The sequence below is a fragment of the Dactylosporangium salmoneum genome (assembly GCF_039532525.1).
GTDB classification, from domain to species: domain Bacteria; phylum Actinomycetota; class Actinomycetes; order Mycobacteriales; family Micromonosporaceae; genus Dactylosporangium; species Dactylosporangium salmoneum.
This window is the reverse complement of sequence record NZ_BAAARV010000032.1, coordinates 57,672-114,794: the sequence shown is the minus strand read 5'-3', so window position 1 is coordinate 114,794 and position 57,123 is coordinate 57,672. Positions and strand designations below refer to the sequence as shown.

Below are 57,123 nucleotides of genomic sequence, written 5' to 3'. Positions count from 1 at the left end.
CCCACGGTCAGGCGGGGCGGGAGGCGGTCGAGGAAGGGGCCGACCGCCGCGCCGGCGAGCATGATCGGCACCACGATCGGCAGGAACGACAGGCCGGCCGCGATGACGCTCTTGCCGAGGTGGTCCTGGAGGTACACCGAGAAGTAGACGAGCAGGCCGAAGATGCCGGCCTGCACCGCGAAGGAGCCGAGCTGGGTGCCGACGAACCTTCGGTCGGCGAACATCCGCAGGTCGAGCATGGGGGCGTCGAGCCGGCTCTCCACGAACAGGAAGACGCCCAGCAGCAGGACACCCGAGAGCAGGCCGCCGAGGACCAGCGGGTCGGTCCAGCCCCTGGTGGCGCTGCTCAGCAGGCCGTAGACGAGGCCGACAAGGGCGGCGGCCCAGAGAATCGGCCCGGCCACGTCGATCCGGCGGCCGGACTCCAGGCGCTCCCGCCCAGGCAGGCTCCTCCAGCCGATCAGGAGGGCGGCGGCGGCCACGGGCAGGTTGAGCAGGAAGATCCAGCGCCAGCCCAGGGCGTCGGTCAGCAGGCCGCCGACGACCGGGCCGAGGACGACGGCGATGCCGGCCGTGGTGCCGCGCACGGCGAACGCGGTGCCGCGGGCCGGGCCGGCGTACGTCTCGCCGATGAGGGCGAGGGTGGTGGCGAAGATCGCGGCGCCGGCGAGGCCCTGGGCGACCCGGGCGGCCACCAGGGCGGGCACCGTCGGGGCCACGCCGCAGGCCAGCGAGGCCAGGGCGAAGGCGACGACCGCGGCCAGGAACAGCCGCCGCCGGCCGAATCGGTCGGCCAGCGCGCCGGCGGTGAGCTGGATGGCGGCCATGGCGATCGTGTACGCGTTCACCACCCACTGCAGGCCGGCCAGGCCGCCGCCGAGGTCGCGCGAGTCATTCCTGGCGGCGCTTCCCAGAAAGCAGTATCCCGACCTCGCCGCCATTGCCGGCGAACTCGTCGCCGGACAGTTCACCGCGCGATTCGACCTCGGGCTGAGCGCCATTCTCGACCGTCTGGCCGGCGAACTGTCCTTGGCAACGCGGACCCGGCAGGGAGGCCCCCCAGGGCCTCCCGTTGTCTGACGGGAGCAACGGCCCCTGGTTACGCGGGCCGGAGTCCATAAAAGGCTAATGCGAGAGACAGCTGATGGTGGCGAGAAGGCTGTTCAGCGAACGGCCTTTTGTCAGGTGCGGATCGGCCAGGGAAAGGCCGTGCACGGACGTGGCGTGCGGGGCATTCGCGCTGTAGAACACCACCGGTAGATCGGCCGTCGCGCTGTTGTGCCGCAGCAGGTCGAGCAGTTCGTCACCGTCCGCCCGGGGCAGATGCAGGTCCAGCACGGCCACGTCGAAGCGCGGATGATCCGCCGCCACCGACAGGGCCTCCTGTGGGGTGGCGGCGGATATCACGTGATGGCCGCCGATCTGCAGCCTGATGGCGGTGGTCTCGCGGATCTCCGCGTCGTCGTCGATGAGCAGGACTCGCGCCATGGCCGCATGGTTCCCTTCCCGAGGGGGTGCAATCCCCCAATCGGTAGGAGCGCGGCGAAATCAAGCCCGCGGGCGGCGCCGGCGCCTCACGAGCAGGATGACGACGACGGCGATGATCACCACCACGGCGCAGCAGCAGCCGCCGATCAGCCCGCCGCCGTAGCTGCGGCGACGGCGGTCGAGCTCGAGCCCGGCGTCGAGGGTGTCCAGCGCCGCCGGGCTGAGGTAGCTGTAGACCAACGCGATGAGTGCGCTCATCCCTCGACGGTAACCGGGGCTGTCACGCCCGCAGCCAGGCCGTGGTGTCCGGCGGCAGGCTGCCGTCCGCGGCCAGGTTGCCGCTGGCCAGCAGGACCTCGCCCGGCGGGAGCGGGGCGGGGACCTGGCCGAAGTTGACGATCACCCGGACCGGGCCGTTGCGGAAGTCGAGCGTGTCGGTGGCGTCGTTCCAGGCGACGGTACCGCGACCCAGCCCGTGCGTCCGCCGCAGGCGCAGCGCCTCGGTGTACATCGACATGGTCGACCCCGGCACCCCGCGCTCGCGGTCGGCGGCGAAGCGGGCCCAGTCCGACGGCTGGGGCAGCCAGGCCTTGCCGCTCGGGCCGAAGCCGTACCCCGGCGCGTCCGCCTCCCACGGGATCGGCACCCGGCAGCCGTCGCGGCCGCGCACCTCGTGGTTGGAGCGGAACCACGTCGGGTCCTGCCGCGCGGCGTCCGGCAGCGTGGTGTGCTCCGGCAGGCCGAGTTCCTCGCCCTGGTACAGGTACGCCGAGCCGGGCAGCGACAGCATGAGCAGCGTGGCCGCCCGGGCCCGGCGCAGGCCGAGGGCCTCGTCCGGCTGCGGGTCGCCCTCGCCGATGCCGCCCTGGGTGGAGTAGCCGGGCTCGTAGCCGAGCCGGCTCGCGTGCCGGACCACGTCGTGGTTGGACAGCACCCAGGTGCAGATCGCGCCGACCGGGGCCACCCCGGCCAGGCTGGACTCGATCGCCTCACGCTGGTTCGCGGCGGTCCACGGGGCCATGAGGTAGTCGAAGTTGAACGCCTGGTTCATCTCGTCCGGCCGCACGTACCGCGCGAGCCGCTCCGCCGGCGCCACCCACGCCTCGCCGACCATCATGCGGTCGCCGGGGTAGCTGTCGAGGATGCGCCGCCACGAGCGGTACACCTCGTGCACCCCGTCCTGGTCCCACATCGGCGGGGTGCGGTGCTCGGCGCCGGGGCTGGTGATCGGCACCTGGGCGGCGGTCCAGTCCGGCAGGCCGCTCTCCTTGATCAGGCCGTGGGCCACGTCGACGCGGAAGCCGTCGACGCCGCGGTCCAGCCAGAAGCGCAGCACGTCCTCGAACATGGCCCGCACCTCGGGCAGGTCCCAGTTGAGGTCGGGCTGGCTGGTGTCGAACAGGTGCAGGTACCACTCGCCGTCGGGCACGCGGGTCCAGGCCGAGCCGCCGAAGACGCTCTGCCAGCCGTTGGGCGGCAGCTCGCCGTCGGAGCCGAGGCCCTTGTAGAAGTGGTACCGGTCGCGGGCCGGACTGCCGGGGCCGTCGGCGAGCGCCTCCTTGAACCACTCGTGCTCGGTGGAGGTGTGGTTGGGCACCAGGTCGACGATCACGCGCAGGCCGCGCTGCTTGGCCGCGGCCACGAGGGCGTCGAAGTCGGCCAGGGTGCCGAACAGCGGGTCGACGTCGCGGTAGTCCGCGACGTCGTACCCGGCGTCGTGCTGCGGCGAACGGTAGAAGGGCGACATCCACAGGGCATCGACGCCCAGCTCGACCAGGTGGTCGAGGCGCGACGCGATGCCGCGCAGGTCACCCATCCCGTCGCCGTCCGCGTCTGCGAACGAGCGCGGGTAGACCTGATAGATCACGGCATCGCGCCACCAGAGCAGTTGACTCACCCCTTGACTCCACCGGCCAGCAGGCCGCGTACGAAATAGCGTTGCAGGGACAGGAACACGACCAGCGGAATGATCATCGACACGAATGCGCCGGAGGTCAGCCGCTGCCAGTCGTTACCCCGGGTGCCGGCGAGCTCGGCGAGCCGCACCGTCAGCGGGCGGTTGCCCTGCCCCGACGTGAACACAAGGGCCACGAGCAGGTCGTTCCAGATCCACAGGAACTGGAAGATGGTCAGCGACGCCAGCGCCGGCGTGATGAGCGGCAGCACGATCCGCCAGAACGTCGTCGCCGGGCCCGCGCCGTCGACCCGGGCCGCCTCGAAAAGGTCCTTGGGTAGTTCCACCATGAAGTTGTGCAACAGGAAGATACCCAGCGGCAGGCCGAAGCATGTATGCGCGAACCAGACCGCGAAGAAGCCGCCACCCAGACTGGTGTAGCTGTTGAGCAGCTTCAGCAGCGGGATGAGCGCCATCTGCAGCGGCACGATCTGCAGCGCGAAGACGCCGATGAAGATCCAGTCACGGCCGCGGAAGTTCAGCTGCGACAGCGCGTACGCCGCCATCGCCGCCAGCGTGACCGAGAACAGCACGGCCGGCACGGTGATGACCAGCGAGTTGATGAAGTAGCTGGCCAGCCGGCCCGACGTGGCGCTGGTGCCGAAGACGACCTCGTTGTAGTTGTCCAGGGTCAGCTTCGGGTGCGCGAAGAACGTCCACCAGCCGGTGGTCTTGATGTCCTCCTCGGGCCGCAGCGACGAGACGAACAGGCCGAAGGTCGGGATCGTCCAGATGAGCGCGATGATGATCGAGATCACACTGGCCACCCGCGACGTCAGCCGGCGCCGGACGCGGGACGCCATGGTGCCGTCGTCCGAGCGGGCCAGCGGGCCGGCCTTGGGCGCGTCGGTGCTTACGGTGCTGCTCATCGGCTCTCCGTTCGGTGCCGCAGTTGCCGGGCCTGGTACACGACGACCGGGATGACCAGGACGAAGAGCAGGACGGCGAGCGCGGAGCCCTTGCCGTCGTCGTAGGAGCGGAACGCCTGCGTGTACATCTCGAACGCGAGCACGCTGCTCTTGAACTGGCCACCGGTGGAGGTCCGGACGATGTCGAAGACCTTCAGCGTGGCGATGGTGATGGTGACGGTCACGACCACGACCGCGGGGCGGATGCTCGGCATGGTCACGCGCCAGAACATCTGCCACGGGTTGGCCCCGTCGAGCTTGGCGGCCTCGACGATCTCGGCTGGGATCGCCTTGATGGCGGCCGAGAGGATGACCATGGCGAAACCGGCCTGGATCCAGATCATCATCACGATCATGAACATGGTGTTCCACGGCGACGTGGTCAGGAACTGCTGCGGCGTGCCACCCAGCCAGACCAGGATCTGGTTGAGCAGGCCGATCTGCTCGACACCCGGGTCCCGGTAGGCGTAGACGAACTTCCAGATGATCGACGCGCCGACGAGGGAGATGGCCATCGGCATGAAGATCAGCGACTTCGACACGACCTCGCCGCGGGCCCGGTCCACCAGGACCGCGTAGAGCAGGCCGAAGCCGGTCGACAGCAGCGGCACGCACACCACCCACAGGAGCGTGTTGCGCAGCATCAGCAGCGTGTCGTCGTTGGTGAAGATCCAGCTGTAGTTCTCCACGCCGATGAACGCCTTGCCGTCGGCGTCGAAGAACGACAGGTACACCGTGCGCACGAGCGGATAGACCAGCCCGAGGCAGAGCAGGACGAGCGCCGGGCCGAGGAAGCCCATCGCCTGGAGGCGCTCCTTGTGCTTGCCCCACCGGGGCAGGAAGTCGAGCACGAACAGCAGCGCGCCGACGACCACGATGAAGCCGCCGATGAACATGAGCGCCGGCCAGATTTTGGCGACGTCTTCGGAGAAGTCGTAATCCATAGGGGGTGTCCTCCGACCAGGCGGGTCCGGCGCCGTGGTGCTGTTGGCGCCGGACCCAGACCTCAGCTCACTACTTGGGCCAGGTGCTTTCGATGTAGTCCAGCGTCTGCTTGGTGTCCTTGGTGCCGTTGATCCAGTCGGTCATGCCGGTCCAGAAGGACTTCGAGCCGACCTGAGCGGGCATCTGGTCCGAGCCGTCGAACCGGGCCACGGTGGCCGGGTCCTGCAGGATCTGCACCGAGAGCTTGTCGATCGTGCCCTGGACCAGGCTCACGTCGAGGCTCTTGTTGGCCGAGATCCAGTCGCCGAGCTTGGCCTTGCTGTTGGCCCACTCGCCCGACGAGAGGTAGGTCTGCACCTTCACGACCTCGTCGCGGTCCGAGAACGCCGAGACGAACTCGCCAGCCATGAGGACCGGCTTGCCCTTGGACGGGTCCACCGGCGGGAAGTAGAACGCGTAGACGTCACCGTCCGGGCCGACGTTCGTGCCCTTCGGCCACTGGTTGGAGTAGAAGTTGGCCTGGCGGTGCATGCCGCACTTCTTGTCCTTGACCGGCAGGCCGGCCTCCTGGAAGGAGGTGGTCACGATGGTCTTGGGGTTGCCGACGTACTTCGGGTTCTTGAGGATCGACGCGGCGCGTTCGGCGGCCGAGAAGATCTTCGGGTCGTTGAACGGGATCGTGTGGTTGACCCACTGGTCGTACACGTCCGGGCCCTGGTCGCGAAGGACGATGTCCTCGATCCAGTCGGTGGCCGGCCAGCCGGTGGCGTCACCGGACTCGATGCCCGCGCACCACGCCTGGATGCCGCTCGCCGCGATGTCGTCGGAGAGCTTGATCATCTCGTCCCAGGTGGTCGGGACCTTCCAGCCCTTCTCCTTGAACAGGCCCGGGCTGTACCACACCAGGGACTTCACGTTCGCGCCCAGCGGCACGCCGTAGACCTTGCCGTCGACCGTGGTGTACTTCGCCCAGTCCTTCGACCAGTTCTTGTCGAGGTTGGCCTTGACCGGAGCCGGCAGCTCCTTGAGCTTGTTCGTCTTGGCGAACGAGCCGAGCAGGCCCGGCTGCGGGAAGATCGCGATGTCCGGCGGCTGACCACCGTCGGAGCGGACCTTGATCTGGGTCTCGAACTCGCCGGACCCCTCGTAGTCGATCTTGATATTGGTGCAGTCCGAGAACTGCTTCCACGACTGCTCGAGCTTGTCGGCCTCGGTGTCACGGATCGTGGCGTAGATGGAGACGTGCTTGGTCTTGTCGACCTTGTACTGCGCGAACGGCGCGCACTCGGGCTTGTCGGCGTTGCTGGAGCCGGAGCCGCTGTCGCCACTGCCGCAGGCGGATGCGGCGAGGGCCAACGCGGCCACACCGGCGAGCGTGAACGCCCGACGCCGCCTCGAGAGGACGGCCATGGTTAGCCTCCTTTGGCTATACCCGGTCCGCGGCGAACCTCAACCCGCGTACCCGGCGTGTGGGGTGTGCCTGTGTTCCTGGATGTAAGCGTTTGCAAGGTTGGTTTGTCGAGCCCTTCGGGCGCTTTCATCGATAACGAGTTAGCAACACGGCGGACATATTGCCGTTGCCCGTCGCGTTGCCTAGCCTTCCGCGTGTGGCTGACGTTCCACCGCCCGTCAGCATGGAGGACGTTGCCCGGCTCGCGGGAGTGTCGACCGCGACCGTGTCCCGGACCCTCCGCGGGCTGCCCAACGTCTCCGAAGAGACGCGCGACCGCGTGCTGCAGGCAGCGGCGTCGCTGTCGTATGTCGTCTCACCGATCGCCTCGCGCCTGGCCAGCGGGCGGACCCACACCGTCGGCGTCATCGTGCCGTACGCCTCCCGGTGGTTCTTCGGCCAGATCGTGGCCGGCGCCGAGTCGGTGCTGCGCGAGCACTCGCTCGACCTGCTGCTGTACAACATCGGCGACATCCCGTCCCGCCAGCGCTTCTTCGGCGCCCTGCCGCTGCGCCGGCGCGTCGACGCGGTGCTCACGGTCGCCATGCAGTTCACCGACGCGGAGATCTCGGACCTGCGCTCACTCGGCGTGCCGATCGTCGCGGTAGGCCACAACGTGCCCGGCGCGGGCTGCGTCCGCATCGACGACGTGGCCGCCGCCTCGGCCGCCGTGCAGCACCTCCTGGCCCTGGGCCACCGCCGCATCGGCATGATCTCGACGTTCAACGACCAGAGCATGTTCCTGCCGGTCGCCCACGCCCGGCGGCGCGCGTACGTCGACACCCTCACCGGCGCCGGCATCCCGATCGCCGAGGAGCTCGTCATCTCGGTACCGCACGGCATGGACGGCGGCGAGCAGGCCATGCGTCGCCTGCTCACCCTCGCCGACCCACCCACCGCCGTCTTCGCCGAATCGGACGAACTCGCCTTCGGCGCCCTGAGCGCGCTGCGCCGTACTGGACGTCACGTATCGGTCATCGGCTTCGACGACCACGAACTGAGCGCCTTGCTGGATCTGACGACCGTCCGCCAGCGCGTGTTCGAACAGGGCGTCCTGGCCGCCGGCATGCTGCGCCGGGCCATGACCGCCGGCGCCTGGACCCCGGAGGAGTTGCTCATGCCCACCACCCTGGTGCTGCGCGCGTCCACCTGGCCGGTCGCGGTTAGGACCGCCGGGCCCGGGTAGGTCGCGTTCGCAAGTTTTCGAACCACGATCCGGTGACCCACGGGGGTATGCCATGACAGCCGAGATGCCGAAGTCGCCCATGAACTGGGACCAGCCCGACGACGAGATGGACGAGCTCGCCGGACCGGACTCGGACCTTCTCGAGGAGGACCCGGACCAGGCCTCCAAGACCGACTTCTTCTGGGAGGACGACGAGGAGTAACGCGGACCACGTTCTGGACGGGGGTATCTCGTTTTTGCGGCCCCCCGCGGCCGTGCTAGGGTTACCTCCGTTCAGCCGGGCGCCGCTAGCTCAACTGGCAGAGCAGCAGACTCTTAATCTGCGGGTTGTAGGTTCAAGTCCTACGCGGCGTACAGACAATGATCAGGGCGTTTACCCATCGGGTAGACGCCCTGATCGATTTCTAAAGACCTCTGACAGCAACGGCGACAGCAACCCAGTCAGTTAGCGGCCGACTCCCCCGACCCACCCAGCGCATCGTCCATCCGGCCGGCAGCCTCCTGTTGCATCGCAGGCAGGACGTGACCGTAGGTGTTCATGGTCACAGCGATCTGCGAGTGACCCAAAATCTCCATCACCACACGGGGTGAGACGCCGGCCAGTAGCAGTAGCGTCGCGCAGGTGTGCCGCAGATCGTGAAACCGAATCGGCCGGATCTCTGCCCGTCTGATCAGCCGTTCGTAGGTCGTGCTGAGATTGCGCGCCTCGACGTGGCGACCGGTAGCGGTAGTGAATACGAGGCCGGTGTCGTGCCAGTCGGTACCCGCCGCCTCGCGTTCGGCTCGTTGAATCGCCCGATGCCGCCGCAAGGCTCGCACGACGAGATCCGGCATGGTGATCGACCGCCGGGAAGACCGCGATTTGGGCGGGCCAGCGATCACGCCCTGCCCCCGAACTCGCTGGAGCGTTTGCGTGACACGCAGCTGCCGCCGGTCCAGGTCGATATCCGCCCACCGCAGGCCGAGCAATTCCGCCTTCCGCAGGCCAGTTCCCAACGCCATCGCGAACAAGGCATACCAGCGGTGCTCGCGAGCGGCGTTCAGGAATTGCCGAGCCTCGCCGTCAGTCCAAGGCTGAATCTCTTCCGGGTCGGGAGCCGCCACCTGGACCAGGCGGGCGACGTTCCGACTTACCACCTCTTCCCGCATCGCGTGGCTGAGCATCGAGCGCAGCACCGCGTGGACCTGCTCCTTGCAAGGATCGCGGTTCGGGGACAAGATGTTAACCAATATATTGCTGGCAACGCCGTCAAGACTGCGAAAGGCTCACCAAGGTCGTCCCTAATGATCCGCCTGTTGCAATGCGGGCCTTGAAGCAAGCGACGACCAACCGCGAGATACACGCAACTGCCCCCCATCTGCGAACGGGTGACATGCTAGTTAGACGCGAGCAATAATGATCTTGTCCATAGGCGCCTGGCCGGTAGCACGGCGTTCAAACAAAGTAATACCGGCGGCTACGGCCCTGAAGATGTGAGCCGTGGATGCCAAGTGGTGACGGTTGGCTTCTGCCGCCAACGTGAGGGCTGCCAGCCTGATGACCATCGCATCACCAACCGCTAGGGCTCGACTGCGACCGAAGATCGACTCGGCAGCATCCGCAAGGCGTCCAGCCAGGACGTTGGCGATCGAGAGCCCTTGCGCCTTGGTGACAACAGCCAATTCCGCACACGCCCGGTGTACTGCAGTCGCGAGAAAATCGAAGTTGACCGAAATGACGTGTGTTTGGGCAATTCCAGCGCTATGCACCAAGGTATTTGCGAGCGCTCGAACCCCACTCTCGTCGACCGGACGAGCCGTAATCCTGTCCTGAGGCGACACACCGAAGTGGGCCAGGATTACCCCAATACTCACGGTCAGGTCGCGGTCGTAGTCTCGGTCCGGGCCGAGGAGGAGTTCAAGCGCGAGGTCGTGGTCAAGAACCCGGCCGAGGTTGACGGCAAACCCGGGGTTGTAGCCGTAGGCGCCGCGGGTGCGGGTGAAGTTGCGGCCGCGGACGAGTCCGAGTACAAGGTCGATCTCACGAGCGCGTGCGAGAGCGACAGCGAGAGCGACACCGCCGTGGGAGACGTCGCTCGCGAGATCACGGGCGTCGATGGCGCTGCCGGAGGTCCGGGCGGCGCGGGCACGGACGAGGGCGAGGTCGCGGGCGAGGTCGCGGGCGAGGCTGCGGACACGAGCACGGGCACCGTCGCGGGCAGCGTCACGATCGCGGGCACGGACGAGGTCGAGGTCCAGGTCGCGGGCGCCGGGACGATTGTTGGCAAAAGCGCCGTCCCGGGCGTCGCGGGCGCGGGAGCGGGCGAAGGCGACATCGCGAGCCCGGCCAAACTCGTGCCCGATGAAGCGGACGAAATCGCGCCCGAACGGGAGGTCAGAGTCGGAGTCGCCGCAGAGAGTGCGATCGGCGATGGAGGAGAGGCTGCCGATGAGGTCAACGACGAGGTCAAAGGTGCGGGCTAGATCTCGGTCGCGGCCGCGGCCGAGGTCGATTTCCCGGTGAAGTTCGCGAAGGGAGTCGCCGGCGCGCCTACGGGCGAAATCCAAGGCAACTTGGGAGAGTTCTAGGTCGAGTTTGGGATAATGGATATATACCAAAATGGTAGATAGCGCCGCGATGCAGGTAACGAGAGATGCCTCGTTCAGCAGATCCGGTTGCATAGTAAAATCAGCGGTGACAGCAGCGGCGAGGTCTGAGCCGGTCACGTTAAACGGCTCTGGCTCTCCATCGGGTATCCACAAGCTGGGCATGGCATAGGTTTCGCCGCCGGATATCCAGACGCCGGACTTAAGAGTGTCGTGATGCGGTGATTCGCGGCGAAGACGCGCGGCAAGATCCTCTACTTCCAGGCGAGTCGGCAGGCGGTACGCACCATTGGTAGCGCCGGCCGCGACTGTATTCAGCCAGTCGGCGAAGGCAGCTGCGTCTCGACCCCGAGCGCCGGTTACCGCGCGTGCAGGCTGGGGCGTGAGCCTCGTGGGGTTATCCGGGGAAGGCGTTCCGGTGTCCCGCATGAACAACCAGTAAAGATCTGAATTGATTGGTTCGGGACAGACGCGGGTGCCAGCTGTGGTGCTAACCAGGTGTTGCAGATGACGAGTCCCCAGTACGCCAGCCACTAGGCGGCGACGGTCTGAGTCGACGTTGTCGTTAAACGCTTCGGCCATCACCTGACGCAGGCGTTCCCGGAGATCTGTCGCGATTTCAGCACCGCTGTCCAAACAGTCGAAAGCCAGCGCCAGTGCGGTTACGGTACCCTTGTCCAAGCAGGCCCGCACAATCGGGTCCGCGTCACTACCTGCCACGTATAGCAACGTCGACTCCCGCCACCACACCTCATCGACGGCTTCGACGAGCACTTGGACCTGGCCGGCGTCACGGATGTGCTTGGCAGCCAAGTACTCACCGAACGTGTGGTGAGCGAATGCATACACCCCCCGTTCGCGCTCAACCAACAAGCCGTTAGACGCTATGTCGGCCAGAAACGTTTCGCTGGTCACATCCTGCGAGAACCGCGCCAAAATCGGCGCGACCGTCCTCAGAATCGCCCCCAGGGCGAGGTCACGTACTCGTTGGCGCATCATCGTGAACGCCAACTCCGCCAGCACCCGCTCTTTGCTGGTCCCGGGCAGGCCGGTGTCAAGGCGCTTCGCCTCTTGTCGGCGCCATAGCATCACCTGACAGATCTCGCCGTAGAGGTCGGCGCGGCCGCCCGGCAGCGCCCCCCGATAGCGGTGAACATTAGCGATCATCGTCAGCAGCAGCGGGTTGACGGTCAGTTCGAACAGTTGGGGCGCGCGTGCTAGCCGGCTCAGCAAGTCATCGGCACCTTCCCTTGCACGAGCCTGGACATCGCGACCGTCCCGACCTACGGACCGCTGGGCATCCACGGCGTACCAGCCGTGTAGAAACTGGCGTACTTGCTCGTCGGTAAACGGTTGCACCTGCAACACGTCAGCGACCATGACCGGCGCCAGGGCGTAGCCCTGCGGGCGGGAGGTGACCACATAGTCATTGCCAGGAAACATCGCGATCTGCCGCTCGATCCAGTAGCTGACATTGCGCCGGGCGGCGTCCTCCGCGACCTCGTCCAGCCCGTCGAGCAGCACCAAGCACCGGCCATCCTGCAGCTGCCGCTCCCACCACCCTGGTGGCTCGGCGACGTCGAATCCGGGCAGGCTCTGGCGAATCAGCTGTGGCAGGGACGCGGGTGGATCCGCCGCAAGTTGCGCCGAGTAATCGCGCAGCGTCAACAAGATCGGCATCTGCCTACGTCTGCGGCGTGAGATTCGGGCGGCTTGGCAGGCCACATGGCGCATTAGCGTCGTCTTGCCGCTGCCCGGGGCGCCCAGCACCGCCAATCGGGCGGGCTCGACGTGGTCAATCAGGTCGTGAATCGAGCGACGATGGGAGCCGTCGCCGGCCGCATCGGCGAGCACCCCGCCAGGAACCTGGTGCGGCGCGCGCGCCACCAACCCAAGATCCACGAAGATGTCGTCGAGTTCTGGGGTGTGCGGGCCGACAGTCGCCAGCCCTTTCGCCTCGACGAGCCGAAGCGAGGTCAGCACATAAGCGCGCCAGCGTCGCCCGTAGCGTGACACCCGCCGGCCGACCGCTAGATTCATCGCGTTGCCGAGCTGGTCCAAACGCTGATCGATCGGCTTCGCCGCCACCCGGCGGACCAGAGCGACCACCGCAATCGCTAGCAGCCACGCCAACACGAGCGCGGCCGCCAGTTTCGGATGTTCGGAAACGAACGTCCTCCACGAAGCGGCGACAGCGGCGGTAGGGATACCGACTATGACCAGAGCCAATCCGAGCATCTTCTTCACGCCGGACACCCTCTTGCTCCTATCGCCCCACCACTACCAGGTGTCGCAGGAGCCTATCGAAGTCGGGCAACTACCGAATATCGTCAACCCGACCCATCAGCACGGCACATTTGGCGTTGAATGTCGGACCTAACGGCGCAGTGCTGCGGGCCTTGGCCACTGGGGTCCGGAGGGAGCAATGGCGCGACACACACCCGAGCACGGAACGCGGACCGTCACCCCTGGTGTGCCTCAGGAAGCAGAGCAGCTCTACTGGCGAGCCATCGAGCGGGGCGCGATTGCCCCAGGCGCAGAGTAAGGCGCCAGGTCCAACGTTGAACGCGACTAGCTAGCTCAGCCGACAGCGACGATGACAGCAACCGCTGCACACAACAACGGTCGCCCCCGCCTCCGGTCGCTCCACGAGCAAGGCGCGGGTTCGTGGGCCTGCCCGACACCCCGTTCGCTCGGGAGAAGAAGTCCTGGCCAGCGTCCCGGCCGGACTTCATGTTGCACCCGGCCCATACGATCTTGTATATGCGCCTTGCTGATGTGACGCGGGCTGATGTCCTTGCCGCGGTGGAAGAGTTTGACCGGCTCGGCCGGGAGGAGTTCCTCGACAAGTACGGCTTCGGGACCGCCCGGACGTACTTCCTAGAGGTCAATGGCCGGCAGTACGACTCCAAAGCGATCATGGGATACGCCCACGGTGTCAGCCAGGGCCAACTTTTGCGGGGCGGCGACTTCACCGGCGGCGAGGCGAGCGTTGTCCACCACCTTCGACGGCTGGGCTTCGTGACGCGAACCCACCAAAACCCGCCCTGGACATGGGACGAAGTCGTTCTCGCCTGCGAGCTCGTGCGTGACAACGGGTGGCGCTGGGTAACTCCCACCGACCCTCGAGTGGCAGAGCTGTCCGAACTGTTGCAGCTCTACAGGGCGCACCCGGTGGAGGAGCGCGGGCCTGACTTTCGCAACACCAACGGCGTAGCCCGCAAGACGGCCGATATCGCTACCCAGCACCCGGACTACACCGGTAAGCCGACCAACGGCGGACAGCACGACCGGGCAGTACTCATGGCATTTCTGGAGCGGCCGACAGAGATGGCGCAGCAGGCGACCGCGATCCGGCAAGCCACCTTGGACGAGGCGGCGGACCCGGCAGATGTAGCAGATCTGGACCTGGATGGACTCAGCGCCGACGAAGGGCGAGTGCTTGAACGGCTGCACCTTCGCAGGGAACGTGATCCGAAGCTGCGCCGGAAGGTGATCGAGGCGTACAAGCGGCGCCACGCCACTGTCGCTTGTGAGGCGTGCGGGTTCGACTTTCAGAAGACCTACGGCGAGCGCGGCGCCGACTACATTGAGTGTCACCACCGCACGCCCCTGCACGTCAGCGGCCCAACGCGCACCCGCCCAGAGGACCTTATTTTGCTGTGCTCCAACTGCCACCGGATGATCCACAGGACGTCGCCCTGGCTGACCCCCGGCGAGCTCGTCTCCCTGATTGAACGCCAACGCGGGCAATAGCCATTCGTTCGGTTGACGGCAGAAGCGAAGGCGAGCATTCTCATGCCCATGTCCATCTGGGAACAGCAGGCGGTCGAGGCTGCGGTACTCGAAGCGCTGGGTGAGGTCCATCTGAACAATCCCGCTGGGCATCATTTCGGTCGGCCGTATTTGAGTGCGTACCAGCTTGCGATCAAGGTGAACAGGGCACATCCGCAGATCGCAACCGAGTTGGGAGTCTCAGTAGGGGGTGCGGGCACCGGCACCCGGACGAGCCTTGCTCAGTACTTGGCGCGGGTATTATCCCAACGGATCAAGCAGTCCCCCGACAGCTACCCGGTCGAAGGTGCATTCCTGTCCAACGAGCACGTGGATTCGGTGGCCTTTCACGACGCCGACGGTGCGTCCATAACAAGCAGCCTGAGCCAGTCGGGGTTTGATCTCTCCCTATTTCGGCTAAGGGACGTCTCACCGACCGTCAACGGTTAACCCGAAGGCGATCACGACGGGCATGCAGCAACATGCGCAACAGCGTCGTCGTCGGCGCGTACAGCAGCGGAGTACAGCAACCTACCGGACCGAGCCCAACCCGGTCCGGCTTAAAACCGTTATGGCGCAACGGGACCGACTGCATCGAACCTTATCGCCGCGACTCCCTTGGTGGAGGGTCGAGCGACAGCAACGACGACAGCAACCGCCCCGGCACAGGGACCATCGATCTCGACCGCAGCCAGACACACAAGCCAGCGCGCCGACCGCTCAACCACTGCCGCGATCGTGCCTCTTAATCTGCGGGTTGTAGGTTCAAGTCCTACGCGGCGTACGGTACTTCTAGCTCGCTTCGCTCGCACCGGGGGAGGCTTCGCCTCCACCCGAACCCGCTCACAATCTGCGGCCAGCTCTCATTGGGAGCCGACGGTGGGCGGGTCGTCGGGACTGTGCGTTAAAGCGCTCGAACCGTAAGCAACGGCATTCCCTACGTCCGCTAAAGGCGAACGTCGGCTTCGCTGCGCGCCCGGGGAGCTTCGCCCCACCTGAACCCCCTCAAGGTTCTTTTGCGAGTGGAAGTCTTCCGAGTCCAAGGCTTGAGCGGTCATGAGGCCGCACCGGCACGGCCTCTGCCGGTGTGGACGTAAAGCGTCCGGGCCCAGAACGACAGCAACGGCGCCGCACGAAGGCCATCGACTACAACGACGACCAGACAAGCAGGCAGGCATACCGACCCCTGGCCGAGACCGGGATCGTGCCTCTTCATCTGCGGGTTGCAGGTCTCAAGTCCTACGCGGCGTACGTGATCGAACCGGCGCCCCTCCCTGCTTCGCGGCCTGGCGGCGTGGCCGCCTGGCCCCGCGCGCATAGCGGGACCTCTCGTGGCGAGTCACGGCGACGGGGCCGCGACTCTGCCGACCTCGGTGCGGGCGGGCCCCCGGCCTGCGACAACTAGTTTACGATCTTCGCCGTGACTGGCTGGCGACTCGCAATCGACTACGGCTCCTCGCACACGGTCGCGGTGCTCGGCTGGCCGGACGGCCGTACCCGGACGCTGGTCTTCGGCGACTCGCCGCTGCTCTCCTCCGCCGTGTACGCCGACCCGGCCGGCCACTATCTGGTGGGCCCGGACGCCGCCATGGCGGCGCAACTGGATCCGGGCCGGCTCGAATGGCACCCCAAGCGGCAGATCGACGCCGGGGAGGTCCTGCTCGGCGACCGGCAGGTCCGGGTCGCCGACCTGATCGCGGCGACCCTGCATCGCGTGCGCGAGGAGGCCACCCGTGTGGCCGGGCAGCCGCCGGACCAGGTCGTGCTCACCCACCCTGCCGGGTGGGGCCCCACGCGCCGGGCAAAACTGCGGGACGCTGCCCAGGCCGCCGGGTTCGCCGCGCCGATGATGGTCGCCGAGCCGATCGCGGCGGCCGCGTACTTCCTCGCCATGGCAGGCACGCCGATCCCGGACGGGGCATCGGCGGTCATCTACGACCTCGGCGGCGGCACGTTCGACGTCTCCGTGGTGCGCCGAATCGGCGATGGCTTCGAGATCCTCGGCAGCGACGGCGTGCCCGACCTGGGCGGCGTGGACCTTGACGCGGTGATGGTCGACCTGGTCGCCCGGGAGGTCGAGGGCATCGACCCCGCGGCCTGGGCGCGGCTGCGCGGACCGTCCACAGCGGTCGACCGGCGGCACTTTCGTACTCTCTGGGAGTCGGCCCGGCTGGCCAAGGAGAGCCTGTCCCGGCGCCCTGTCGCCGCCGTCGCGGTACCCCTGCTGGAGCGCTCGTCGCACATCACCCGCGAGCAGTTCGAGCGCGCCGCCGAGCCCATCCTCAGCCTCACCGTCGACCAGACCGTTGAGATGCTGCGCCGGGCCGGGCTGCGCGCCAGCAACCTGGCCGGGATCTTCTTGGTGGGCGGCGCCTCTCGTACCCCGCTCGTGGCCACGTTGCTGCACCAGGCCATCGGCCGGCCCCCGACCGTCCAGGACCAGCCCGAGTTGGTGGTCGCCGAGGGTGCCCTCCGTACCGCCGCCGCGCCCGCACCCACCGCGGCGCCTGTCGCCCCACCGCCAGCGGACCTGCGCGCCGCGGAACTCGACACGCCGGTCGGCGCCAGCCGGGGTCTCCCGGCGGCAGCCCCGCCGGCGCCGGTGCCAGCCGGCCCCACGCCCCCGGCGGCGCCCGGCGCTGGGCTGCTCGCCTCGGACATACCGACCGCCACGCCGGAGGGCCGGTTCCGCAAGCCGCGCCGCCGAAGGCTGATCCTCGCCGGCGCGATCGCCGCCGCGGTCATCGTCGCGGCGGGCGCCGCGTACGCCGGCACCCGCGACCGGTCGCACGGCGGTGCCGACACGCTCGCCCACGCGACGACGCCCACCGCGGCCGCCGAGTCACTCGCCGCGGAGAGCGCAGGCAGTATGCATCCCGCACCGCAGCCAGGCTCCGACAAGGCCCAACCGGCGACCCCCACCCGGGCGCCGTCGGCGACGGCGACGGCGTCGACGACGCCGCGACCGTCCGCCGCGAAGACGACCGCCGCATCGCCCGCCCCGCCGACCGTTTGCACGCCCAATGGCTGCGCCGCCAAGGCATACTTCGTCGCCAACGGTGAACATCTGTACGTCTGCGATGAGAGCTCCGACAGCTACGGCGCGGTCGCCCAGTACACCCGGACCGATGTCCCGGCCCAGAACAACGAGGCGGTGAACAAGGGCGGTAGCGGTACGTGCGTGGACCACAACATGAACATGGCGGAGGGCGTGCAGATCACCTTCAGGGTCTGCCTGCTGAACAGCTCCGGCGCGAAGTCCAACTGCAGCGCCTACCGCACCGCCAGCGCCTGACGTCTCCGGCGGGATCGACACGACCGGCAGACGACAGCCCGAATGTGTGATCGACGTGTGATCGACGGCTTCCGCGCCGACTGACACGGCACGCCGGCCGCCGCGGACGCCGCGGCCATGGCTCACGCGGGCTGGACGGCCCCGGACCCATCGACAGCCGGGCGGGTGGATCATGTTCTGATCCGCCGAAGGAGGCCGTCATGTCCACACCCCGGAATGTGCTTGCCCCTGCCACGTCGGCTGGCCCGACCGGCCTGCGCCTCCGCATCTGGACCGCTCTGGTCGTTCTCGGACTTGTCGGGCAAATGGCCTGGACCGTCGAGAACATCTACCTGAACCTGTTCGTGTACGACACCATCACCGACGATCCGAACGCGATCGCCACGATGGTCGCCGCCAGCGCGGTGACGGCCACGGTCGCCACCCTGCTGCTGGGCGCCCTCTCCGACCGGACCGGCCGGCGCAGGTCGTTCATCGCCGGCGGGTACCTGCTGTGGGGCGTCTCCACCGCCGCGTTCGGATTCCTGACCGTGGGCGTCGTGCGGGACATCGCGCCCGCCGCGAACGTCGTGCTCGTCACGGCGATCGCGGTGATCACACTCGACTGCCTGATGTCCTTCCTCGGCTCCGGGGCCAACGACGCGGCCTTCCAGGCCTGGGTCACCGACGTGACCAAGCCCGCCAACCGCGGCCGCGTCGAGTCGGTGCTCGCGATCATGCCGCTGGTCTCGATGCTGGTGATCTTCGGCGGATTCGACGGGCTGGCCCGCGCCGGGGACTGGCAGCTGTTCTTCGTGATCATCGGCGCGATCATGGCCGTGGCCGGGGCGCTGGCCTGGTTCCTGGTCCAAGACAGTCCGTCACTCGTCCGGCACGAGGGCGGGTATCTGCGTGCCGTCGTCTACGGTCTGCGCCCGGCCGCGATGCGGGCCAACCCTGGGTTGTACCTCGCCCTGGCGGCCTGGTCGATCTGGGGGATCTCCACGCAGGTGTTCCTGCCGTACCTGATCATCTACCTGCAGCGGTACCTGAGGATCGAGGGGTACGCCATCGTCCTCACCGTCGTCCTGATCACGGCGTCGACGATCAGCGTGGTCAGCGGGCGGCTCATCGACCGCGTCGGCAAGCTGCCCTTCCTGCTGCCGGCGGCCGTGGTCTACGGCGCCGGCCTGGCGCTGATGTTCTTCGCCCGCGGCATGGTTCCCGTGATCGCCGCCGGGATCGTGATGATGTCGGGCTTCATGCTCGTCCTCGCCCCGATCGGCGCGATCGTGCGCGACTACTCGCCGCCGGACCGGGCCGGCCATGTCCAGGGACTGCGGATGGTCTTCGCCATCCTCATCCCGATGCTCATCGGCCCCTACCTCGGCGCCACCGTGATCACCAACGCCGGCGAGGTCTACGAGGACCTCGGCGTGGTCAAGCAGGTCCCGACGCCGGCCATCTTCCTCATGGCGCTGGCCGTGCTGGTCCTCATCGCGGTGCCGGCCGTGGCGCTGCGGCGGTGGGAGCGGAGGGCGCAGGCATGACGCTGCTGACCCCGTGGGGTGCCGCGCTCGACACGGAGCGTGTCCTGCCCGAGTACCCGCGCCCGCAGTTCGCCCGGGACAGCTATCTCAACCTCAACGGCCGGTGGGAGTACGCGATCACCGGTTCCGCCGCGGAGCCCGAGCGCTACGACGGCGAGATCCTCGTGCCGTTCTCACCCGAGTCCGCGCTCTCCGGCGTCGGGCGCCAGCTGATGCCCGGCGAGACGCTGTGGTACCGCCGCCCGCTGACGCTGCCCGAGGGCTTCCACGCGGCCGGATCGCGCCTGCTGCTGCACTTCGGCGCGGTCGACCAGACCTGCCAGGTGTACCTGAACGGGGTCCGGGTCGGCGGCCACACCGGCGGGTATCTGCCGTTCGCCTGCGACGTCACCGACGCGCTCCGCGAGGACGCCAACGTCCTGGTCGTGTCGGTCCAGGACGAAAGCGACACCGGCCATCACTCCCGCGGCAAGCAGCGGCTGCGGCGCGGCGGCATCTGGTACACCGCTCAATCCGGGATCTGGCAGACGGTGTGGGCCGAGTGCGTGCCCGCCGTCCACATGCGACATCTCACCCTGACCCCGCTCCTCGACGAGGGCTGCGTCGAGGTAACGGTGCACGCGACGGCGACCTCCGACGACGCCGGCATCCGGATCCTGGCCGACGGGGTCTCGGTCGCCGAGGCCACCGCGCCCGTCGGCGTAGCCGTGCGCGTCCCGATCCCGCGGGTACGGCGATGGAGCCCCGAGGATCCGTTCCTGTACGACGTGACCGCCGAGCTGGGCGCGGACCGGGTCCGCAGCTACTTCGGCATGCGCTCGTTCGGGGTCGGACCGGACGGGGACGGCGTGCCCCGGCTGCTGCTCAACGGCCGGCCGTACTTCCACGCCGGGATTCTCGACCAGGGGTACTGGTCGGACGGCATGTACACCGCGCCCTCCGACGAGGCGATGGTCACCGACATCGCCACCATGAAGCGGCTCGGGTTCACCATGCTGCGCAAGCACATCAAGGTCGAGCCGTTGCGCTGGTACTACCACTGCGACCGGCTGGGAATGCTGGTCTGGCAGGACATGGTCAACGGTGGCAGCAGCTACCACCCGCTGGTCGTCACCGCGCCGGCGGTCACGCCGCTGAGGCTGCGCGACCGGGGCCGGCGGCGGCGCTGGTTCGGCCGCGCCGACGCCGGCGGGCGGGCCCAGTTCCGGGCCGAGCTGCGCGACACCGTCGAGCACCTGCGCAACGTGGTGAGCCTCGCCGTGTGGGTGCCCTTCAACGAGGGCTGGGGGCAGTTCGACGCGGCCCGGATCGCCCGCGACGTCGCCGAGCTCGACCCCACCCGCACGGTCGACCACGCCAGCGGGTGGCACGACCAGCGCGGCGGCGACCTCAGAAGCCTGCACGTCTACTTCCGCCGGTTCCGGGTGCCACGGCGGCGCGGCGACCAGCGGGTGCTGGTGCTGTCGGAGTACGGCGGCTACAACCTGCGCGTCGACGGGCATGCCTTCAGCCACAAGGACTTCGGCTACCGGCGATACCGGAGCGCCGAGGAGCTGGGCGAGGCCTTTGCGCGGCTGCACACGGAGCAGATCGTACCCGCGATCCCGGCCGGGCTGAGCGCGACCGTCTACACGCAACTGTCCGATGTGGAGGACGAGCTCAACGGCCTGCTCACCTACGACCGCCGGGTGGTCAAACTCCCCGAGGAGGTGGTCCGGCAGGTCAACGCCCGGCTGCGCTACCAGCGGTTGTGAGCCTCCTCCGCCCATCCGACCAGGCCGTCCAGGCTCACCCGTTCGCCGTCGTCCGCCTGGGCCCAGCCGGAGAAGTGCCCGAAGCACTGGTGGGTCTCGTTGGCCACGATGCCGAGGTTCGTGCGCGCGATCTTCTCGTGGAACGGATGGAACTCCACCTCGACCCGATCACCGCTGATCCGCCACGGCCGCAGCCAGTCGCGGCGGTCGTAGCTCCACCGCAGTTCGGCGCCGAGCTTGTGCAGCCGCCCGCCGACGAAGAGCGCGTTCTCGGTCGAGCCGGTGCCGTCGGTCCATTTGCCACCGAGCTGGATCGACACGCCCGGCCCGCTGCCGGCGGCCCAGTTCCACCGGATCGCGTACGGCCATTTGCCCCGGCCGTGGTCGAGCACGGCGAACGAGTCCTCCTCGGCCACGGTGTGCGTCGTGTCGTTCACCCGCAGCGAGCCGCGCACCGGGCGTCCGACGTCCTTGACCGTGTACTGGAACCGGCGCGCGCTCCACGGGACCACGACGCCGAGCGACTCATGGCCGGGCGGCAGCGGCACGACGAGGTCGATCTCGACGCCCGGCGCGGCGGCCCGGATCGTGCTGCCCTCGGGGGTCTGGTCGATGTCGATCGACAGGCCGGCTCCGCGCACGCTCGCGGTGCCCGCGCCGCTCACGGGCGGCAGTACGGCACCACGGGCGAAGGGGACCACCACGTCCTTGTTGAGCTCGACCTTCGTGGCGCGGTCGAGCACGTAGACGGCGTGCACGCCGGCGTAGTCCAGCGACGACGCGACGAGGCCGATGATGTGGGCGGGCGTGACGATCCCCCAGTACTCCCAGCGCTTGGTCCTCCCCCAGCCGCGCAGGTTCGCCCGGTGCAGCGGCCGGCGGGTCCAGCCGACCGCCGCGGGGTTGAGCCGCCCGTTCGGCAGGCACAGGTCGACCGGCTCGACGATCTCCTTCTCGTGCGTCACCCGGGAAGCGTAACGGCCGCCCGGCGCGCAATCCGGCATCGTGCTGACCCGCTGTTTGCGCCTTGCATTCGCACGCAGCCCCAGGCATTGCGGCGAACCAGACACGGCAACTGTCTCGATCGCAAACGTGTCCTTTAGCCTCCCGCTCCTGTCCCATTGATGCCGAGGCTGATGGGCCATGCCCGCGAGATAGAGCGGCTCCTGCGTTGCTTCTCGTCGGAACCTCTGGCCAACCGTGATCGGCATCGCGGCGGTCCACGCGCCGGGCTGCGTGCTGGCGTTCATGCGCATCGCCATCCTGCCGCTCGGGGCCGGACGGCAGACTGGGCGTCACCGCCGCCCCACGCTCCGCTGCCCACGCCGCCCACGAGAAGGGTGATCCGAGTTGAGACCGGCGTGAGGGCCAGCAGGTATCAGCGGGTCGGGAAACCCGCATCCGGAGAATGCCGCTGGCGCCGAGGTGGTCCCTCACCGGTGCGAGGGAACGTGGAGTCAACGCCCCACACCCTCCCGTTGAACAGGTGACCGACCATGACGACCCGCCCCGTTGACCCGGTGCTGTGCATGGCACTGTTCGTCTCCGACGCCCCCAAGTCCTGCGACCTCGACGACGCCACGATCCGCGAGACCGTTGACCGCACGCTCGACCGGCTCGGGCCGGACGAGTGCTACGCCCGGGCCGCGCAAGAGTTCGGCGACCATCCCGAAACGGCGCTCGACCGCATCCAGTGGGCACGCGAGCAGTGCGCCCGCGCGCTGACCTCGCTCGCCGGCGCCGCCGCCTAGCTCGGCCTAGCGCGGTAGCCCGAATCCGCGAGCCGATTCGCGTCAAGCGGCGGACGGCTCGGCCAGTCTTTGCTCGCTTCCCTGCTTGAACGCACGCCGGGTAGCGGGCAGCAACAGCAAGATGAGCGTCACCGCAGCGCCGCCGAGAATCAGGTAATGGGACCAGCCGTCGACGGCGCGTACCCAGACAGGCGTTGTCCGGTCGTGTGTGACCGTAATGGCAGTGCCGGTCGTATCGGGCCCGTCGCTTCCCCGAATCCAGTCGGGGAGCAGCAGCGCGCACCCCAGCAGGTAGATAGACATCAGCACGCAGCTGGCGCGCCAGGCACTGTGGTTTCTGCGCAACATCCCGGCCGTCAGGTAGACCAGTACGGCGATCGTGATGCCCGCCAACAGCACGGCAGCGGCTTCCATGAGCCAGGCAATGGCGAAACCGGCGCCGTGGTCGTCGATGGTGTAGGTGGCATACGACTGTGCCGTCACGGCGTCCCAGTGCTGCAGGTCGTATATACCCAGCACGACGAAGAGCGCCAAGCCCACCACGAAGACAGGGAGCGACGCCGACGCGGCTCGCAGCGACCACAGCAATGGAGCCTGCGCCAGCGTGCGCCAAAGCTTCATCTGCGGGACTGTACCGATTGGGGGCGTCTCCTGTTCGCCGTCGCTGACCGCCCGTCAAGATCGGCTGGCGCAGTGCCGGCGCGACGCCAGGTACCCGGCGGCTCACTACGCATCGGGGCGCCGCGAGGGGCGGGTGAGCTGATAGGGTTCGAACATGCGTTCGAATCAGCCTTGGGTCATCTTTGGGGACGTCCTGGTCGCGCAGGTGCTGTGCGACCAGGACAGCTTCGTGGACGACGGGCCACCGGTGCCGATCCATCCGCGGGCCCGGGCGCTGCTCGGGCTGGTCTGGCCGAGCAGCGCCGCTCACGCCCGGCTCATGTGGGGCGAGCGCGTCACGGACGTCGAGCGGGTGATCCGGGGCACGGTCCGCGACGAAATGCTGTTCTGGCGCGGGCTCGGCCACGAGCGGGTGCCGCCGGAAGAGATCGACGCCCTGGTCGAGGCCCTGTTCCAGTGCGCCGTTCGCGCGCTGGACCCGAGCCCGCGGCCCGCCACGATCTCCTGGACGCGTCGCACGACGCAGGCGGTCATGCTGGACGGGCAGCGCATCCCCGGCGGCGCGCATTGTCTCCTGGCGGTGAGCTCGGCGGAGAACCCCGACCGGCCGGCACGCCGCCCGCTGGACCTACTGCGGTGGCTCCACCCCGACGCGCAAGACGGAGCCGGGGCGGTGCTGAGCGACCTGCTCCACCCCGACGCGCGCCACAACTCGCACCGCGGCTCCGGGACACTGCTCAGCGACCTGCTCCACCCCGACGCGCACCGCGACTCCGGGGCACTGCTCGGCGACCTGCCCCACCCCGACGCGTACGACGCACGAGATGCGCGCGTCGTAGCCGAGACGGTCCTAGGCGGCCTGCTCCCGGGAGCACCACCACGTCGTGCGGCCGCCGACCGTGCCCCGGTGCATCGGGGCGCCGCAGCGGGGGCAAACGCCGCTGGACCGGCGGGCCGAGACCACTCGCAGGGTGTGCACGCCGCCGCCGGACAGCGCCGTTGACAGCGCGGTGCGCAGGCCGCGGTGCAGCCGGCCCACCTCGGCCTTGGTCAGCTCGTCCACCGGCCGGGCGGGGTGCACCTTGGCCAGCCAGAGCGTCTCGTCGGCGAGGAGGTTCCCAACGCCGGCGAGCGCCTCCTGGTCGAGCAGCCGGGCCTTCACCGGCGCGGTGCCGCGGGACAGCGCGGCCCGGAACTGGGCGGGCGTGATGTCCAGCGCATCGGGGCCGAGCCGCTCCACCGGTGGGTCCAGCCGCACCCGGCCGAGCCGCCGCGGGTCGATGAGCAGCAGCCGGGTGCCGTCGGCGAAGCCGAGGGCGAAGCGCGTGAACCGGTGGTCGCCCTGGGCCCGCCCGCGCTCCCAGTAGTCGCCGCCGTCCACCTCGCCCTCGTCCGAGGAGGCGAACACGATGCGCCCCGACATGCCGAGGTGGATGCCGAGCGTCGGGCCGGAGGTGTCGCACCAGAGGGACTTGCCGCGCCGGTTCGCCGACGTCAGCGTCAGGCCGGTCAGCGCCGCGCGGATGTCGCCGGGGGCGTGCGGCCGGCAAACCCACGTGTCGGCGTCGTCGACGTCGACGATCCGCCGCCGCAGCGCATGCCGCTCGAGGACGGCGCGGGCGGACTCGACCTCCGGCAGTTCGGGCACGCAGGCCAGGCTAACCCGAGGGCCAAGCCGAGCCGCCTCAGGACGAGGCCAAACCGGGCCGCCTGTGCGGGCCAGGCCAGCCCAAAGGCAGCCTGAGGGCGAGGGCGAGCCAAAGGCAGACTGAGGGCGGTGCAAGCCAGGCCGCCTGCGGGCCAGGCCAACCCAAAGGCAGACTGAGGGCGAGGGCAAGCCAGGCCGCCTGCGGGCCGGGCCAACCCAAAGGCAACCTGAGGGCCAGGGCAAGCCGGGCAGCCTGAGGGCCAGGGTAACCTCACCGGGATGCTGCCCGTCGTCGCCGTGCTCGACCAGGTCGTCGCGGCCGTCAGGCACGGGAAGGCGGCCGTGCTCGTCGCGCCGCCCGGCACCGGCAAGACCACGCTCGTGCCGACCGCCCTGGCCGACGGGCTCGATCAGCGGGTCCTGGTCGCCGAGCCGCGGCGGATCGCGGCCCGGGCCGCCGCCCAGCGGATGGCCCAGTTGCGCGGCGAGCGGGTGGGCGAGAGCGTCGGGTACTCCGTGCGCGGCGACCGCAAGGTCGGGCCCAGGACGAGGGTCGAGGTGGTCACCACCGGCCTGCTCGTGCAGCGCCTGCTGGCCGACCCGGAGCTGCCCGGCGTGGGCGCCGTGATGATCGACGAGTGTCACGAGCGGCACCTCGACACCGATTTGGCCACCGCGTTCCTGATCGAGGCGCGCGAGGCCCTGCGCCCGGACCTGGGTCTCTTGGCCGCCACCGCGACCCCCGACGCCAAGCTTCTCCAGGCCACGACCATCACCACCGACAGCCCGCTCTTCCCCATCGACGTGCGCTGGGCTCCGGCGGGCGGCCGGGACATCGTCGAGCACGTCGCCCGGACCACGAGGCAGGCGTGGCGCGAGACCGAGCACGACATTCTCGTGTTCGTACCGGGGGTGAAGGAGATCGAGGGCGTACGCCGGAGCATCCCCGAGATCCCCACCGTCCCCCTCCACGGAAGGCTTCCGGCCGCGGCCCAGGACCAGGCGCTCACCGAGGGGAAGACCCGCCGCGTGATCGTGGCCACCGCCGTGGCCGAGAGCAGCCTGACCGTCCCCGGCGTGCGGGTCGTGGTCGACTCCGGCCTGGCCCGCGTGCCGCGCATCGACCTCGCCCGCGGCCTCGGCTCGCTGGCCACCGTGCGGGTCTCGCGCGCGGGCGCGGCGCAGCGGGCCGGGCGGGCGGCCCGGGAGGGGCCCGGCGTGGTGTACAAGTGCTGGTCCCCCGCCGACGACGAGCGGCTTCCGGCGCACCCCGAGCCCGAGGTGCGCACCGCCGAGCTCACCGGCTTCGCGCTTGCCCTGGCCTGCTGGGGCAGCCCCGGCGGGCGCGGCCTCGCGCTGCCCGACGCGCCGCCCGAGGCCGCGATGAGCGTCGCCACGAGGACGCTGCTGGCGCTCGGGGCGATCGGCGAGGACGGGCGGGCGACCGAGCGCGGGCGGCGCATCGCGCGGGTCGGCGCCCACCCGCGGCTGGCCCGGGCGCTGCTGGACGGGGCGCCGATCGTGGGCGCCCGCAACGCGGCCGAGGTGGTGGCGGTCCTGGCCGAGGACTCCTTCGCCACGGATGACATCGCGGCGGTACGGCGGACCACCGACCGCTGGCGGCAAGAGGCCCGCCTGCTGTACCGCATGATCGAGAACCCCGTCGAGAAGGAGACGAGTGCCGACCGCGCGGCCGGCATCATCGCGGGGCTGGCGTACCCGGAGCGCATCGCCCGGCGCCGCCGCGACGCCTACCTGATGGCCGGGGGCACCGAGGCCGACCTGGCGCCCGGCTCGCCGCTGCAGGGCCACCCGTGGCTGGCGATCGCCGCCGCGGACCGCCCCGCCGGCCGGGTCAACGCCCGCATCCGGCTGGCCGCGGCGATCGACGAGGACATCGCCCGGGAGGCCGGCGCCGCGCTGCTGTCCACTGTGGACGAAGCCACCGCCGCAGGTGTACTGCGCGTGGAGCGCCTCGGCGCCATCGTGCTCGCCAGCAGGCAGGTCGGCGCCGCGCCGGCCGAGCTGGCCGCGCGGGCGCGCCGGGAGCGGCTGCGCAAGGAGGGCGTGCCCTGGACGGCGCTGCGCCACCGGCTCGACTTCCTGCACCGGGCGATCGGCGTGCCCTGGCCCGACGTGAGCGACGAGCCCCTCATCGAGGTGATGGCGGACGGCACCGACGTGCACACCGCGCTGCAGGCCCGGCTGCCGTGGCCGGCGGCGAAGGACCTCGACCGGCTCGCCCCCGAGCGGCTCGCGGTGCCCAGCGGCTCGGCCGTCCGGCTCGACTACGCCGACCCCGAGGGCCCGGTGCTGGCGGTGAAGGTGCAGGAGATGTTCGGCCTCGAACGCACGCCGGAGGTCGCCGGCCGCCCGGTCCTGCTGCACCTGCTCTCCCCCGCCGGCCGCCCGGTGGCGGTCACCCGCGATCTCGCCTCCTTCTGGCGCACCGGCTACCTCCAGGTCCGGGCCGAACTGCGCGGCCGCTACCCCCGCCACCCGTGGCCCGAGGACCCGTCCGCCGCGACCCCGACCCGCCGGGCCAACCCCCGCAAATAGCCGCACGGAGCCCTGCGACCCGCACGCCCGTCCACCGCGACCGGACGGGCCGGCCCGTCCACTCTCCGAGAATCCGGTCGATCCGCTCGTCCAGGTCGTCCGGGCTCGCCGCCACCGCCTGGGCGACGACCTGCTCCTTGCCGGAGAATGGAGACGCGCAGGGGTGACGAGGACTCGCTCCACGAATGCCCGCGAATGAGTCGGCGCAGGTGTTGAGGGGGCGTGGGTGGAGCGAAGCTCCCCCACCGCGAGCGGAGCGAGCAAGCAGTCCGAGTCACCCGCGCCCTCACCCGATCGCGCCCCGCCCGGCCCGGACGCTGGAGGCAGGACGAGGGAGGCTGCCTATGAGAGACGACCTGCCCACGCTGGCCGCCGAGGCGTACGGCTACGGCTATCCCCTGCTGCAGGACCTGCACGCCGTCGACACCGCGAACGTCTTCAACGCGTTCGCGCACCAACGCAGCGTGCCGGACACGCCCAACGCCAATCCCGACCTGCTGTACTCCGTCGCCCAGCTCGACCTGTCCGGCGGCCCGATGTGGCTGCGCATCCCCGAGACCGGCGGGCGCTATCACGTGGTCCAGTTCGTCGACGCCTGGACCGACAACTTCGCCTACGTCGGCAGCCGCACCACCCCCGACGAGGAGCGCGAGTATCTGCTCGTGCCGCCGGGCTGGGCCGGCCGCGAGGCCCCCGCGGCCGACATCATCCGGGTGCCCACGATGATCGCCACGCTGATCGCCCGCTTCCGGACCGGCCCCGGCGTGACGGCCCTGCAGGACGCGCTGACCGTCGAGCGGATGTACCCGCAGGTGCCGCTGGACGGCCTGCCCCACCCCCAGTCCGGCGTCCCCGACGAGCTGTCCTTCCTGGAGACGCTGCGACGCAGCCTGTCGGCGTTCCCGCCCTCCCCGGCCGAGCGGCGCTACCAGCGCCGGTTCGCCCCGCTGGGGCTGTTCGACGGGGGCAACTCGCCGTACCCCACCCTCCCCCGCGAGACGCGCGCGGCGCTGCGCGAGGGACTCGACCGCGGCCGGGAGGCGCTGGAGGAGGCGGCCACCACGGACCACGCCGCGCTGGTGAACGGGTGGACCAACGACCTGCACGCGTTCGACTACAACCTGGACTACTTCGAGCTCGGCACGTTCGATGCTCCACAGTGGACGATCCCGGACCGCGAGGCCGCCCACCGCACCCGCGCGGTCGCGGCCCGCACCCGGCTGTGGGGGCATCACGCCTACGAGGCCGTGTACCCCACCGTCCACAAGGATCGCGACGGCCGGCGCCTGACCGGCGCCCACGCGTACACGCTGCGCCTGGACCCGCCGCCGCCGTCCGCCGCCGGATGGTCGCTGACCATGTACGACGCCCGGACGTCCCACCTGGTCCCCAACCGGCTGGAGCGGCACTCGATCGGCGCCGGCTCCGAGGGCCTGCGGGCCGACCCGGACGGCGCGGTGACGATCCTCGTCCAGCACGAGGAGCCCGCCCCGGAGGCCCGGTCGAACTGGCTGCCGTCCCCGCCGGGCGAGTTCCACCCGGTCCTGCGGATCTACGAGCCGGCCGACGAGCTGCTCCGGGGCGAGTACACCCTGCCACCGCTGGTCCCCGTCTAGGACGGCCGGCCTACGGAGCGGCCAGCGCCTCCGTGGGGGCCAGGCGCGCCGCCCGCACGGCGGGGTAGAGGCCGGCGATCGCGCCGATGACCAGCGTGGCCGCGACCCCGCCGGCCGTCGCCCAGGCCGGCACGACGGTGGGCCAGTCCCGCACGGAGGCGTACAGAGCGGTCACCGCGATGCCGGTGGTCACCCCGCCCACCCCGCCGAGCGCGGAGAGCAGCAGCGACTCGGCGAGGAACTGCACCAGGATCTGGCCCCGGGTGGCGCCCAGGGCCCGGCGAAGGCCGATCTCGGCCCGCCGCTCCAGCACCGAGATGACCATGGTGTTGGCCACGCCGACGCCGCCGACCAGCAGGGCCACCGCGCCCAGGCCGAGCAGCAGCCCGGTGAACGTCCTGTCGGTGGCCTGGCGGGCGGCGAGCGCGTCCGACGGGCGGGACACCTTCACCTGGCCGGGGTTCTGCGGGTTGGCCGTGGCGGCCAGCACGGCCCGGACCGCCTCCACCGACGCGTCCTTCGAGCGGGTGTAGACCGTGGTCGGGTGCCCGTCGAAGCCGACGTACGTCTTCGCCGCGTCCCAGCCGATGAGGGCCGAGGAGTCCAGCTCGGGGGCGAGCGGCACGTCGTCGAGGATGCCGACGACGGCGAACCAGCGCTGGTGGATGTACACCTGCACGCCATCGCCGGCGGTGCTCACGCCCAGCCGCCGGGCCGCGGCCGCGCCCAGCACGACCGCCGGGTACCGCTCGGTGGCCGCGTTGAGCCACACGCCGCCGGCCAGCCTCGCCCCGACCGTGGCGGGCAGGCCGAGCTGGGCGGCGCGCAGCGAGATGGCGTTGGTCTGGCCGGCCGGGATCCGGTCGCTGCGGTACACGTGCGCGCCGGACACCTTGCCGACCGCCGCCACCTGGGTGACCGGGCCGATCCGCGAGATCATCTCGACCGACTCGTCCGGCAGGGTGGCGTCCTCGCCGAAGATGTCGTTGCCGGGCGCGACGGTGAGCATGTTGGTGCCCAGCGCCGCCAGCTGCCGGTCCAGCTCGGCCCGGCTCGACGACGAGATGCCGACCACGGCGGTCATCGCGGCGATGCCGATCGCGATGCCCAGCGCCGACAGGAACGCCCGCATCGGGCGGGTGCGCAGGCCGGCCCCGCCGACCCGGACCACGTCACCGGGGTACAGCCGCGCGGGTTGCAACAACGCCGTCATCCGAGACCACCTCCCCGTCGCGCATGCTCACCCGGCGCGGCAGGCTCTCCGCGATCTGCCGGTCGTGGGTGATGACGAGGATCGTGGTGCCGCCGTGGTGCAGCTCGGCCAGCAGCTGCATGACGCCGGCCCCGGACGCGGAGTCCAGGTTCCCCGTCGGCTCGTCGGCCAGCAGGATGGCCGGCTCGCCCACGACCGCGCGGGCGATGGCCACCCGCTGCTTCTCCCCGCCGGAGAGCTCGTGCGGCAGGTGGTCGAGCCGGTCGGCCAGGCCCACCCGCACGAGCGCGTCCTCGGCCCGGCGGCGCCGCTGCGCGCGGGAGGCCCCGGCGTAGAGCAGCCCGTCGGCGACGTTGTCCAGCGCCGGCTGGCCCGGTGCCAGGTGGAACTGCTGGAAGACGAAGCCGATCCGCCGCGCCCGCAGCGCCGACAGCTGCCGGTCGCGCAGGCCGCCCACCGCGTGCCCGTCGATGCGCACGGCGCCGGACGACGGGCGGTCCAGCGTGCCGATGAGGTTCAGCATCGTGCTCTTGCCCGAGCCCGAGGGCCCGACGACGGCCACGAACTCGCCGGCCTCGACGGCGAGGCTGACGTCGCGGACCGCGACCACGCCGCCGGGGTACTCCTTGCGCACGCTCTCCAGCTCCACGACCGCGCTCATCCCGGCATCCCGACGACCGTGCCGTCGGCGATCCCGTCGCCGCTGACCTCCACCTTGCCCGACGCGAACAGGCCGAGCTCGACGGCGACGACGCGCGTGGCGCCGTTCTCGACGACCTGGACCCCGTAGCCGCCTTCGGCAAGAGCCAGAAGCGCCTGCACCGGTACGGCGAGGACGTTCTCCTTCTTCCCAGCGGTGAAGCCGACGGTGACCGTCATCTGGTCGAGCCCGTCGAACGCCTTGGGGTCGTCCGGCCCGATCGTCGCCCGGTACTTCGTCGCCGCCGGGCCGTTCCCGGAGGCCGGCTGGATGACCGTCTGCACCAGCGCGATCTTGGCCGGCACGCTGCGCCCGTCGGGCAGCTTGACGGTGACCGCGCTGCCGGTCTTGGCCAGCCGGGCGTCGGCCACGTCGAGGTCGACGGTGACCACGGGCGCGGTGTTGGTGTAGGTCAGCACCGCCGTCCCGGCCGGGTCGCCGACCTCGGACTTGTGCTCGCCGACCCGCACCGGCCCGGCCGCGTAGAAGACCCGGCCCGACTCGACCGACCCGGTCTTGGTCAGGCCGAGGTCGCCCTGCCACTTCCTCACCGCGGCGGCGGTCGACGCCGAGTACTTCTCGTCGACGGTGAACCCGGTGTACCCCAGCGCCGCCAGGTTCTCCTCCAGCTGCCGCACGTCCGGGCCCTCGTCGCCGGTGGTCAGGTTGCGATACGACGGCAGGGCGCCGAAGAGCAGTACCACCGGGGCGTTGTCGACGCGGTAGATCGCCTGTCCCCGCTGGACGGTGGCGCCTACGGCGGGCAGCTCGGTGAGCGTGCCCTGGCCGCGGCCGGTGAGCGTGCGGGCGTCGCCGTGGCCGAGCTGGCCGTCCTCGTTCTGACCGTCGACGAGCGTCTGCCTCGTCACCTTCGCGGTCTTCGGCGGCGGCGCCGAGTGGGTGGCGGCGCTGCCGTCGCGGTCCGGCAGGCCGAAGCCGGCGACCGCCGCCGCGCCGGCCACGGCCACCGCGGCGACGCCGAACACCACCCGCCCGGCCCGCCCGCGCCTTCTGCGATCGCTCATGCCGGCGCCCCGGCCTCGGTGTGCTGCTGCTCCCCGCCGTCGCCGCCGCCGGGGGGCTTCGGGCGGTACTCGTCGCAGGCCTTCTCGGCGTCCTTGAACTGCTGGCTCTGCGGGTCGACGCCGAGCTTGTCGCTGTCGATCATCAGCCCGCCCTCCTCGCTCGGGTCCGGGAAGTTGACGATCCCGTGCTCGCGCATGCACTGCGCGAACTTGCGCAGCTTCTCCTGCTGGGCGGGGTCGAGCTTGGGCGGCTCACCGCCGTTGGGCATGTACCGCTTGCACTCGGCGTTGGCCGCGTCGACCTTCGCCTTGTCCGTGCCCTCGGGGATGGTGATGCTGATGCCCCCGCCCTCGAACTGCGGGTCGTTCATCGGGACCCCGTGGTCGCGCATGCATTGCGCGTACTGGAGCATCTGTTCCTGGTCGTCCTTCGGGTCGTGTGACGCCCGGGTGGTGGCGCTCGCGCTGGGCTCCGCCTTGCCGGTGCCCGCCGTCGCCACGCCGGTGTCGCCGTCGCCGCCGCGCGCGCAGCCCGCCAGGGGCAGCACGAGCAGGAGGGCGAGCAGCACAGCACGCATGGTGAACCTCCAAAGCCGCGGCCGGGCCTTCGCCGGCCGCCGCACCGCAGTCAAGCCGGGGGCGCGTCACCGGGCCGTAACCGCGAACGTTGACGCCGCGTTGACGCCGGGACGCGGGACCATGGAGTCATGCGGATTCTGGTGGTCGAGGACGAGCGGCTGCTGGCCGAGACCGTCGCGCAGGGACTGCGCCGCGACGCGCACGCGGTCGACGTCGTCTACGACGGCGCCGCCGCCCTGGAGCGGCTCGCCGTGAACGACTACGACGTCGTGGTGCTCGACCGGGACCTGCCGGTCGTGCACGGCGACGACGTGTGCCGCGAGCTGACCCGGCGCGAGGCGGCGGCCCGGGTGCTCATGCTCACCGCGGCGGCCGACGTCGACGACCGGGTGGCCGGGCTGGCCCTCGGCGCCGACGACTACCTGCCCAAGCCGTTCGCGTTCCGCGAGCTGGCCGCCCGCGTGGCCGCGCTCGGGCGGCGGGCCCGCCCGGCCGCCCCGCCGGTGCTGGAGCGGGCCGGGATCCGCCTCGACCCGCACCGCCGGGAGGTCTTCCGCGACGGCCGCTACGTCCCGCTGTCGCGCAAGGAGTTCGCCGTGCTGGCCGAGCTGCTGCGGGCCGCGGGCGCCGCGGTCTCGGCCGAGCAGCTGCTGGAGAAGGCGTGGGACGAGCACGCCGACCCGTTCACGCACACCGTGCGCATGACGATCCTGAAGCTGCGGCGCAAGCTCGGCGACCCGGCGGTGGTGCTGACCGAGCCGGGAGTGGGGTACCGCATCGCATGAAGAAGATGACCATCCGGGCGCGGCTGACGCTGGTGTACGGCGGGATGCTCCTCGCCGGCGGCCTGCTCGTGCTCGGCATCACCTACCTGCTGTTCTCCCAGCGCCTGGGCAACCAGCTGTTCATCGGCAACCGCGTCAACGGCGGGGAGCCGCCGGGGTTCACGCCCGGCACGTCCGGCGAGACGATGGTCAACGAGATCCAGGGCGAGGTGACCAACAGCGCGAGGCAGGCGCTGTTCGCCCAGGGCGGGATCGCGCTCGCCGTCGTCGTGATCATCGGGCTCGCCTTCAGCTGGCTGATCGCCGGGCGCCTGCTGCAGCCGCTGCACCGGGTCACCGAGACGGCCCGGCGCATCGCCGGCGCCCCCGACCGCGGGCTGCACGAGCGGATCGCCCTGGAGGGCCCGTACGACGAGGTGAAGGAGCTGGCCGACACGTTCGACCTGATGATCGCCCGGCTGGACAAGTCCTTCGACGTGCAGCGCCGGTTCATCGCCAACGCCTCGCACGAGCTGCGCACCCCGCTGACGCTCAACCGCACCCTGCTGGAGGTCACCACCGACGCGGCCGACGCCTCGCCGGAACTACGCCAGCTGGGCCAGACGCTGCTGGCCGTCAACGCCCGGCACGAGCGGCTCATCGACGGGCTGCTGCTGCTCGCCCGCTCCGAGCGCGCGGTCGCCGATCGGTCCTATGTGGACCTCGCCGACGTGGTGGCGCACGTGGCCGCCCAGGTGCCGGCGGGCGCGGTACAGGTGTCGACGGTGGCCGAGGAGGCCCCGGCGACGGGCAACGCGGTGCTGCTCGAACGGCTCGTGCACAACCTGGTGGAGAACGGGGTGCGGCACAACCTGCCCTCGGGGGGCTGGGTGCGGGTGGAGAGCGGGACCCGGCCCGACGGGGTCTTCGTGAGCGTCAGCAACACCGGGCCGCTCGTCCCGCGGTACGACATCCCGGAGCTCTTCGAACCCTTCCGCAGGCACGGCCCGGAGCGCTCTGCGTCGGCCGGCGCCGGCCTGGGGCTGTCGATCGTGCGGGCCGTCGCGCTGGCCCACGGCGGCAAGGTGTTCGCGGACCCCCGCGACGGCGGCGGCCTGACCGTCACCGTGATCCTGCCCACCGCCTCCCAGAGCAGCGAAAATCCGACATAGCTTCGCGCGGTGATCCGGCACACTCGGGGCATGTCAGCACCACCCACCTCCACACGCGAGTTGATCCGCGTCCTCGAGTCCGGGGTACGCGTCAAATATCTGTTCTTCTGGGGTCACCACGAGCGCCGCGACGGCTCGCTCGGGCCGAGCTGCCTGAGCCAGTGGTGGCCGGTCGAGTTCGAGGCCGACGGCGAGCGCTTCGCCTCGGCGGAGCACTACATGATGTGGCGCAAGGCCCGGCTCTTCGGCGACGAGGCGTTGGCCGCCCGCATCCTCGCGGCCACGCACCCGAACCAGGCCAAGGCCCTCGGCCGCCAGATCTCCGGCTTCGACGAGGAGACCTGGGTCCGCGAGCGGTTCGCCGTCGTGGTCGCCGGCAGCCTCGCCAAGTTCTCGGCCCGCGACGACCTGCGCGACTTCCTGCTCGGCACCGGCGACCGGGTGCTCGTCGAGGCGAGCCCGCTCGACCGGGTCTGGGGCATCGGCCTGGCCGCCGGCGACGCGTCGGCCGACGAGCCGGTCCGCTGGCGCGGCCTCAACCTGCTCGGCTTCGCGCTCATGCGGGCCCGCTACGAACTGGCCGGCGCCTCGTGAGCCGGCGCGACGAGGTCGAGCCGCTGCCGGCGTGGGTGGCCTGGCCGATCCGGGTCCTGGCGGTCATCTTCGTGGTGCCGTTCAAGCTGGCCTGGGAGCTGCTGGTCCTCGTCTCGCGTTTCCTGTGGCGGTACGTCGGGCTGCCGCTGTGGCGGTACGTCCTGCGCCCGGTCCTGTACTACGGCCTGTGGGTGCCGATCCGCTTCGTCCTGTACTACCTGCTGTGGGTGCCGATCCGCTTCCTGGCGGTCCACGTCTTCTGGCGCCCGCTGGCCTGGTTCGCGACGCGGGTGCTGGCGCCGGTGTTCGGCGCCCTGTGGGACGGCCTGGTGTGGTTCGTGCGCGCCCTGGGCCCGTTCTGGCGGCTGCTCGGCCGCGTGCTGCTCGAGGTGTCCCGGGCCGTCGGCTGGGGCATGCGGCAGGTGTACCGCTTCGTGCTGCGCCCGCTGGGGCTCGCGGTCGGTTACGTGTTCGTCTTCGCCGGCCGGTACCTGATCGTCCCGGTGGCGAAGGCGATCGCGTACATGTTCGTCTTCATCGGGCGGTACCTGATCGTCCCGGTGGCGAAGGCGGTCGCGTGGGCGTGGAACCACTCCGTCGTGCTGCTGTGGCGGTACCTCGTCGCCATCCCGGTGTCGTGGGTCTGGCGGACGATGGTGGTCCCGGCGGCCAGATGGGTCCGCTACGCGGTACTCCGTCCGATCGCCGAGACCACCCGCCGTGTCCTCGCCGCGATGGGTCTGTAGTTGCCGGGCCGCTAGCCGACCGGCGCCGGCTCCCGAGCCGGCGCCGGGGCGTGCCCCTCGACGTCGACCCGCGGCAGGATCCGGTCCAGCCAGCGGGGCAGCCACCAGTTCGCCCGTCCGAGCAGCGCCATCGCCGCCGGCACCAGCACCATCCGGACCACCGTGGCGTCGACCAGCACGGCGGCCGCCATGCCCACCCCGGTCATCTTGACCGTCACGTCGCCGTCGAGCCCGAAGCCGACGAACACCGCCACCATGATCGCGGCGGCGCTGCTGATCACCCGCCCGGTCGCCGACAGCCCGCGCACCACGCTGCCCTGCGCGTCCCCGGTGACCAGCCAGTCCTCGCGGACCCGGGAGAGCAGGAACACCTCGTAGTCCATCGACAGCCCGAAGAGCACGGCGAAGAGCAGGATCGGCACCCAGCTGGAGACGGCCACCCCGTGCGGCAGCCCGACCGCCTTCGCCCCCGCGTCGGTCTGGAAGACCGCGGTCATCACGCCGTACGCGGCCGCCACCGACAGCAGGTTCATCACCGCCGCCTTGATCGCCACCACCGGCGCCCGGAAGAGCACCGTGAGCAGCAGCAGGGACAGCGCGACGACGAACGCCACCACGATCCAGAGCCGCTCGGACAGCCGCTCGGAGATGTCCGCGAACACCGCCACCAGCCCGGTCACGAGCACCCCGTCGGGCAGCACGTCCGCGCGAAGGTGGTCCAGCAGCCGCGTGGTCGCCTTGTCCTGCGGCCCGGTGGTGGGCTCGACGAGGATGACGGCGGCGTCGCCCTGCACCGCCGGCGGCGCGACGGACGCGACCCCCGGCTCGGTGCGCAGCCGCGCCACGAGTCCGTCGAGGTCGGTCACCTTGCGCAGGTCCACGGCGAGGGCCAGCGGCCCGTTGGCGCCCGGCCCGTACTCGGCCGCCACCAGGTCGTAGGCCTTGCGGGTGGTGTTCGAGGCCGGCTGGCTGCCCGCGTCCTGCGGCCAGGTGCGCATGCCCAGCATCGGCGCGGCGAGCGCGGCCAGCACGACGAGCGCTCCGAGCGCCGCGACGACCGGCCGCCGCGCGACCGCCTGCGCCCACCGGGCCGTCCTCGTCGTGGTGCCGCCGCCGGTGCGGCCCTTGCGGACCCGCCGGGGCAGGACCCGCGGCCCCGCCAGCGCGCAGAGCGCCGGCACCAGGGTGAGTGCTGCCGCCATGACCACGGCGACCGCGGTGAAGGTGGCGTACCCGTACGAGGAGTACACCGGCAGGGACGCCAGCTTCAGCCCGAACAGCGAGACGAGCACGGTCAGGCCGGCCACGATCACCGACGCACCGGCCGTTGCCGTGGCCCGCGCGGCGGCCTCCCGCGGCGCCAGCCCGTCCCGCAGCCCTTCGACGTGCCGGGCCACGAGCAGCAGGGCGTAGTCGATGCCGACGCCGAGCCCGACCATGGTGGCGATCGTGGGCGCGGTACCGCTGATGTCCGTGACCTTCGCGAGCAGCGTGATGACGGCGGAGGCCACCCCGAGCCCCGCGATCGCCACGACCAGCGGCAGCCCGGCGGCGACCACGGAGCCCAGCGCCAGCACGAGGATCAGCAGCGCGGCCACGATCCCGACCGCCTCGGCCGTGCCGCTGGGCGCCGAGATGTTCTCCGCCACCTGCCCGCCGAGCTCGACCTGGACCCCTTCGCGCACCAGCGGCTCGATCGCCTTGCGCAGCGCGTCGACCCCCTCCTTGCCGTGGAAGTCGGTGACCGGGATGTCGTACTGCACCCCGACGAGCGCGGTGTCACCGTCCGCCGACATCCGCGGCGGCGCCACGGCCGACACCCCATGCAGCGCGCCGAGCCGCCCGCGCAGCGCCTCCAGCGCCGCCGGGTCCAGCTTCTTGTCCGAGTGCACGACCACCCGGGTATCGGTCCCGGACATCTGCGGGAAGTGCGCCCGCAGGAACTCGGTGCCGGCCTGCGACTGGGTCCCGGGCACGTTGTAGTCGTCGTGCACCGTCCCCCCGAAACCCGCGGACAGCCCGATGAAGCCGACCAGTACTACAACCCACACCCCGATCGTCCGCCAGGGATGTGCGGCGGCCGCTCCTCCGAGCCGCCCGAGCAAGCGAGACATGACGTCCTCCTTTCGACCGTCACGCTCCCAAGTCCCTCTTTCAGCCGACTTGGAGTCCACTTACGGCGGACCGCCCGCGGTGGACGCCGGAGGTCGCGCTACCGCGCGAGGGCGGCCTTCGCGGCCGCGAGCCAGTGCGGGGCGTTCCAGCGCGCCGCCACGTCCGCGGCCAGCTCGAAGTGCTCCGTCGCGGCCTCCTCGCGGCCCAGCAGCCGGTACAGCCCACCCAGCGTCAGGGCCACCGGCTGCATCACGATGGCCGTGCTCGACAGGCCCGCCAGCTGATCGCGCACCGGGAGCAGCGCGTCGATGACCGGCTCCGCCAGGTCCGCCCGCCCGAGCGCCACGACCGCCAGCGCGCGGACCGTGGAGAAGGCGGACTCGAAGTAGTCCGGGCGGATCGGGTGGACGCCGATGCGGATCGACCGGGCCTCCTCGACGCGCCCGGCGTCGACGAGGGCGAGGGCATAGGCGTCGTCGGCGACGGAGCCGAGCACCTCGCGGGCCAGCCGGGCCGGCTCCAGGTAGTCGGCGGCCCGGCCCTGGCTGATCAGCAGGGTCGCCGTCGCCAGGAAGTGGAAGCCGTCGGCGTGCAGCGAGCCCTGCCGGCGCATTTGCTCGCGCCCTTCGTCGTACAGCGCCTGCGCCGCGGCGAAGTCGCCCTCGATGTGGGCCAGGGCGGCCCGCCCGGCGATGTTGATGGCGAACGACTCGGCGAGGTGGTACGTCCGCGCCACGCTCGACTGCCGTTCGAGCGACGCGCGCAGGCGGGCCGGCCGGTTCGTGGCCGCCGCGCAGTTGCCCAGCACCTGCTCGGCCATCCAGCGGTAGGGCACCAGCCCGTGCCGCTCGGCCAGCTCCTGCAGCTCGGTCCCGACCGCCTCCCGCCGCGCGGTGTCCCGGTCGTACGGCATGGTGCGCGCCCGAGCGGTCAGCCCGAGGGCGAGGAGCCCCGGGTCGCCGGCCCGCCGCGCGATCTCCAGCGCCTCCGCGCCCGCCGCCGCGGCCCGCGGGTCGCCCTCGCCGTCGAGCTCGCTGGTCAGCGCGTCGAGCAGCCGGCAGCGGTCCGCGTCGGCGAGGTCGTCCCGGCGCAGCAGCCGGGTGAGGAGGTCCACGGTGCGTTCATCGACGATGCCGTACTGCCGGATCTGCCACGGCGTCGCCACGGTCCACGCGGTGAACGCGGCGACCAGCAGGTCCTCCCGCCCGGCGGCGACCGCCACGTCCACGGCCCGGTCGCGGGTCCGCCGTGCGGCCGCGACCGCCCCGGCCCGCGCGTACGCCCGCAGCAGCCGCCCCAGCAGCTCGACGCGCAGCGCGTCGCGGTCCCCGGGCACCGCCCCGGCCGCGTCCACCGCGCCGGCGAGCACCTCGGCGGCGGCGTCGTACGCGTAACGCCGCTCGGCCAGCTCCGCCGCCCGCACCGCCGCCTCCACGGCCAGCGGGGCGGTGTCGGAGGAGGCCGCCCGCGCGTAGTGGTGGGCCAGCGCCGGGTAGTCGTCGGGGCGCAGCCGCCGGGTGCAGGCCGCCACCCGCGCGTGCATGCGCGCCCGCCGCAGCTGGGAGAGGTCGGTGTACATCGTGTCCCGCACGAGCCCGTGCACGAACCGCACCCGCCCCGGCCCCGGCTCGGTGAGCAGCCCCGCGATGAGCCCGGCCTCCAGCGCGTCGAGCACCGCGTCCTCGTCGGCGTCGGCCGCCTCGACCAGCGTCTCCACGTCGGCCTCCCGCCCGACCACGGCCGCCAGCCGCAGCACGGCGACGACCGCCGGGGGCAGGCGCGAGAAGCGCCGCCGCAGCACGTCGCGCACGCCTTCGGGCACGTCGGAGGTGGCCACGAGCGCGCCCTCGGAGGCGAGCAGCTGCGCGGACTCGCGCACGTAGAACGGGTTGCCCCCGGTGCGCTCGGTCAGCGCGGCCACGGTCTGCGGGTCCACGTCGGCGCGCGCGAACGCCCGGACGAGCCGGGCGACGTCGGGGGCTTCGAGACCATTGAGCTGTACGCGTACGGGCGATCGCCGGGCCAAGGCCCCCAGCGTGCCGGCCAGCCGCTCCCGGTTGTCCCCCGGCCGCAGCGCCCCGACCACGAGCAGCCTCGGCCCGCCCCGCTCGACCAGCTCGGCGACGGCGGCGAGCAGCATCAGCGTCTCCCCGTCGGCGGCGTGCAGGTCGTCGAGCACGATGGCCACGCCGGCGCCCTGGGCCGCCGCCCGCAGCCACCCGGCCACGCCCCGGTGCAGCCGGAACCGCCCCGCCGCCACGTCCTCCTGCTCCGCGTCGTCCTGCCTTCCGAGGCCCTCGGCGTGCTCCTCGAGCAGCGGCCGCACGGCGGGGAGCAGGTCGCCGGGCGGCGCCGCCCCGGCCAGTTGCCGCAGCGCCTCGACCCAGGCCCAGGCCGGCGGCGCGCCCTCGACCTCCGGGCAGCGCCCGACGGCCACGAGCCAGCCGCGCCGCTCGAGCTCGGCCCGGAAGTGGCCGAGCAGGCTCGTCTTGCCGACCCCGGCCTCGCCGCTGATGAGCACGACCTGGGGGCTGTCCTCCGCGGCCCGCACGAGCGCCTGCAGCTCATCGCCCCGTCCGACGAACGCCTCCGGCGGTTCGGGCGAATCCGATACATCCGGGGCCAAGGGGGCGATCGCGGCTTTCGACGGGCTCGCCGGCGGCGCGGCGACCGTCGGGCGGAGCAGGTCCTCGCGCTGGGCCAGGATGGCCGACTCAAGGTCGAGCAGCGGGCGGCCCGGGTCCAGCCCAAGTTCCTCGGCCAGCACCGTGCGGGCCCGGCGCAGGGCGGCCAGCGCGTCCGCCTGCCGGCCCGCGCTCCACAGCGCCAGTGCGAGCAGCCGCCACGACTCCTCGCGCAGCGGCGCCTGCCGCGTGAGCAGCTCGGCCTCCGCGGCCGCCTCCGCCGCCGCGCCCGAGCGCAGGGTGACGTCCAGCAGCAGCTCGCGGGCGGCGAGGCGGAGCTCTTCCAGGCGTACCGCTTCCGGCTGCGCCCAGGTCTCGCCGACGAACTCGGCGTAGGCGTCCCCGCGCCACAGCTCCAGGGCCGCGCGCAGCAGCAGCCGGGCGCGCTGCGGGTCCGCCGCGGCGGCGGCCCGGGCGTCGGCCAGCAGCCGCTCGAAGCGCCAGGCGTCCACCGACTCCGGCGGGAGGCGGATGGCGTAGCCGGGCGGGGCGCTCACCAGCAGCCGCGCGGGGGCCCGGCGCTCGCGGTCGGGCTCAAGAAGACGGCGGAGGTTGGAGACGTACGCCTGCAGGGACGCGATCGCGCGGGGCGGGGGCTCGCCGCGCCACAGGTCCTCGATCATCCGGTCGACCGAGACGGCCTCGCCGCCGGCGGAGAGCAGCAGGGCGAGCACAGCGCGCTGGCGGGGCCCGCCGATGTCGACGGTCCCGCCTCGTCCGACCTCGACCGCGAAGGGGCCGAGCACCCGCAGCAGCAGCATGACGCTGGCCATGGTAATGGCCCGCAAGAGGCCTCCAAGACCACTACAAGACAGTCCGCCGACAGTCGGGAGACAACACGAGCGAAGGAGTTCCTGACATGACCACCACCGTCGAGCGGCCCTGGGTGCAGGAGATGGTCGTCGTGCACCGCATCTTCCGGCGGGAGTCGCGCAACCTGGCCGACTCCGTGGCCGCGTGCCGGGCCGGCGACACCGCGCGGGCGGCACTGCTGGCGGAGCTGGCGCGGGAGTACACCGGGGGCCTGCACAGCCACCACACCGGCGAGGACGACCTGCTCTGGCCCAAGCTGCTCGCCCGCGTCGACCTCGACGCCGAGATGGTCCTGCGCATGGAGCAGCAGCACCACGTCGTGGCCGAGGGGCTGGAGGACGTCGAGCGGTGCCTGGCCGCCTGGGAGCGCGGGGCCGGCGAGCCGGAGCGGGCCGCGCTGGTCGCGGCGCTGCGCCGGCACCGCGAGCAGCTGCTGGTGCACCTCGACGACGAGGAGCGGCACGTCCTGCCGCTGGTCTCCGAGCACATCACGGCGGCCGAGTGGGCCGAGCTCGGCGAGCACGGGCGGGCCAAGACCCCGAAGAACAAGCTGCTGTTCCTGCTCGGCGCCCTGCTGGAGGACGCCACGCCGGACGAGACCGCCCGCTTCCTGGCGCTGCTGCCGCTGCCGGCGCGCATCCTGTGGTACACCGTCGGCAAGCGCGCCTACGCCAAGCGGATGCGCGAGGTTCGCGTCTAGTTGGAGGCGTAGCCCGGCAGCTCCTCGGACCCGTCGGCCGACTCGATGCGGTCGACGTGCCCGTCGAAGTCGTCGTCGTAGTAGATGAGGTCGATCCGGCCGTCGTGGTCCTGGTCGTAGGCGACCCGGTCGACCAGGCCGTCGTGGTTGGTGTCCCACATCGCCACGTCGGTCCGGCCGTCGTGGTCGGTGTCGGCGAGCAGCATGTCGGCCCGGCCGTCGCCGTCGGAGTCGTAGCCGGCCGTCTCGGTGTCCCCGCCCATGCCCCCGGCCGAGATGCCGGGGTCGGCGCCGCCGTCGTCGGCCGCCGACAGGCCGGCGGTGCCGTAGGTGAACGGGGTCACCGGGCCGTGGCCGAAGACCGCCTGCGGGTCGGCCACGTCGTCCGGGCCGATGTCCAGGTGGTAGTCGTCCGAGCTGAGGCCCCAGTCACTCATGACTGTCAGTTTTCCAGCAATATGGGGCGAACCGCCACCTGGAGACCGCCTACGTGGACGGCGCCGTGGGTGCCGACGCCTCCTGCCGCTCGACGGAGAGTTTCGCCCGGCGCATGCCGTAGCCGAAGTACAGCACCAGCCCGATCACCATCCAGACCAGGAACCGCACCCAGGTGATCACCGGCAGGTTGAGCATCAGCCAGACGCTGGCCAGCACGCTCACCGCCGGCAGCCACGGCACCAGCGGCGCCTTGAACCCCCGCGGCAGGTCGGGCCGGGTCCGCCGGAGCACCACCACGCCCATCGAGACCACCACGAAGGCGAACAGCGTGCCGATGCTGGTCAGCTCGGACAGCTCGGACAGCGGCACGAAGGCGGCGAGCACCATCACGATCGCGCCGGTGATCGTCGACATCACCCACGGCGTGCCGTAACGCGGGTGGACCTTCGACAGCACCGGGGGCAGCAGCCCGTCGCGGGCCATCGCGAAGGAGACCCGGGCCTGGCCCAGCAGCAGCACCAGGATGACCGACGTGATGCCGCAGACCGCGCCGAGCGAGATCAGGTGGGCCGCCCAGCCCTGCCCCGCGAGGTCGAAGGCCTTGGCCAGCGGCGCGGCGGTGTCCAGGTCGCCGTAGTGCGCCATGCCGGTCACCACCGCGGCAACGCCCATGTAGAGCACGGCGCAGATGATCAGCGAGCCGATGATGCCCATCGGCACGTCGCGCTGCGGCCGGCGGGTCTCCTCGGCGGTGGTCGCCACGACGTCGAAGCCGATGTACGCGAAGAAGACGATCGAGGCCGCCGCCACGATGCCGAACCAGCCGAAGTGCTGCGGCGTGATCCCGGCGAGCACCTGCAGCAGCGGCGCCGAGCCGCCCGACTCCTTCGCCGCGGACTGGGCCGGCGGGATGAACGGGGTGTAGTTCGCCGCCTTGACGAAGAACAGGCCCAGGCCGATGACGAAGAGGACCACGGCCACCTTGATGATCACCAGCGCGCCGGTGACCCGGCCGGAGAGCTTGGCGCCGAGGATCGCCACGATGGTGAGGGCCACGACGATGAACGCGGCGCCGAAGTCGGGGCGGGCCTTGTCGCCGGCCAGCCAGCTCGGCAGGTCGAAGAGCTCCTGGAGGTACGCCGACCAGCCCCGCGACACCACGGCCGCGCCGAGGGCCAGCTCCAGGCACAGGTCCCACCCGATGATCCAGGCCACGAACTGGCCGAGGGTGGCATAGGAGAAGGTGTACGCCGAGCCGGCCACCGGCACCGTGGAGGCGAACTCTGCGTAGCAGAGGGCGGCGAGCGCGCAGACGACGCCGGCGAGGGCGAAGGACAGCACGATCGCGGGGCCGGCGTTGCGGGCCGCCTGCTGCCCCGTCAGCACGAAGATGCCGGTGCCGATGATCACCCCGACGCCGAAGACGGTCAGGTCGAAGGCGGAGAGGTTCTTGTGCAGCTTCTGGCCGGGCGCGTCGGTGTCCCGCATCGACCGTTCGACCGATTTGGTGCGAAATAGCGAGGACATGTCACCCGACATGCCCACAGGATCCGCCAACTACACGTCAGAGGCTTCCCGCTGTACCATTAAATCTATCTGTTAAATAGGATTTAGACGAAGGGCGGCGGGCCATGGGACGGGCGGAGGCCACCGTCGTGGTGGGCGGCGGCTGTAGCGGGGCGCTGGCGGCGATCCACCTGCGCGAGGACCCGGCGCGGGAGGTGGTGATCGTCGATCCGGCGCCGTTCGGCTCGCTGGGGCGCGGCGCGGCGTACCGCACCGTCGACCCCGCCCACCTGCTCAACTCCCGCGCCGCGGCGATGAGCGCGCTGGCCGACGAGCCCGGCGACTTCGTCGACTGGTGCCGCGACCAGGGCGTTCCCGTCGGCCCGGCGGACTTCGCCGCGCGCCGGGTCTTCGGCGACTACCTGCACGACCGGCTGCGGCGGGTGAGCTTCGTCCACGTCCGCGCGGTCGCCACCCGCGTGCGGGCGGACGGCACGGTGCTGCTGCGCGGCGGCGGCACGCTGTCCGCCGGCCGGGTGGTGCTGGCCCTCGGCCACGGCGCCCCGGCCGGCCCGCTGGCGATCACCTCCGCCGTGCGCACCCACCCCTACTATGTGGGAAACCCGTGGCTGCCGGGCGCGCTGGAACGGGTCCCGGGCGACCTGCCGGCGCTGCTGATCGGCACCGGGCTGACCGCGCTCGACGTCGCCCTCACCCTCGGCGGGCGGGGCCGCCGCGCCCCGGTGCTCGCCGTGTCCCGCCGAGGCCTGGTCCCCCAGCCGCACCTGGAGCGCCAGCCACCCGGCGACGCCGCCTTCGCCTACCACGGCACCGACGCGGCCGGCCTGCTGCGGGCCGTGCGCGCGTACGCGGCCACCCAGCCCGACTGGCGCAGCGCCGTCGACGCCATCCGCCCGCAGATCGACCGGCTCTGGTGGCAGCTGTCCGTCGACGCCCGCCAGCGCTTCCTGCGCCACGTCGCGGCCTACTGGGAGGTCCACCGCCACCGCATGGCCCCCGGCGTCGCCGAGCAGGTCCAGCGGATGCGCGCGACCGGCGCCCTGCGGATCACCGCGGGCAAGATCCGCGCCATCCGCCGCGGCGAGCGCGGCTTCGTCGTCACCGTCGGCGACGAGACCTGGCCGGTCGGCGCGATCGTGAACTGCACCGGCCCGGGCGGCGCGGCCACCACCACGCTGGGCCGGGCACTGCTCGACGACGGCCTGGCCCGCCGGGACGCCACCGGCATCGGGCTGGACGTCGACGGGCTGGGCCGGCTCATCGACCGGGGCGGGGAGCCCTCCGAGCGGCTCTTCGCGGTGGGCCCGACCCGCCGCGGCGCCTGGTGGGAGACGACCGCCGTGCCGGAGATCCGCGCCCAGGCCAAGGCCCTGTCCGAGCTGGTCGGCTCGACCGCCCTCGCCGGTCTCCCGTAGGCCCGCCGCGCGCCTGCGGCACGAGCGCCACCTGCCGGCGCACGGTCGGGGGATGACATCCGTCATGCGGGCGCGGTGATCGGCGGCCGATGGGCCGAGCCTCCCCCGGCCATAGCGTCATCGGCATGACCGAGAAGAACATGCACCGCGCCCAGGTTGTCGTCTTCGGGCTCGCCGCCCTGCACGTCGCGGCCATCGCGGTCGCGCTCCTGCGCCACGCCGCCGCCGGAGCCGAGCTCGTCCCGGCCGCCCTCGTGCCGCACCTCGTGCTCGCGGTGCTGCTGCCCGTCCGGGCGCTCAAGCTCCGCACCGGTCAGACCAAGTCGCGGGTCGTGCTGACCATCGTCCTGGCGATCCAGCTCGTCGCCGCCGTGGCCGGGGTGCCGGGCTACGACGCGTGGGCCCTCGCGATCCAGGCCGGCTCGGCCGTGCTCGAAGCCGCCGCCCTCGCCCTTCTGTGGCTGCCGGCCCGCCGGCAGGTGGCCCTGGGGCGGTGACGCCGGGACCCGTTGCCCAGCCGGGCCGCGGCGCTCAGAACGCCCCGTAGCCGGCCGGAACCAGGCGGGACCACAGGCGCGAGAGCGCGGGATGATGCAGCTCCGCCGCCAGCGCGAACCCCTCCCGCCAGGCCGCGAGGGCCCGCTGGGTGTCCCCGCGGGCCCGGTGCGTGTTGCCGAGCCCGAAGAGCGGCTCCACGACGTTGTACCGGTCGCTGAGCTCCCGATAGAGGGCGATCGACCGCCGGTACGCCGTCTCGGCCGGCATCAGCTCGTCCAGCCGCAGGTGGATGAAGCCGATGCTGTCCCACAGGTTGGCCGCGCTGGTGCGGTCCTGTGAGGCCTCGGCCAGTACCAGTGCGGCCCTTGCCTGTTCCAGACCGAGCCGCAGGTTGCCCTGCCGGGCCTGGTACCACGCCATCGCCGCCAGCGCCCGGCCCTGGCCCGCGCGGTGCCCGGCCCGCTGGTAGAACACGAGGCTTCGCTCGGCGCAGCCGTAGGCCGCCTCCAGGTCGCCCTCCCGCTCGTGCCGCAGCCCGTGCAGCTGGCTGGTCCCGGCCAGCCCGTAGGCGTCGCCGAGGGCCTGGAACTGCCGCTGCGCGATCGCCAGCGCCGGGCCGACCTCGGCCGGGTCGCCGTAGCGGAAGTGTGCCATCGCGACCTGGAAGGCGGCGTTGGCGATGCCGACCGGCTCGGTGGCGGCCCGGGCGGCGGCCTCGGCGACCGCGATCCAGGTGCGGCCGTGCCCGCCCCGGCGCAGATAGGTGCTCATCGCCCAGGCCAGCTGCCAGCCCGCGGCCGGCACGAGGGCCACCAGGGTGCCGTGCTCGGCGGCGAACCAGGCCAGCGCCTCGTCCGGGCCGGTCGGCTCCGGGCCGCTCACCCCGGCGGGCGGGGGCGGCAGAGGGACCGGGGGACGGTTGGGGTCCATGCGCAGCGCGGCGGCGTGGGCGGTGTGCAGGTAGTGGGCGTGCAGCCGGGCCCGGGCCGCCTCCGCCGCCGGGCCGAGGCCGGCGGCGAGCTCCGCGGCGTAGGCGCGCAGGAGGTCGTGCGCGGCGAACCGGCCGGGCCGGTGCTGGCCGAGCAGCTGCGCGGCGGCCAGCTCGAGCAGCAGCCGCTGGGCCTCCGGCAGGTCGCGACCGGCCAGGCTGGCCGCGGCGGCCACCGAGACGTCCGGGCCCGGGTGCAGGCCGAGCAGCGCGAAGAGCTCCGCCGCGCCGGGGCTCAGGGTGGCGTACGACCACGAGAACACCGACCGCAGGTCCGCCCTGGGATCGTTGCTGCCGAACGCGTCCAGCGAGCCGCGGTCCACGTCCGCGGCGATGGCGTCGAGGGAGAGGCCCGGCTGCACCGCCGAGGTGGCCGCGACCACAGCCAGCGCGAGCGGCAGCCCCGCGCACCGGTGCACGATCCGGGCCACGGCGTCGCGGTGGCGGGCGACCCGGTCCGGGCCGAGCCGGGCGGCCAGCAGCCCGGCCGCCTCCGGCTCGCCGAGCGCGTCGAGGGCCACGGCGTGCGCGCCCTCGACGGCGACCAGGCCGGTCAGCCGGTCCCGGCTGGTGACCACGGCGAGGCAGCCGGCCGACCCGGGCAGCAGCGGGCGCACCTGCTCCACGTCGCGGGCGTTGTCGAGCACCACGAGCACCCGCCGGCCGTGCAGGACGCTTCGGTACTGCGCGGCCCTCGCCTCCACCCCGTCCGGCACCCGGTCCTCGGGCACGCCGAGCGCGACCAGGAACCGCAGCAGCGCGTCGGCGGGGTCGGCGGCGGCGAGGTCCGGGGCGAACCCGCGCAGGTCGGCGAAGAGCCGCCCGTCGGGGTAGCGGTCCTGCACCCGGCGGGCCCAGTGCACGGCGAGCGCCGACTTGCCGACGCCGGCCGTGCCGGTGACGACCACCAGCTCGCGGGCCCGGTCCAGCGCGGCCAGCTCCGCCTCGCGCCCGACGAAGCCGGCGACCCCGAGCGGCAGCTGGGCCGGCACCCGGGAACGCTCGGCCGGCGGCGACGACGCCGACGGCGGCGCCGGGACGTCCGCGGGACCGGCCTCGAGCGCGTGCCGGTGCAGCAGCTGCAGCTCCGGCCCGGGCTCGACGCCGAGGTCGTCCACGAGCCGGCGCCTGACCTCGCGGAAGACGCCGAGCGCGTCGGCCCGCCGCCCCGACCGCTGCAGGGCGAGCATCAGCTGCCCGGCGAGGCGCTCCCGGTGCGGGTGCTCGGCCTGGTACCGCGCCAGGTCCGCGACGAGGTGAGGGTCCACCCCGGCGTCGAGCCGAGCGGCGAACCACTCATCCACGGCGGCCAGCCGCAGCTCGGTCAGGGCCGTGGTGGCCGCCGCGATCGCCGGGGTGGCCGGCACGTCGGCGAAGGGCTCGCCGGTCCACAGGGCCAGCGCCGCGGCGAACCCGGCCACGGCGTCGTCCACGGCGCCGGCGGCGTGCACGGCCCGGGCTCGGGCGACCGCGCCCTCGAACCGCGCCACGTCCCACTCGTCGGCGCCGACCTCCAGCCGGTAGCCGGGCTTGTGGGTGACCAGCCGGGCGGCGACGGGCCCGAGCGCGCGGCGCACCCGCGACACGTAGCCGTGCACCAGCGGACGGACGTCGCCGGGGGCCTGCTCGGCCCAGATCTCGTCGACCATCTGGTCGACGCCGACGAGGCCGCCACGGCGGACCAGCAGGAGGGCCAGCACCGCCCGGGCGCGCGGGGTGCCGATCTGTCGTGACTGATCGTCGTCGATGATGCTGAGCGGCCCGAGCGATCGGAACAGCACCGCTACGCACGCCTTCCAGGTTTCGTACAGGTCTGCGCAAGTCCGGATTGCCACTCTAGCCACGCCCTCGGGATCAAATCGATTCCCGTGATTCACGACACTGGGAGTGCGTGTGCGCATCAAGCAACGTCTGTTCGTGACGGCCGCCGTGGCCATCGCGGCGGCGGCCGCCGGGCTGGGCCCGGTCGGCGCCAACGCCGCCAACGCCGCCGATGTCCCGGTCGACGCGGCCGTGACCTCCGTCGTGCAAAACGCCGACGGCACCATCACCGAGACCTCGTACACCCCGGCGCCCGGCGTCAGCCCGGCCGACCTGGCCCAGCGGCTGCGCTCGCGCGGGTTGAACGCCAAGGCCGGGACCCAGGCGACGGCCAGCCTGGCCGCGGCGTCCGCCTGCAGCAAGGGCACGGCGCGGACCTGGCCCAGCTCGGCGACCTGCTTCGTCCGCTGGTCCTACAACGGCGCGGTCCGCCCGGTCATCGACTTCGTGGACGGCTCCGGCGCCAGCTGGCCGGTCGGCCGCTCGGTCACCAAGTGGAACCAGACGTCAGGCATCGACTCGATCTACCGCACGTCGACCGCGGGCTGCGACGGCGCCCCGGCCCACTGCGTGCACGTGTACAGCTACAACTACGGCGACACCGGCTGGACCGGGAACACGAGCCGCACGCTCAACTCGGCCCAGACGTACTACACCCAGGCCGTGACGGAACTCAACGACTACTACGGCGGCACCGAGGCACAGAAGTGGAACACGGCGTGCCACGAGCTGGGGCACGTGCTGGGGCTCGACCACAACACGTCGACGACCAGCTGCCTCTACTACGCGCGCACCAGCCAGCAGTACCCGAACTCCGACGACTACAGCCTGCTCGAGTCGTACTACTAGCAGTCCCCGGCGGCCTGGCGTCCACGGGGCGCTAGGCCGCCACTTCCTTGAGCGTCATGACGTGCTCGACCAGGGCGATGAGCACATCCTTGACCGAGCGGCGGTCGCGGGCGTCACACAGCACGACCGGCACGTCGGGGTCGAGGTCGAGCGCCTTGGCGATCTGCGTGGCGCTGTGCTTCTGCACCCCGTCGAAGCAGTTCACGGCGACGAGGAACGGCGTGTTGCGGCGCTCGAAGTAGTCCACCGACGGGAAGCAGTCGTCGAGGCGGCGGGTGTCGGCCAGCACGACGGCGCCGAGGGCACCCAGCGCCAGCTCGTCCCACAGGAACCAGAAGCGGTCCTGGCCCGGAGTACCGAAGAGATACAGGACGATGTCCTGGTTGATGCTGATCCGGCCGAAGTCCATCGCGACGGTCGTGGTGCGCTTGCCCTCCACGCCGTGGGTGTCGTCGATGCCGAGCCCGACGTTGGTGAGCACCTCCTCCGTCTGCAGGGGACGGATCTCGCTCACCGCGCTGACGAGCGTGGTCTTGCCGACGCCGAACCCGCCCGCGATGAGGATCTTCACCGCGAGCGGGACGTGACCGTCAGAGCGCTCGGAGGCCATTGACAACCGCCTTGAGGATGCGATCGTCGGGCCGCTGCGGCCCGACGGACTGGTCGTACTCCGGTTCGTGCATCTCGATCAGCCCCTGCTGGAGCAGGTCGCCCAGCAGCACGCGCACAACGCCGAGCGCGAGATCGAGGTGGGAGGCGAGCTCGGCGACCGAGACCGGCTCGCTGGTGCGCGCCAGGATCGCGCGCTGCTCGGGCAGGAGGTGCTGCTCGCCCGAGCCGTCGACCCGGCTCACCACGAACGCGACCAGGTCGAAGGCGCCGACGGCCGGCTTGGCCCGGCCGCCCGTCACCGCGTATGGGCGCACCACGGGGCCGGCGTCGGAGTCCAGCCAGTCGTGCTCACCCTGCGGCATCGTGGGCCACGCCCGGTCGCGACGGCGCGGTGAGGTACTGCCCGACCCTGGTCACCAGCATCGCCATCTCGTAGGCGATCACGCCGATGTCGGAGTCGGCGGCGCTGAGCACCGCGAGACAAGCGCCCTGTCCGGCGGCGGTGACGAACAGGAACGAGTTGTCCATCTCCACGATGGTCTGGCGGACCGCGCCGCCGTTGAACTGCCGCCCCGCGCTGCGGGCCAGGCTCTGAAACCCGGAGGCGACCGCCGAGAGGTGCTCGGCGTCGTCGCGCCCGAGCCCGCTGGACGCGCCCATGAGCAGCCCGTCGGCGGAGAGCACCACGGCATGCTGCGCCGACTCGACCCGCTCGACGAGATCGTCGAGAAGCCAGTCGAGCTTGCCGGTGCGGCTCGTCGAGTGCGTCACCTATGCGTCCCTTTCCGGAGTATTCGTGGGCTCGCCGAGCGGGATCTGCCCGGCGTCGCGGCGGCCTCGGGTGAAGCCGGACTGCAGCGACGTCATCATGGCCCGGGTCTGCTCGGGCGAGCGCCCGCCGACATTGGTCGTGGCGAACTGCGCGGCCGGGATGCCGTCGACGGTCATCTCCTCCTCGGGCCGATCGCGCAGCTGTGGGGCGATGCTGGCCTGGCGGCGCCGCCGGGGCAGCCCGTCGTCGGTGAGTTCGGGCCGCTCGTCCGCCGCCGGCTCCGGCACCCGTTGCAGTGGGATGACCGGTGGCGGAGAAGCCGGCTGCGGTACGGCGAACAGCTGGGGCGGCGACACCGGTTCCACGCGGCCCGATTCCACGCCGACCAGTTCCAGGCCGGCCTTCGTCGGGCGGATCGCGTCGGCGGGGTCCAGCTCCAGCACCGCCTCCTCGGCCTCCTGCCGCTCCTCGGCCGGGGTGGAGGCGGTCAGCTCGGGCGTCGCGCCGGTGATCAGGTGCGGCGGGATCAGCACGACCGCGGTGACGCCGCCATAGGCCGAGGCCCGCAGCGTCGCCCGCACCCCGTGCCGGGCGGCGAGCAGCGCCACGACGAAGAGGCCGAGCCGGGCGCTGTTGGCCGGGTCGAAGTCCGGCGGCTGCAGGAGCCGCTGGTTGGCCTCCTCGATCGCCTCGGGCGCCATGCCCAGGCCGCGGTCCTCGATCTCGATCGCGTACCCGTTCGGGACCAGCTGCCCGCTGATCTGCACCCGGGTGTGCGGCGGCGAGTACGTGGTGGCGTTCTCGATCACCTCGGCCAGCAGGTGGATGACGTCGGCGACGGCCCGGCCGGCGAGCGACGCCTCCGGCAGGGCCAGGAACCCGACCCGGGCGTAGTCCTCGACCTCGGAGACGGCGCCGCGGATCACGTCGATCATCGGCACCGGGTTGCGCCAGCCCCGGCCGGGGGCGGCGCCGGCCAGGATGACCAGGTCCTCGGCGTGGCGGCGCATGCGGGTGGCGAGGTGGTCGACGCGGAAGAGGTCCTCGAGCTCCTCCGGGTCGGTGGCGCGCCGCTCCATCCGGTCGAGCAGCCCGAGCTGGCGGTGCAGCAGCGTCTGGCTGCGCCGGGCGATGTTGAGGAAGACCTCGTTGAGCCCCTGCCGGAGCTGGGCCTCGTGCACGGCCGACTCCACGGCGGTGCGCTGCACGGCGCTGAAGGCGTTGCCCACCTTGCCGATCTCGTCGGTGCCGTACTCCAGCGGGGGCGCCGCGGCGACCACGTCGATGCTCTCGCCGTGCCGCAGCCGGCCGATCACCTCGGGCAGCCGCGCGTCGGCGAGGTCCTGGGCGGCCTGGCGCAGGCTGACCAGGCGGCGGATCAGCGAGCGGCCGATCCGGATCGACAGCAGGATCGAGATCAGCACGGCGGCGAGGCCGAGCACGCCGGCGCCGACCGTCCGCAGCACGATCGCGGTGCCGATCGGGCCGGCCTCGGCCACGATGATCTCGCCGAAGCGCAGGTCGAGGTAGCGCAGCTGGTCGACCAGCTTGTCGTAGGCGTCGCGCCAGACGTTGACGTCGATCGGCAGCGCCGCGCCCGCCTTGGCGTCCGACATGATCTTGCTCTCGAGCTCCGCGATCTTCTTGTACGAGTCGCTGGCCGCGATCGGGTTCCAGATCGTCATGCCCTCGGCCGGCAGGTCGGGGATCGCGTTGGCGTAGACGTCGCGCTTGGCCCCGATGATCGAGATCAGGTCGGCGTGCTCGGTCAGCTGGAACTTCCCGGCCGCCGCCACCCCGTTGATGATCGCGTCCTCGCGCGCGAGCATCTCCCGGCCGCGGCTGGTCGCGATGACCGTGCGCGCGCTGCGGGTGAGCCGGGCATCGCTGATGCCGGGCAGCGAGTTGTACCACCGGTAGATCGTGTCGATCGGCTTGTTGTAGGCGTCCATGGCCTGGGCGCGGGTCTCCTGGCCGAGCGAGATCGCCTGCCGCTCGTTCGCGAGCCCGTCGAACGAGGCGACGATCTGCTGGAGCAGCGCGCGGGCGTCGGCCGGGATCGCGTCCTGCAGGTCGGAGTCCTCGGCCCGGTGCCGGAAGTCGGCGAGCACCGCGTCGGCCTTGGCCCGCTGGTCGGTGAGCGCCGTCGTCTCCGGCCGCCCCTCCTGGCGCCCCGTGGCCAGGTACACCTGGGTGAGCTTGCGCTCGCGCTGCAGCTCGACGATGACGCTCTCGGACGGCTTACCGCTCAGCTCGTAGTACGTCTGGCTGTCGAACAGCTCGAACGCGGCCCCGGCGGTGAGGCTCGTGGCGAACACCCACATGACCACCAGCGACGCCAGCGGCGGCAGCAGCAGCGTGATGATCTTCGCGCGGATCGACCAGGTGCGGATTCTCCACGAAGGGCTCTTCATGCGGGTCGGTTCCTCGCCAGGGTCGCGGGGCAGGAAGGGGGGTGGCGCCTCGGGCATGATACGGACACCTGGGGCCGTAAGTCACCAGCAAGGTTCTCGGGGGCCGAAACCGGACTCGCCCCGTGACTCGCTCTGCTCGGAGTGTGAGCAAGGTGTCCGGGGGCAGCGTGGCCGCATGCGGGTTGCACGGTGGGTGCTGACGATCGTGGCATGGACGGGCTGCACGGCGGCCGTGAGCGCCTTCAGCCTCGACCGGGCCGGGGCGGTGCGCGACACGCTGCTCACGTCGACCCGCGGCGACCCCGGGCCCGGCCCGACGGTCTCCCCGTCCCCGTCGCCGGGCTCGCCGGTGATCCTGCGTACGCCGGGTGGCAACGTCATCGCGGGCTGTGCCGGCGACCAGGTGCGGGTGCAGTACCTCAGCCCCGCCGCCGGCTTCCACATCGAGAACGCCGACCGCGCCCCCGGCCCGGAGTCCCGGGTCACATTCAAGACGAACGGACACGAAGTGCGAGTGGTCGTGCACTGCGCCGCCGACGGGCCGCACGCCGACGTCACGGTGGGCTGAGAACGCATCGAGCAGGATTTATATCACAGGTACATCCCGACGCCGGCCGGCTGGTCGGCGGTCACACTGACCCGCGGGCCGCCGTCGCGCAGCTCGTACAGCTCGGCCAGCGTCGCCCCGTCGGGCCCGATGCCGGCGGGGCTGACGCCGGAGGTCTCCAGCCACGCGGCCGCCTCGTCGAACGGCAACGGCGCCACGTGCAGCTGGGCGAGGCAGCGGCCGGGACGTACGACCGCGGGATGAAGCTTGGCGAGATCCTCGTTCGTGGTGATCGCCACGAGCACGTCGCGCCCCTGCCCGAGCAGCCCGTCCGTCAGGTTCAGCAGCCGCGACAACGCCTGCCCGGTGGCCTGCTTGGCCTCGCCGCGGACCAGCTCGTCGCAGTCCTCGAGCAGCAGCAGCCGCCAGCGCCGCCCACCCTCGTCGTCGCCGTCCACGCCCAGCGCGGTGTCCATGAGGTACGCCGGCTCCGCGAACAGCCGCTCGGGGTCGAGCACGCAGTCCACCTGGCACCAGTTGCGCCACCGGCGCGCCAACGCCCGCAGCAGCGTGGTCTTCCCGGTCCCCGGCGGCCCGTGGAGCAGCAGCAGGCGCCCGTTCACGCTCTCCGCCTCGAGCCCCATGAGCCGATCGATCGCCTCGGCCGTCTTCGCCGCGTAGTTGCCCCGGATCTCCGTCCAGTCCGGCGCCCCGATCCGCCGCTCCCGCCGCCGCGGCCCGTGCTGCGCCGAGTGCCAGAACCCGATCGGCACGGCGTCGTCGGCCGGCGGCGGTACCTCCTCGGCCCCGTCCACGGCGGAGGCCAGAATCCGGTCCGCCAGCTCGGCGTCCACCGCCGTGACCGTCACCGAACCGTTGCGGCTGTGATGCCACCGGGTGGCCCGGAGCGTCCACCCTTCCCCCGCCGCCAGCGTCGAGCGATCCTGGTCGTCGACCGCCTCGCGCAGCACCGCCGCCCCCTCGGGCAGCAGGGTGGCATCCTTGCGCAGGTTCGTCAGCCGGCGGGTCCGCGCATGCGGCTGCCGTCCGCTGACGAACGCCGACAGCGCCAGCACGTCGAGCACGTCGATCACGCCGTCGCCGTCGTCGACCCAGCTGGTAACCGGCACGGCCGCGGTGGGCTCAACGAGGGACATCACTCAAGGATCAGACGGCGTCGCGCTGCCGTACACCCATTTTCTCCGGCACCACGGCCGTCCCCACGCCCCGGATCGCCATCGACGCGCAGCGCTGCGCCACCCCGGCGGCCTCGGCCAGCCCCGCCCCGGCCAGCCGCCCGAGCACGAACCCCGCCAGATACGCCCCGCCGGCCCCCGCCCCGTGCGCCACCGGAGCCGGCGGCGCCGCGGTCGTCACCGACTCGCCATCCAGGCTGAGCACGGCCGACCCCTCGGAGTCCAGGGTCACCGCCACCACCGACGCCCCGGTCCGCCGCAGCAGCTGCCCCCGGTCCCGCTCCCGGTCGAAGTCGCCCCGCTTGTCCAGCACCCGGCACGCCTCTTCCCGGTTCGGCGTGACCAGGTCCGGCCCGATCGGCGCCCAGGGCAACAGGTCGTGCGCGTCGACGGCCAGCAGCGGCAGGTCCAGCCGCCGCGCCCCGAGCAACGCCCGCACCTGCCCGCCGAGCGTCCCGTTCCCGTGATCGCAGACGACCACCGCATCCGGCCGGGGCTCCGTGTTGAGCGCCTCCTCGAGCCGCCGGACGAGCGTCTCCCCCGCGATGGCGTTCAGCGGCCCGGTGTCCCCCTCGTCGAACCGCACCAGCACGTAGCCGTCCGCCACCACACGACGCTTGGTGACCGTGCGCCGCCCGACCGCCGTCACCAGCCGGTCCGCCACCCCGCTGTCCCACACGCAGGTCCGCAGCCGCGCGCCCGCGTCGTCGTCGCCGACCGCCCCCAGCAGCGTCGTACGCGCCCCGAGCGCCGCGAAGTTGGCCGCGGTGTTGGCCGCCCCGCCACAAACCTCCCGCGTCACGTCGAGCTCGATGACGGGCACGGGCGCCTCCCGGCTGAGCCGCGTGGGCTTGCCGCACAGCCACGCGTCGAGCAGCGCATCCCCGACAACGAGCACCGACGCGTCCCGCCAGGCCTCAGCCAGCAGCCCAAAATTGCCAGAGTTCTGCACGCCCCGGCCGCTACCCCCGGGCCCCGACTTCATGCCCCCAAGATCCAGCCCGCCCGCCCGTTCGCACACGGCCTCAGCCCCGCGACCACCCCGGCCGCAAGGCCATGGGCCACGGCCGCGAGAGGCCCATCGGCAATCGGACACGAGCCGTCGCGGGACAGGACATGCAGCACGAGGCCCGTCGGCAATCGGACATGAGCCATCGCGGGACAGGACATGCAGCACCCGGACGCAGAACACGGCGGCCCAGACGCGCGGGACGCAGAGCCTGGGACGCGGGGCGCGGGCAGGCGTTGGCGCACCGCAGGCTCGGCCGCCGGAAGCCAACGTGGACTGCCGGCGCAGAACGTGCAGGGCGCGAGGGCGGGACACGGCGGCGCGGGCGTGCACCACACGAGCCCGCGCACCGGATGGGCACGCGCACCGGATGGGCACGCGCACCAGGTGGGCGCGCCCACGATGCGAGCCGCGCACCAGGTGGGCGCACGCACGACGGGACGAGCCGGGCAGGCGCGCAGGCACGGCTTCGCCCTTCCGCCACCCCCGTGCGAGCCGCGCACCAGGTGGGCGCACGCACGACGGGATGAGCCGGGCGGGCGCGCAGGCACGGCTTCGCCCTTCGGCCACCCCCGTGCGAGCCGCGCACCAGGTGGGCGCACGCACGACGGGACGAGCCGGGCGGGCGCGCAGGCACGGCTTCGCCCTTCGGCCACCCCCGTTCAGGACCGGGCGCAGCGACCTGATGCGGGTTTCCTAAGCGCTGCGGGTGTGGCCGAGCGCCGGTACCGGGCTCGGCGCGCCCCGTTGCCTGCGATAATCCTGGTTATCGAACGCGCAGACGTGGCGATCATCGGCGGGGGCATCGCCGGCCTGGCCCTTGCCGCGGAGCTCGCCGAGCTGGATGGCCGGTTGGTGGAGCAGTCGG

Annotated in this window: 47 protein-coding genes and 1 tRNA gene (2 of these 48 running past the window's edge); 21 read left to right on the top strand and 27 right to left on the bottom strand. The window is 71.8% G+C overall.

What is annotated here, in order from left to right; all coding sequences use genetic code 11:
* The 7 genes from ABD352_RS21785 to ABD352_RS21755 all read right to left on the bottom strand — a co-directional run.
* Positions 1-941: the 5' portion of an MFS transporter gene (locus tag ABD352_RS21785; RefSeq protein WP_344614281.1), read on the bottom strand. 67 nt of this gene lie to the left of the window's left edge; only the first 941 of its 1,008 coding nucleotides appear in the window; it begins with the start codon at positions 939-941; its stop codon lies off the left edge, out of view.
* Between the two features lie 184 nt (positions 942-1,125).
* Complete coding sequence (locus tag ABD352_RS21780; RefSeq protein WP_344614280.1) at positions 1,126-1,488, bottom strand: response regulator; 363 nt, start codon at positions 1,486-1,488, stop codon at positions 1,126-1,128.
* Positions 1,489-1,548: 60 nt separating this feature from the next.
* The gene (locus tag ABD352_RS21775; protein ID WP_344614279.1) at positions 1,549-1,746 is read right to left on the bottom strand and encodes a hypothetical protein; all 198 of its coding nucleotides are present in this window, start codon (positions 1,744-1,746) and stop codon (positions 1,549-1,551) included.
* Positions 1,747-1,768: 22 nt separating this feature from the next.
* Positions 1,769-3,385: a glycoside hydrolase family 13 protein gene (locus tag ABD352_RS21770; RefSeq protein WP_344614278.1), complete on the bottom strand. Its 1,617-nt coding sequence runs from the start codon at positions 3,383-3,385 to the stop codon at positions 1,769-1,771.
* Positions 3,382-4,311, bottom strand: a complete 930-nt coding sequence (locus tag ABD352_RS21765) for a carbohydrate ABC transporter permease (RefSeq protein WP_425553588.1) — start codon at positions 4,309-4,311, stop codon at positions 3,382-3,384. Before ABD352_RS21765 ends, ABD352_RS21770 begins: the two co-directional genes overlap by 4 nt.
* Positions 4,308-5,294 carry a carbohydrate ABC transporter permease gene (locus ABD352_RS21760; RefSeq protein WP_344614277.1) on the bottom strand — a complete coding sequence of 329 codons (987 nt, stop codon included), beginning with the start codon at positions 5,292-5,294 and terminating at the stop codon, positions 4,308-4,310. The genes ABD352_RS21765 and ABD352_RS21760 overlap by 4 nt, the downstream gene beginning before the upstream one ends.
* Before the next feature lie 70 nt (positions 5,295-5,364).
* Positions 5,365-6,705 carry an ABC transporter substrate-binding protein gene (locus ABD352_RS21755; RefSeq protein WP_344614276.1) on the bottom strand — a complete coding sequence of 447 codons (1,341 nt, stop codon included), beginning with the start codon at positions 6,703-6,705 and terminating at the stop codon, positions 5,365-5,367.
* 197 nt (positions 6,706-6,902) lie between these two features.
* Between ABD352_RS21755 and ABD352_RS21750 the strand changes: the two genes are divergently transcribed.
* The 3 genes from ABD352_RS21750 to ABD352_RS21740 all read left to right on the top strand — a co-directional run bounded on the left by ABD352_RS21750 (position 6,903) and on the right by ABD352_RS21740 (position 8,285).
* Positions 6,903-7,931 (top strand): LacI family DNA-binding transcriptional regulator, encoded by a 1,029-nt coding sequence (locus ABD352_RS21750; RefSeq protein WP_344614275.1) that lies wholly within the window; start codon positions 6,903-6,905, stop codon positions 7,929-7,931.
* A gap of 52 nt (positions 7,932-7,983) precedes the next feature.
* Positions 7,984-8,133, top strand: coding sequence for a hypothetical protein (locus tag ABD352_RS21745; RefSeq protein WP_344614274.1), 150 nt, complete (start codon positions 7,984-7,986; stop codon positions 8,131-8,133).
* 79 nt (positions 8,134-8,212) lie between these two features.
* Positions 8,213-8,285: transfer RNA gene (locus ABD352_RS21740), tRNA-Lys, on the top strand.
* Between the two features lie 87 nt (positions 8,286-8,372).
* Here ABD352_RS21740 and ABD352_RS21735 read toward each other — a convergent pair.
* Both ABD352_RS21735 and ABD352_RS21730 read right to left on the bottom strand, forming a co-directional pair.
* On the bottom strand, positions 8,373-9,107 hold the full coding sequence (locus ABD352_RS21735) for a site-specific integrase (RefSeq protein ID WP_344614273.1): 735 nt from the start codon (positions 9,105-9,107) through the stop codon (positions 8,373-8,375).
* Positions 9,108-9,311: 204 nt separating this feature from the next.
* Positions 9,312-12,755 carry an NACHT domain-containing protein gene (locus ABD352_RS21730; RefSeq protein ID WP_344614295.1) on the bottom strand — a complete coding sequence of 1,148 codons (3,444 nt, stop codon included), beginning with the start codon at positions 12,753-12,755 and terminating at the stop codon, positions 9,312-9,314.
* A 429-nt stretch (positions 12,756-13,184) separates the two neighbouring features.
* Here ABD352_RS21730 and ABD352_RS21725 point away from each other — a divergent pair, with 429 nt between their 5' ends.
* The 5 genes from ABD352_RS21725 to ABD352_RS21705 all read left to right on the top strand — a co-directional run bounded on the left by ABD352_RS21725 (position 13,185) and on the right by ABD352_RS21705 (position 20,869).
* On the top strand, positions 13,185-14,273 hold the full coding sequence (locus tag ABD352_RS21725; protein WP_344614272.1) for an HNH endonuclease: 1,089 nt from the start codon (positions 13,185-13,187) through the stop codon (positions 14,271-14,273).
* Positions 14,274-14,321: 48 nt separating this feature from the next.
* Positions 14,322-14,741 (top strand): hypothetical protein, encoded by a 420-nt coding sequence (locus ABD352_RS21720; RefSeq protein ID WP_344614271.1) that lies wholly within the window; start codon positions 14,322-14,324, stop codon positions 14,739-14,741.
* A 970-nt stretch (positions 14,742-15,711) separates the two neighbouring features.
* Positions 15,712-17,586, top strand: a complete 1,875-nt coding sequence (locus tag ABD352_RS21715; protein ID WP_344614270.1) for an Hsp70 family protein — start codon at positions 15,712-15,714, stop codon at positions 17,584-17,586.
* Positions 17,587-17,786: 200 nt separating this feature from the next.
* Positions 17,787-19,115: an MFS transporter gene (locus tag ABD352_RS21710; RefSeq protein WP_344614269.1), complete on the top strand. Its 1,329-nt coding sequence runs from the start codon at positions 17,787-17,789 to the stop codon at positions 19,113-19,115.
* Complete coding sequence (locus ABD352_RS21705) at positions 19,112-20,869, top strand: glycoside hydrolase family 2 protein (RefSeq protein ID WP_344614268.1); 1,758 nt, start codon at positions 19,112-19,114, stop codon at positions 20,867-20,869. The genes ABD352_RS21710 and ABD352_RS21705 overlap by 4 nt, the downstream gene beginning before the upstream one ends.
* Here the strand turns inward: ABD352_RS21705 and ABD352_RS21700 are convergent.
* Positions 20,854-21,834 (bottom strand): DUF2804 domain-containing protein, encoded by a 981-nt coding sequence (locus ABD352_RS21700; protein WP_344614267.1) that lies wholly within the window; start codon positions 21,832-21,834, stop codon positions 20,854-20,856. The two genes, ABD352_RS21705 and ABD352_RS21700, sit on opposite strands and share 16 nt — an antisense overlap.
* Before the next feature lie 531 nt (positions 21,835-22,365).
* Between ABD352_RS21700 and ABD352_RS21695 the strand changes: the two genes are divergently transcribed.
* A complete protein-coding gene (locus ABD352_RS21695) occupies positions 22,366-22,620 on the top strand; it encodes a hypothetical protein (RefSeq protein ID WP_344614266.1) in 255 nt (84 codons plus the stop codon).
* Between the two features lie 42 nt (positions 22,621-22,662).
* On the opposite strand, the gene ABD352_RS21690 is transcribed toward ABD352_RS21695, so the two are convergent.
* Both ABD352_RS21690 and ABD352_RS21685 read right to left on the bottom strand, forming a co-directional pair.
* On the bottom strand, positions 22,663-23,241 hold the full coding sequence (locus ABD352_RS21690; RefSeq protein WP_344614265.1) for a hypothetical protein: 579 nt from the start codon (positions 23,239-23,241) through the stop codon (positions 22,663-22,665).
* An 850-nt stretch (positions 23,242-24,091) separates the two neighbouring features.
* The gene (locus ABD352_RS21685; RefSeq protein WP_344614264.1) at positions 24,092-24,889 is read right to left on the bottom strand and encodes an Fpg/Nei family DNA glycosylase; all 798 of its coding nucleotides are present in this window, start codon (positions 24,887-24,889) and stop codon (positions 24,092-24,094) included.
* A 279-nt stretch (positions 24,890-25,168) separates the two neighbouring features.
* Here ABD352_RS21685 and hrpB point away from each other — a divergent pair, with 279 nt between their 5' ends.
* Both hrpB and ABD352_RS21675 read left to right on the top strand, forming a co-directional pair.
* On the top strand, positions 25,169-27,448 hold the full coding sequence (gene hrpB, locus ABD352_RS21680) for an ATP-dependent helicase HrpB (RefSeq protein WP_344614263.1): 2,280 nt from the start codon (positions 25,169-25,171) through the stop codon (positions 27,446-27,448).
* Between the two features lie 344 nt (positions 27,449-27,792).
* Positions 27,793-29,064: a DUF1254 domain-containing protein gene (locus ABD352_RS21675; protein ID WP_344614262.1), complete on the top strand. Its 1,272-nt coding sequence runs from the start codon at positions 27,793-27,795 to the stop codon at positions 29,062-29,064.
* A gap of 10 nt (positions 29,065-29,074) precedes the next feature.
* Here the strand turns inward: ABD352_RS21675 and ABD352_RS21670 are convergent, their stop codons facing one another.
* The 4 genes from ABD352_RS21670 to ABD352_RS21655 are packed head-to-tail and all read right to left on the bottom strand — an operon-like array spanning position 29,075 to position 32,580.
* On the bottom strand, positions 29,075-30,277 hold the full coding sequence (locus ABD352_RS21670) for an ABC transporter permease (protein WP_344614261.1): 1,203 nt from the start codon (positions 30,275-30,277) through the stop codon (positions 29,075-29,077).
* Entirely contained in the window at positions 30,237-30,938 is a 702-nt protein-coding gene (locus tag ABD352_RS21665; protein WP_344614260.1) for an ABC transporter ATP-binding protein, read from the bottom strand. The genes ABD352_RS21670 and ABD352_RS21665 overlap by 41 nt, the downstream gene beginning before the upstream one ends.
* Complete coding sequence (locus ABD352_RS21660; RefSeq protein WP_344614259.1) at positions 30,935-32,002, bottom strand: peptidoglycan-binding protein; 1,068 nt, start codon at positions 32,000-32,002, stop codon at positions 30,935-30,937. The genes ABD352_RS21665 and ABD352_RS21660 overlap by 4 nt, the downstream gene beginning before the upstream one ends.
* Positions 31,999-32,580: a hypothetical protein gene (locus ABD352_RS21655; protein WP_344614258.1), complete on the bottom strand. Its 582-nt coding sequence runs from the start codon at positions 32,578-32,580 to the stop codon at positions 31,999-32,001. The genes ABD352_RS21660 and ABD352_RS21655 overlap by 4 nt, the downstream gene beginning before the upstream one ends.
* 129 nt (positions 32,581-32,709) lie before the next feature.
* Between ABD352_RS21655 and ABD352_RS21650 the strand changes: the two genes are divergently transcribed.
* Genes ABD352_RS21650 through ABD352_RS21635 form a run of 4 tightly spaced genes read left to right on the top strand, consistent with a single transcriptional unit; the run spans position 32,710 to position 35,857 of the window.
* On the top strand, positions 32,710-33,366 hold the full coding sequence (locus ABD352_RS21650) for a response regulator transcription factor (RefSeq protein WP_344614257.1): 657 nt from the start codon (positions 32,710-32,712) through the stop codon (positions 33,364-33,366).
* The gene (locus ABD352_RS21645; RefSeq protein ID WP_344614256.1) at positions 33,363-34,517 is read left to right on the top strand and encodes a sensor histidine kinase; all 1,155 of its coding nucleotides are present in this window, start codon (positions 33,363-33,365) and stop codon (positions 34,515-34,517) included. Before ABD352_RS21650 ends, ABD352_RS21645 begins: the two co-directional genes overlap by 4 nt.
* A 30-nt stretch (positions 34,518-34,547) precedes the next feature.
* Complete coding sequence (gene ybiA, locus ABD352_RS21640) at positions 34,548-35,111, top strand: riboflavin biosynthesis intermediates N-glycosidase (RefSeq protein ID WP_344614255.1); 564 nt, start codon at positions 34,548-34,550, stop codon at positions 35,109-35,111.
* The gene (locus ABD352_RS21635) at positions 35,108-35,857 is read left to right on the top strand and encodes a hypothetical protein (protein WP_344614254.1); all 750 of its coding nucleotides are present in this window, start codon (positions 35,108-35,110) and stop codon (positions 35,855-35,857) included. Before ybiA ends, ABD352_RS21635 begins: the two co-directional genes overlap by 4 nt.
* An 11-nt stretch (positions 35,858-35,868) precedes the next feature.
* Here ABD352_RS21635 and ABD352_RS21630 read toward each other — a convergent pair whose 3' ends face one another.
* On the bottom strand, positions 35,869-37,971 hold the full coding sequence (locus ABD352_RS21630) for an MMPL family transporter (RefSeq protein ID WP_344614253.1): 2,103 nt from the start codon (positions 37,969-37,971) through the stop codon (positions 35,869-35,871).
* A 98-nt stretch (positions 37,972-38,069) separates the two neighbouring features.
* Positions 38,070-41,444: an ATP-binding protein gene (locus tag ABD352_RS21625; protein ID WP_344614252.1), complete on the bottom strand. Its 3,375-nt coding sequence runs from the start codon at positions 41,442-41,444 to the stop codon at positions 38,070-38,072.
* 71 nt (positions 41,445-41,515) lie between these two features.
* Between ABD352_RS21625 and ABD352_RS21620 the strand changes: the two genes are divergently transcribed.
* Entirely contained in the window at positions 41,516-42,169 is a 654-nt protein-coding gene (locus tag ABD352_RS21620; RefSeq protein ID WP_344614251.1) for a hemerythrin domain-containing protein, read from the top strand.
* Here the strand turns inward: ABD352_RS21620 and ABD352_RS21615 are convergent.
* Together ABD352_RS21615 and ABD352_RS21610 are read right to left on the bottom strand one after the other, a co-directional pair.
* Complete coding sequence (locus ABD352_RS21615; protein ID WP_344614250.1) at positions 42,166-42,606, bottom strand: hypothetical protein; 441 nt, start codon at positions 42,604-42,606, stop codon at positions 42,166-42,168. The genes ABD352_RS21620 and ABD352_RS21615 overlap by 4 nt on opposite strands.
* A 49-nt stretch (positions 42,607-42,655) precedes the next feature.
* On the bottom strand, positions 42,656-44,095 hold the full coding sequence (locus ABD352_RS21610) for an amino acid permease (protein ID WP_344614249.1): 1,440 nt from the start codon (positions 44,093-44,095) through the stop codon (positions 42,656-42,658).
* Positions 44,096-44,238: 143 nt separating this feature from the next.
* Here ABD352_RS21610 and ABD352_RS21605 point away from each other — a divergent pair, with 143 nt between their 5' ends.
* A complete protein-coding gene (locus tag ABD352_RS21605) occupies positions 44,239-45,549 on the top strand; it encodes an FAD/NAD(P)-binding protein (RefSeq protein WP_344614248.1) in 1,311 nt (436 codons plus the stop codon).
* Between the two features lie 125 nt (positions 45,550-45,674).
* Positions 45,675-46,046 (top strand): hypothetical protein, encoded by a 372-nt coding sequence (locus ABD352_RS21600; RefSeq protein WP_344614247.1) that lies wholly within the window; start codon positions 45,675-45,677, stop codon positions 46,044-46,046.
* Positions 46,047-46,080: 34 nt separating this feature from the next.
* Here ABD352_RS21600 and ABD352_RS21595 read toward each other — a convergent pair whose 3' ends face one another.
* On the bottom strand, positions 46,081-48,816 hold the full coding sequence (locus tag ABD352_RS21595) for an AfsR/SARP family transcriptional regulator (protein WP_344614246.1): 2,736 nt from the start codon (positions 48,814-48,816) through the stop codon (positions 46,081-46,083).
* 136 nt (positions 48,817-48,952) lie between these two features.
* Here ABD352_RS21595 and ABD352_RS21590 point away from each other — a divergent pair, with 136 nt between their 5' ends.
* Positions 48,953-49,705, top strand: a complete 753-nt coding sequence (locus ABD352_RS21590; RefSeq protein ID WP_344614245.1) for a matrixin family metalloprotease — start codon at positions 48,953-48,955, stop codon at positions 49,703-49,705.
* A gap of 31 nt (positions 49,706-49,736) precedes the next feature.
* Here ABD352_RS21590 and ABD352_RS21585 read toward each other — a convergent pair whose 3' ends face one another.
* The 4 genes from ABD352_RS21585 to ABD352_RS21570 are packed head-to-tail and all read right to left on the bottom strand — an operon-like array spanning position 49,737 to position 53,503.
* On the bottom strand, positions 49,737-50,315 hold the full coding sequence (locus tag ABD352_RS21585; RefSeq protein ID WP_344614244.1) for a GTP-binding protein: 579 nt from the start codon (positions 50,313-50,315) through the stop codon (positions 49,737-49,739).
* Positions 50,296-50,679, bottom strand: a complete 384-nt coding sequence (locus ABD352_RS21580) for a DUF742 domain-containing protein (RefSeq protein ID WP_344614243.1) — start codon at positions 50,677-50,679, stop codon at positions 50,296-50,298. The genes ABD352_RS21585 and ABD352_RS21580 overlap by 20 nt, the downstream gene beginning before the upstream one ends.
* Positions 50,666-51,088 carry a roadblock/LC7 domain-containing protein gene (locus ABD352_RS21575; RefSeq protein WP_344614242.1) on the bottom strand — a complete coding sequence of 141 codons (423 nt, stop codon included), beginning with the start codon at positions 51,086-51,088 and terminating at the stop codon, positions 50,666-50,668. Before ABD352_RS21575 ends, ABD352_RS21580 begins: the two co-directional genes overlap by 14 nt.
* Entirely contained in the window at positions 51,089-53,503 is a 2,415-nt protein-coding gene (locus ABD352_RS21570; RefSeq protein ID WP_344614241.1) for a sensor histidine kinase, read from the bottom strand.
* A 175-nt stretch (positions 53,504-53,678) separates the two neighbouring features.
* On the opposite strand from ABD352_RS21570, the gene ABD352_RS21565 reads away from it, so the two are divergent.
* On the top strand, positions 53,679-54,071 hold the full coding sequence (locus ABD352_RS21565; RefSeq protein ID WP_344614240.1) for a hypothetical protein: 393 nt from the start codon (positions 53,679-53,681) through the stop codon (positions 54,069-54,071).
* A 23-nt stretch (positions 54,072-54,094) separates the two neighbouring features.
* Here the strand turns inward: ABD352_RS21565 and ABD352_RS21560 are convergent, their stop codons facing one another.
* The gene (locus ABD352_RS21560) at positions 54,095-55,207 is read right to left on the bottom strand and encodes a DUF5925 domain-containing protein (RefSeq protein WP_344614239.1); all 1,113 of its coding nucleotides are present in this window, start codon (positions 55,205-55,207) and stop codon (positions 54,095-54,097) included.
* Between the two features lie 10 nt (positions 55,208-55,217).
* Positions 55,218-56,198, bottom strand: a complete 981-nt coding sequence (locus tag ABD352_RS21555; protein WP_344614238.1) for a bifunctional heptose 7-phosphate kinase/heptose 1-phosphate adenyltransferase — start codon at positions 56,196-56,198, stop codon at positions 55,218-55,220.
* Between the two features lie 840 nt (positions 56,199-57,038).
* Between ABD352_RS21555 and ABD352_RS21550 the strand changes: the two genes are divergently transcribed.
* Positions 57,039-57,123, top strand: partial view of an NAD(P)/FAD-dependent oxidoreductase gene (locus ABD352_RS21550; RefSeq protein WP_344614237.1) — the beginning only. It continues 1,328 nt past the right edge of the window; only the first 85 of its 1,413 coding nucleotides appear in the window; its start codon is at positions 57,039-57,041; the stop codon falls past the right edge of the window.

What these genes read in the sequence shown, in the direction of transcription:
- ABD352_RS21610 (WP_344614249.1), bottom strand. Translation starts at nt 44,095, where the DNA reads ATGCGGGACACCGACGCGCCCGGCCAGAAGCTGCACAAGAACCTCTCC.
- ABD352_RS21695 (WP_344614266.1), top strand. Translation starts at nt 22,366, where the DNA reads ATGACGACCCGCCCCGTTGACCCGGTGCTGTGCATGGCACTGTTCGTC.
- ABD352_RS21675 (WP_344614262.1), top strand. Translation starts at nt 27,793, where the DNA reads ATGAGAGACGACCTGCCCACGCTGGCCGCCGAGGCGTACGGCTACGGC.
- ABD352_RS21600 (WP_344614247.1), top strand. Translation starts at nt 45,675, where the DNA reads ATGACCGAGAAGAACATGCACCGCGCCCAGGTTGTCGTCTTCGGGCTC.
- ABD352_RS21580 (WP_344614243.1), bottom strand. Translation starts at nt 50,679, where the DNA reads ATGCCGCAGGGTGAGCACGACTGGCTGGACTCCGACGCCGGCCCCGTG.
- ABD352_RS21605 (WP_344614248.1), top strand. Translation starts at nt 44,239, where the DNA reads ATGGGACGGGCGGAGGCCACCGTCGTGGTGGGCGGCGGCTGTAGCGGG.
- ABD352_RS21710 (WP_344614269.1), top strand. Translation starts at nt 17,787, where the DNA reads ATGTCCACACCCCGGAATGTGCTTGCCCCTGCCACGTCGGCTGGCCCG.
- ABD352_RS21765 (WP_425553588.1), bottom strand. Translation starts at nt 4,311, where the DNA reads ATGAGCAGCACCGTAAGCACCGACGCGCCCAAGGCCGGCCCGCTGGCC.
- ABD352_RS21655 (WP_344614258.1), bottom strand. Translation starts at nt 32,580, where the DNA reads ATGCGTGCTGTGCTGCTCGCCCTCCTGCTCGTGCTGCCCCTGGCGGGC.
- ybiA (WP_344614255.1), top strand. Translation starts at nt 34,548, where the DNA reads ATGTCAGCACCACCCACCTCCACACGCGAGTTGATCCGCGTCCTCGAG.
- ABD352_RS21705 (WP_344614268.1), top strand. Translation starts at nt 19,112, where the DNA reads ATGACGCTGCTGACCCCGTGGGGTGCCGCGCTCGACACGGAGCGTGTC.
- ABD352_RS21745 (WP_344614274.1), top strand. Translation starts at nt 7,984, where the DNA reads ATGACAGCCGAGATGCCGAAGTCGCCCATGAACTGGGACCAGCCCGAC.
- ABD352_RS21720 (WP_344614271.1), top strand. Translation starts at nt 14,322, where the DNA reads ATGTCCATCTGGGAACAGCAGGCGGTCGAGGCTGCGGTACTCGAAGCG.
- ABD352_RS21645 (WP_344614256.1), top strand. Translation starts at nt 33,363, where the DNA reads ATGAAGAAGATGACCATCCGGGCGCGGCTGACGCTGGTGTACGGCGGG.
- ABD352_RS21665 (WP_344614260.1), bottom strand. Translation starts at nt 30,938, where the DNA reads ATGAGCGCGGTCGTGGAGCTGGAGAGCGTGCGCAAGGAGTACCCCGGC.
- ABD352_RS21760 (WP_344614277.1), bottom strand. Translation starts at nt 5,294, where the DNA reads ATGGATTACGACTTCTCCGAAGACGTCGCCAAAATCTGGCCGGCGCTC.
- ABD352_RS21570 (WP_344614241.1), bottom strand. Translation starts at nt 53,503, where the DNA reads ATGAAGAGCCCTTCGTGGAGAATCCGCACCTGGTCGATCCGCGCGAAG.
- ABD352_RS21730 (WP_344614295.1), bottom strand. Translation starts at nt 12,755, where the DNA reads ATGCTCGGATTGGCTCTGGTCATAGTCGGTATCCCTACCGCCGCTGTC.
- ABD352_RS21780 (WP_344614280.1), bottom strand. Translation starts at nt 1,488, where the DNA reads ATGGCGCGAGTCCTGCTCATCGACGACGACGCGGAGATCCGCGAGACC.
- ABD352_RS21670 (WP_344614261.1), bottom strand. Translation starts at nt 30,277, where the DNA reads ATGACGGCGTTGTTGCAACCCGCGCGGCTGTACCCCGGTGACGTGGTC.
- ABD352_RS21560 (WP_344614239.1), bottom strand. Translation starts at nt 55,207, where the DNA reads ATGTCCCTCGTTGAGCCCACCGCGGCCGTGCCGGTTACCAGCTGGGTC.
- ABD352_RS21755 (WP_344614276.1), bottom strand. Translation starts at nt 6,705, where the DNA reads ATGGCCGTCCTCTCGAGGCGGCGTCGGGCGTTCACGCTCGCCGGTGTG.
- ABD352_RS21660 (WP_344614259.1), bottom strand. Translation starts at nt 32,002, where the DNA reads ATGAGCGATCGCAGAAGGCGCGGGCGGGCCGGGCGGGTGGTGTTCGGC.
- ABD352_RS21650 (WP_344614257.1), top strand. Translation starts at nt 32,710, where the DNA reads ATGCGGATTCTGGTGGTCGAGGACGAGCGGCTGCTGGCCGAGACCGTC.
- ABD352_RS21585 (WP_344614244.1), bottom strand. Translation starts at nt 50,315, where the DNA reads ATGGCCTCCGAGCGCTCTGACGGTCACGTCCCGCTCGCGGTGAAGATC.
- ABD352_RS21630 (WP_344614253.1), bottom strand. Translation starts at nt 37,971, where the DNA reads ATGTCTCGCTTGCTCGGGCGGCTCGGAGGAGCGGCCGCCGCACATCCC.
- ABD352_RS21565 (WP_344614240.1), top strand. Translation starts at nt 53,679, where the DNA reads ATGCGGGTTGCACGGTGGGTGCTGACGATCGTGGCATGGACGGGCTGC.
- ABD352_RS21620 (WP_344614251.1), top strand. Translation starts at nt 41,516, where the DNA reads ATGACCACCACCGTCGAGCGGCCCTGGGTGCAGGAGATGGTCGTCGTG.
- ABD352_RS21775 (WP_344614279.1), bottom strand. Translation starts at nt 1,746, where the DNA reads ATGAGCGCACTCATCGCGTTGGTCTACAGCTACCTCAGCCCGGCGGCG.
- hrpB (WP_344614263.1), top strand. Translation starts at nt 25,169, where the DNA reads ATGCTGCCCGTCGTCGCCGTGCTCGACCAGGTCGTCGCGGCCGTCAGG.
- ABD352_RS21690 (WP_344614265.1), bottom strand. Translation starts at nt 23,241, where the DNA reads ATGAAGCTTTGGCGCACGCTGGCGCAGGCTCCATTGCTGTGGTCGCTG.
- ABD352_RS21615 (WP_344614250.1), bottom strand. Translation starts at nt 42,606, where the DNA reads ATGAGTGACTGGGGCCTCAGCTCGGACGACTACCACCTGGACATCGGC.